Here is a 56254-nt window from a genome sequence, read left to right on the forward strand (position 1 = left end):
AACCCCCGCAGATTTTGTTTATCGAGAGATGCCTTGATTTGCTCAAGCCGGGCGGCAAGCTAGGCATCGTCCTACTTGAGAGTGTCTTCGGTATGCCGAAATACAGGTATGTCGTTGACTACATACGAAAGCGTGCAAAAATCCTTGCTGTCGTCACACTGCCAGAAGAAGTATTTCAACCTGAAACTCATGCCAAGTGTTGCGTTCTTGTTTGCGAAAAATTTAAGAACGGCGTGACCTTGGAAGAAATTGGCGACTACGACATTTTTATGTGCCAAACCAAATGGTGCGGACATGACAGCAGGGGCAATAAAACCGCAATTTACGATGCGAACGGTAAGGAAATGATACTGGATGATATCCCTTTAGTTGCTGCTCAATACAACGAATTAATGCACGGGGAAAACTAATGCTTTCATTTGCCATCTCTTCAAAAGAGATAAAAGACGACATTTTTATACCGAAATATTACGACACTGAATTGAAGCGAGATTTAGCTGCTTTCAATCAGGGCAGACGCGTCTTCGTTCTTGGCGATCTCATTGATAGCGGTATTGTTGAGGTAAAAACAGGCGATGAAATCGGTAAGATGGCCTACGGAACGGGAGATATTCCGTTTGTACGAACATCAGATATCTCTAATTGGGAGATCAAAGCTATCCCTAAGCAAGGCGTCTCATATGAAATCTATAAACAATATGCTCAAAAACAAGACGTTCGCCCTGGCGACATACTTATGGTGAAGGATGGTTCGTATCTAATCGGAGTAACTTGCTTGGTACAAGAAATGGACTTACCTATCCTGTACCAATCTCATATATTGAAATTTAGGGTCATTGATGACTCCTTAATCTCATCAGAAGAGCTTTTCCTTTCGCTGAATTCTCCGATTGTGCAGAGACAGATACGCTCGTTCCAATTTACAGCGGACATTATCGATACCATCGGAAACAGATATCGTGAAATCGTCATTTCTCTTCCAGATGAGAAAACATCTCAAGGTATCTGTGAAAAGCTAAGGATTCAACAAAGCACGCGTGTAACCAACCGCATGCTCATCAAGCAGTTTCCTAAGCTCATTGAAGATTCCTTAGCAGCAGAAAGCGCACTGCCTTTTCATGAGTTCACTTCCCTTAGTTTTGAGGAGGCGAAGCGCCTGCTTGTCGCCGACACAAGCGCTTTGGAGTTTGGCAACGCTTCGACTTATGTAATGTCGTCCTCTAACGTTGTAGACAATATTTATATTCCAAAGTATTACGACCCATCGATCACCTCTGACCTGAAAAGGCTATCAAGCACATGCGATCTTTTTAGCGTCTCTGATTTAATCTCCAAAAGAATTCTGGAGCTTTCTACCGGCGACGAAATTGGAAAAATGGCCTACGATACCGGAGATATCCCTTTTATCAGGACCACGGATTTCTCAAATTGGGAACTAAAGCACAATGTTAAGCAATGTGTTTCGCAAGAAATATATGACGAATATAAAGACGGCGAAGATGTTATGTCCGGCGATATTCTCCTTGTTCGCGATGGATCGTATTTAATTGGAAGTACATGTTTACTGACTGATAAAGATACTCGAATTCTATTCTGCGGCGGTCTGATTAAAATAAGATGTCTTGACAGAGAATATTTGAATGAAAACCTGCTTATGGCTCTACTGAATAGCTATATCGTGAAGAGGCAGATTCGTGCAAAGCAATTCACCAGAGATATTATCGACACTCTTGGCAATCGTTTTCCCGAAGTTATACTTCCTGTTCCCCGAAAGAAATCTGTCCGAGACCAAATCGCGAACACGGTTCGCGAAATCATGTCAGCAAGAGTATCAGCCCGTGAAACTATCAGGTCTTTGGCGGAATCCTTCTAGTCTGACAAGCTCGAAATGTGAATAGATTTTTTCATAAAAGCCCACGGCGCAAAGTACTACCCAGAAACCGTCGTCCCGACCGCTACTCGGACAGCACTGTCTCACTTTAGGCGCCAATGCGGCCGCATCACGCTCGAGCGATACGAGCTTTCGCCGCATGCTCGTTCGAGAACTGACGCTCCGACCTCGCGTTCCTTCGTGGTAGAATTCTTGCCAAACGAAACCAACGCGGCTCCCAAGGGGGGCGACGTCATGGAAAGAAACCTATTCCTAAGGGGAACATCATGATCAAAGAACTTATAAAAGACGAGGTTATCCTCTCGCAGGTGTGCACCCCTGCCACGGCTGATGACGCGCAGGTGGCAGATGACCTTGTGGAAACGTTGACGTCGATGGAGGGGGCCGCTTGCTTGGCGGCTAACCAGATCGGCTCCGCGACGTGCATCATCGCTTACTTGGACGACGACGATCAGCCGCACGTTATGTACAACCCGCGGCTTTTGCAGGCGCTGGGGGCGTTCAAAGCCGTCGAGGGGTGCCTTTCGCTGGAAGCCGAATCCAAGGTGACGCGCTATGACCGCGTCAAGATCGCTTACGACGAGCTGATCGACGGCGAACTCGTTGCCCGCAAGAAGGACTTCACCGGATGGACGGCGCAGATCATCCAGCACGGCATCGACCACTGCAAGGGCAAGCTGGTCTAAGCCGCATGAGTAAGAGGTCGAATGCTGCCGAGCGTCCTTTGCCGCCCAAACCCAACCGCGTTCCGCGCGCTGGAAGGGGTCCGAACAAGGCGTCGGGTCACAAGGGCGGTATCAGCCGGCAGGGCTCGAAGCGGGGATAGCGCCAGCGAGTCGGCAGTTATCGCGTAACTTCGGAAGCAAGGGCTTGCAGCATGGCGGCATCTCTGCAAATTGAAGAGACTGCATCAAAAACCCTGCCAGAACGCTCTTCGCAGGGTCTGATCTTGCTCTGCCCGTTCAACAAGGCTTGTATTCCCAAGTAGAGCGGGCGGGGTAAGCCCCGCCCCTAAGGAATGACCTCCAGAATGCGTGTTGCGGTGGTTATCGAGACAAGCTCTTTCAGACACACGCCCAAACACAGCTTCGATCCCATTCCGAAAGTCATGAATGCCTTTAGGGGCGCTGGGTCAGCTAGGGTTTCACGCGTCAGAACAGGCATGCCTCGATCAGATCCTTCCTGCGAAGGGTTGCGAGCCACTCTTGTGGGATCGACTCCGCACCGTAGACCATGCCCGCTAAGGCGCCGGCCACGCAGGCGGTCGTGTCGCTGTCGTCGCCCAGATTGACGGCGGCCAGCACGCAGGCGGCGTAATCGTCCGTGTTCAGCAGGCACCATAGCGACGCCTCCAGCGTGTGCACCACGTAGCCGCTCGACTCCACCTCGCAGCGCGGCAACTCGCCCACGCGGCCCACGCGCGAGAATTCCTCGCCCTCAGGCGCGTTGCATTCCACGGCCTCGCGCGCAGGCACGCCGGCAGCGAGGTCGCGTGCGATATGGACGAACGACACGCATGCATCTACGGACACACGATGGGCGTGCGTTACGGCCGATGCCTCGGCGACGTCGCGGTCGCTCGCATCCGCGAACGCCAGCGGCGCGATGCGCATGAGCGATCCGTTGCCGTTGCTTCTTACGTCCACGCACCCCTTCCCCTCGGTGAGCGCCCTGGCCGTGGCGTTGCCGATATCGAAGCAGAAGCCGTCGGGCGTGTATCGTCCGTCGCGCATCCAGTCGCAGAAGCGCCGGCGCAGATCGTCCACGCGTACCTTCCCGCCGCACTCGCGCAGGCTGTCGCAGGTCGCCAGCAGAAGCGACGTGTCGTCCGACCACGTGCCCGCTGGCTGGTCGTGCGCGCCGCCGCCTGCCATGCCCGTGCATGCGAACTCGTCGCGCCGCCGAAACTCGTAGGGCACGCCCAAAGCGTCGCCCACCGCCGCACCGTACACCGCATCCCGCAACGTTCCCGCCATCCGCCGCCTCCGCTCCACCGCACGAGCAAACCCGTGCCCGCCTTCACGAGAAGTATAGCGAAATTCGGCCGGCCCCGTTCAGCGCCGCAGCGGCGGACAGGAGCCCCGAGCGGTCGAGGCGTCGCGACAACGCCCGGACTCCATGAAGCGAACCAACGCCGCGTGCCGGGCGTCGTAGGCGGCCAGCAAATCGGCGACCACCTCGCCCTTTGCTTCGATCGCCTCGAGCATCCTTCTGTCCTCGCCCCGCTTCCATTCCCGGTACCTGGCCATATCGGTCCGATCCTCGTGCAGCTTCTCGATCAGCGGACTGCGCGCGCTCTCCATTCCGGCCACCTTCCCTCCAAACAATGCCCTCTTCTTTCTCTTGCTGGGCAGTATGCCACGGAATGAATTTCCAGCTGTACCGCAAACGGGACAGCTGGACGAAAACCAGCCTGCGGGCCCTCTCCGCCGACTTGGATGAGTGGATCTTCTAGCAGCCCAACGTGCCGTCGAGCTTCTTTGGCGCTGAAGATCCTTCGACTCCGCGCCTACGGCGCTCCGCTCAGGATGACAGGGGGCTTCAGTGTCGCCGCATCGCGCGAACGCTTCAATCGGGTTCGCCTTGCACACTCCCGTGCGAGAATCCGATACAATGCACAGCGATATCTTTGACGCGACGCACGACGGAGAACCCGAGGAGAACCTTTGCAGATCGACTCGAAACAAACGCTCGAAAAACCGCCAACAGGTCAGGCGGCATACCCGACGCCGGACAGCCTGGCCCAAGAACTCGGCGAGAACGTCGGCGCTGGCACCAACGTCGGCACCAGCGCCGCGCCCCCAAGCGAAAGCCCCTCTGACCAGGCCGACGACCCGATCTTCGCCGAAGAGCAGCGCCATCTCTCCGAAACCTACGGCACGCTCCAAGCCATCGGGCGCAACCTCGTGCGGCAGATGGAGAAGGCGCGCCAAGAGGCGGCGGCCGACAAGAAGGCCATGGCGGAGGAGCTGGCGCCCAACCTGGCCACCTACGCCGACGCCATGGAGACCTACGCGGATTTCGCGGCCATGAACCGGGTGATCGACGGCTACAACCTGGCGCAAGATGCCAACGCCGAGGAACTTGCCAAGGTCCAGCTGCTGCTGAAGCAGCCGTACTTCGCGAAGGTGATCCTGCAGTTCAAGCCCGGCCAGGAGCCGAAGGAGCTCTATATCGGCAACGCCGGCATCTCCGACGAGAACTACCGCCGGCTCGTGGTGGACTGGCGCTCCCCCGTCGCGGAGACCTACTACAACCAGGACAACGGCCGCACGTCCTACCAAGCCGACGGGCGCACCATCACGGCCGACCTCAAGCTGCGCCGCCAGTTCGACATCGAGGAGGACCGCCTGCGCGCCTACTTCGACACGAGCGTCGCCATCCAGGACTCGCTCTTGCTCGCGTCGCTCTCCAAGCGGCGCACGGCGCAGATGCAGGCCATCACCGCCACCATCCAAAAGGAGCAGAACCTGGTCGTGCGCCACGAGGACGTGCCCGTGCTGCTGGTGAGCGGCATCGCCGGCAGCGGCAAGACCAGCGTGCTGCTGCAGCGCATAGCCTACCTGTTCTACCAGAACCGGGGTAGCCTGGACCCCTCCGAGGTGTTCCTCGTCACGCCGAACCCGGTGTTCGAACACTACATCGCAGGCGTGCTTCCCGACTTGGGCGAGCGCAACCCCGAAACCCTCACCTGGGACGAGTTCGCGAAAAAGCTGTTGCCGCCCGATCGCGGCAGCGGGGATGTCAACGTGCCCCTCGAGGCGCTGGCGCGCATAGACGACGCCGTCGCCGCCTTCGAGTTCGACGCCAACGACTTCAAGGACATCCGCTGCGCCGACACCCGGCTCGTCTCCGCGGACCAGGTGCGCAAGGTCGCGGCGAAGTTCAGCCGCATCCCGGCTGGCCCGCACCGCGTCACGCTCATGCGCGAGGAACTGCATGCGCGCCTGGAAACCCGCCTCAAGCAGATGGCGGCCACCGACGAAGTGCTCGACGAGCTCTCGGCTCTGGATACGGACGAGCAGCTGCGGATATTCCACGAGCTCATCGCTCCGGCCGACGAACAGGAGGAGCGCGCCCTGGCGCTGCGCTTCCTGACCGACCGCTACGCGAACGCGTTCGAAGCCGTCGAGCGCGACGACTGGCTGCGCATCGACCGCATAGGCATGCGCCTGCTGAACGTGCCCGGCCTCGCGCCCCTTGAATGGCTCTACCTCAAGATGGCGCTCACGGGCCTGGGCAACCCGGATGCGAAGTACGTGATGGTCGACGAGGTGCAGGACTACACCGCCGCGCAGCTCGCCGTGCTGGCGCGCTACTTCAGGCGCGCGCACTTCCTGCTGCTGGGCGACCCGAACCAGGCCATCGCGCCGGACACGGCGTCGTTCGACGACGTGCGCGCCGTGTTCTCGGCTGCACGCGGCCCTGTGGAGGAATGCCATCTCATGACGAGCTACCGTTCCACCCCCGAGATCACCGCGCTGTTCGCGAGCCTGCTCGAGCGCGAGGAGCGGTTGCGCATCTCGTCCATCCAGCGCGCCGACACGGCGCCGACCATCCTCGCGTGCCCCGACGAGGCCCGCTACGTCGCCGAGCTGCGCCGCGCCGTCGAGCAGGCGCGCGGCGAGGAGGGGCTCACGGCCGTCATCGTGCCGTGGAAGCACGAGGCCCGCCGTCTGCAAGCGCTGCTGGGCGATGCGGCACCCGCACTCGTCGGCGAACACGACGAGCTGCCGGACGGCGGCGTGGTGCTCATCACGCTCAAGCTGGCGAAGGGCCTGGAGTTCGACCAGGTGATCGTGCCCGACGCCAGCGCGCGAACGTTCCCCGACGACCCGCTCGCCCGCCGCCGCCTGTACACCACCGTCTCGCGCGCCACCCGCAAGATCACCATCCTCGCCCACGGCGAACTCACGCCGTTGCTGGACGGCAAAGAGGCGCGCACCTGACCGACCGCCGCAAGGGCGGGCTCGTCTCATAACGGTACCCATGCGCGGCGTTCGACGCGCACGACGACAAGAAGGAATGCGAATCATGGAAGAGAAGAACGCGGCCGCCGCCCCCAAGGGCAACGTCAAGGCGCTGCTGCCCATCGGGGTGTTCCTGGTGCTGTACCTGGGACTCGGCATCTTGTTCGAGTACGGCATGGGCATTCCCATGGGCTTCTACAACATCCCCGTCGTGGTGATCTTCCTCGTCGCGCTCTTGGTGGCGTGCTTCCAGAACCGCAAGCTGCCCTTCGACGACAAGCTGTCCATCATGGGCCGCGGCATGGGCGACAAGACCATCGTCACCATGGTGCTCATCTTCATGGTGGCCGGCATCTTCGTGGGCACCGTGGGTCGCGACAGCGCCGAAAGCGTGGCCTACCTGCTGCTTTCCGTCGTTCCCGTGCAGTTCGCCGTGGCGGTGCTGTTCGTGGTGAGCTGCTTCGTGTCGCTGTCGATGGGCACGTCCGTGGGCACCATCACGCTGATCACGCCCATCGCCGTGGCGGTGTCGTCCGCGTCCGGCTTCAGCCTGCCGCTGTGCGTGGCCAGCGTCATGGGCGGCGCCATGTTCGGCGACAACCTCTCGTTCATTTCCGACACCACCATCGCGGCCTGCCAGGGCCAAGGCTGCCAGATGAAGGACAAGTTCCGCGAGAACTTCAAGATCGCCCTGCCGGCGGCGCTCGTGTCGCTCACCATCATCCTCGTGCTGTCGTTCGGCACCGACCTCGGCGGCAGCGTCGTGCACGAGTACGACCTGATCCAGCTCGTCCCCTACCTCATCGTGCTCGTCGGCGGCATCGTCGGCGTGAACGTGTTCGTCGTGCTGTTGCTGGGCATCCTGTCGGGCTCCATCATCATGGTGGCCACGGGCGCCACCGCCGCCACCGACCTGCTGGCCAACATGGGCTCGGGCGCCGCGGGCATGTTCGAGACGACGATGGTGGCGCTCTTGGTGTCGGCCATCTGCGCGCTCATCCGCGAGTACGGCGGGTTCGTGGCGCTGCTGAACGGCATCAAGAGCCTGTTCAAGAGCAAGAAGGGCGGCCAGCTGGGCATGGGCCTGCTCGTGGGCGCCATGGACATCGCCACCGCGAACAACACCGTGGCCATCGTCATCTCGAACCCCATCGCAGCCGACATGGCGAAGACCTACGGCATCACGAAGCGCAAGACGGCATCGCTTTTGGACACGTTCTCGTGCGTGTTCCAGGGCATCCTCCCCTACGGCGCGCAGATGCTCGTGGCCATCTCGGCCGCTGCGGAGCTGGGGCATGCGGTATCGGCGTTCCAGATCATCCCGTTTCTGTTCTACCCGTTCCTGCTGCTGATCAGCTCGCTCGCGTTCATCTTCCTGGTGCCCGAGAAAAAGAGCCCGTCGGCGGCGACCTCGTAGACGCCGCTCGTGCAGCCACTCGTGCAGAAACCGCGAATCGTCGGGCTATCTCTCCCCAACTGCGCACGGGGAGCTTTATACTGATACCTTCGTTGGCACAACAGGCAACAGGCAAGGCGAAAGGCTACCAATGGGCGGATTCTTCGGGGCCGCATCACATCACGATGTGGTGCTGGACGTGTTTTTCGGCGTGGACTACCACTCGCATCTGGGGACGCGGCGTGCGGGCATGATCTTCCACGACAGCGAGGCTGGCTTCCAACGCGAGATCCACTCGATCGAGAACACGCCGTTCCGCACCCGCTTCGAGGACGACCTGCCCGGGTTCCACGGTTGCAGCGGCATCGGCTGCATCAGCGACACCGACCCGCAGCCGCTGCTCGTGCGTTCGCATCTGGGCACGTTCGGCATCACCACCGTGGGCGCCATCAACAACGCCGAACAGCTGGTGAAGGATTACTTCGAGCAAGGCGGCAAGCAGTTCATGGCCATGAGCTCGGGAGCGGTGAACACCACGGAGCTCGTCGCCGCGCTCATCAACCAGAGGGGCAGCTTCGCCGAGGGCATCAAGTTCGCCCAAGAGGTCGTCGAAGGCTCGCTCACGCTGCTCATCATGACCAGCGACGGCCAGATCATCGCAGCGCGCGACAAGGTGGGCCGCCTGCCCGTGCTCATCGGCAAGAACGGCGAGGGCTTCTGCATCTCGTTCGAGTCGTTCGCCTACCACAAGCTGGGCTACGACGACGAGTACGAGCTGGGGCCGGGCGAGATCGTCCGCGTGGACGCCGACGGATACGAGACCATCTCCCCCGCGGGAACCCAAATGAAGATCTGCGCCTTCCTATGGGTGTACTACGGCTACCCCAACTCGAACTACGAAGGCGTGAACGTGGAGGTCATGCGCTACCGCAACGGCGCGATCATGGCCCGCGACGAGGCGGCCGCTGGCGGCGTGCCCGACGTGGACTACGTGGCCGGCGTGCCGGACTCGGGCGTGCCGCACGCCATCGGGTACTCCACCGAGAGCAAGGCCCCCTTCGGCCGCCCGTTCATCAAGTACACCCCCACGTGGCCCCGCTCGTTCATGCCCACGAACCAGGACGTGCGCGACCGCGTGGCCAAGATGAAGCTCATCCCCGTGCCCGAGCTCATCCGCGACAAAAGGCTCATGTTCGTGGACGACTCCATCGTGCGCGGCACGCAGCTGCAGGGAACGGTGAACTACCTGCACGAATGCGGCGCCTCCGAAGTGCACATGCGCTCGGCCTGCCCGCCCATCATGTTCGGCTGCAAGTACCTGAGCTTCTCGCGCAGCCGCTCCGAGATGGAGCTCATCGCCCGCCGCGTGATCCAGGAGCTCGAGGGCGACGAGGGCCAGCAGCACCTGGACGAGTACGCCGACAGCTCCACCGAGCGCGGAGCGTGCATGCTGAAGTCTATCTGCGAGAAGATGGGCTTCGACTCGCTGGGCTACCAGTCGCTCGACGGCATGCTGGAGGCCATCGGCATCGACCGGGAGAAGATCTGCACCTACTGCTGGTCAGGGAAGGAATAGCCCGCCCGGCGCGCCGCGTCAGGCCCGAGGGGCATGCGTTGCCGCCCCTTCCGGATGCCTCGCATACGCGCGTGCGAGCGGCGTAGAAGCCGCGCGCCGGAGCAGTCCTACAGGAGGCCGCCGTGAGAACGTTCGTCGCTTTGCAGCTGCCGGAGGGCTTCGCCTTCGACGTGGCGGCCCTTGCCCGCCACCTGAGCGCCTCGGTCGAAGGCCGCTTCCTGCCGAAGGAGACCTACCACCTGACGCTCGCCTTCCTGGGAGAGATCGACGGGACGGACGTCGCCGCGGCGACCCAGGCCGTCGACGCCGCCTGCGAGGCGGTTCCGCCCATCCCCGTGAGAAGCGACGGCCTGGGCAAGTTCGGGCGCGCGAGCGACGCCACCCTCTGGCTGGGCATCGCGGCCGACCCCGCGCTCATGAACCTTGCCGCCCGGCTCCGCGACGAGCTGTCGGCGCGCGGCCTCGCCTTCGACGAGAAGCCGTTCAAGCCGCATGTGACCCTCGCCCGGCGGGCCCGCATTCCGAAAAGGGACCTGCCGCCGCTCGCGTTCCCGCGCGACGACGAGGCCGTCGCGGTCACGCTGTTCAAAAGCACGCTGGAACGCGAAGGGGCCGTGTACAAGCCCCTGCACACCGTGGAACTCGCCGGCTAGCAGGCGCCTGCCGCAACAGCGAAGTCCGCCGAGAGCGGGCGCGGCGGTATTCGATGCGGCTTTTCTGCCAAGAACCCCCTTTATTATTCCAGCTGTCCCCTTTTCGGTACACATGAACCTGCCTTCGGCGTATATCCTGCACAGCAGCGAGAACGCGCGCCGTGCAAACGCACCGGCGCAAGCCGAGGGAAAGGAAGAGGACATGGGAGAGGCCGCACGCTGGAAAAAGACGGCGACGGAAGCCGTGATCCTGAAGTTCGACCCGAGCGCCGCCTGTCAGGTAAGCGTCGTGCGAACCTCCGCGCCGCGGCACGCGAAGCCCGCTCCCCCGCTTCGTCGCCGCTTGCGGGGCAGCATGTACGGCCTCTCGAAAAGCGAGCTTGCCTGGGCGCGCGGGGCGGGCGTCCTGCTGGCGGCCGTCTCCCTCGCCGTCGTGCTGCTCTAGCCGCTCGCTACTCGTACGCTTCCAGTATTCCCCGCAGGTAGTCCCGGTACTCCCGCGCGAGCGACTTCGGCTTCTCGATGCGCAGGCGGTCGCCGAACTGCGCGAGCCACCCGAAGAACGCGGGGCTCGCAGCGACCGCCACGTAGACGTGCGCGACCCCTTCCCCCGCAGGCAGCGATTCCACGTCTTCGCCAAACCGGTCGATCACCGCGCCCATGGCCTCGTCGGTGGCCAGCAGCGTGGCGCGCACCGGCTCGCCGTCGTACATGCCGAACGCGCGGCTCGCCATCTCCTCCACGTCGAAGCCCGCGACGCGGACGTTCCGGCACGCGGGCTCGCCCGTCACCTCGATCTCGTCCATGCGATCCACGCGGTAGCTGGGGAAGCCGTCGTGCTTCTCGTTGTACGCCACCAGATAGTAGTAGCCGTCGGAGTACACGAGCCGCACGGGCGTCTCCACGTAGCGCGCGCCGCCGTGCTGCATGACCCGCCGCTTCGCCGCGTCGTACTTGAAGTAGAGAAACGATATCTTCCGACGCCGCGCCATGGCCTCTTGGATGCGGTCGACGTTCGCGAACACCGACTCGTTCTGCGTCTTGATGCGCCCCTCCACGTGCAGGCGCTTGTCCAGCAGCTTGCGCTGCCGCGCAGGCGCCAGCCGTTTCACGCTCCGCACGAGCGCGTCGCTTTTGCGCTGCGTGAGGAAGCGGGAGCTCTGCACCGCGTCCACCAACAGCAGCAGCTCCGGAAAGGCGAACTCGCGGCCCACGACGGCGTACTCCACCGGCTGGCGAGAAAGCGTGCGCACGTCCAGGCCGAACTCGCGCAGCGCCTCGAGGTCGCGGTAGACGGACTTGCGCTCGGCCGACACGCCCAGCTCCTCCAACCGCTCGATGAGCTGCGGCATGGTGAGCCCCCGCTCGGCGTCGGTCTCCTCCAGCAGCATCCTCATAAGGTACAGCAGCTTGAGCTTCTGGCGGTTGACCGGCATAGGACGTCCCTTCGATGGCGCGGCATAACGGAACACCAGTGTACCAGCTGTACCTCTTTCGGTACAGAAAGCAAACGGACGGGCCGAAGCCCGTCCGTCGTCAACCGCTTCGCCCTGCCGGGCCGCCCCAGCGCCTCTACAGCATGCTCGCGCGCAGCTCCTCGCCGCTCAGGGGCGACAGGTACGCGGGCGGGATGTCGAACAGCGTCTTGCAGCCCGTCTGCCCCTCGCGGGCAAGGCGGTGCACCGCGCGGGCGCATGCCACGAGCACGCTGCCGGTGAACTCGGGGTTGGAGTCCAGCTTCAGCGAGTACTCCACCACGTGCGCGTGCTCGCCACCCGTCCCCGTCACGCCCGAGCGGATGACCGAGCCGCCGTGCGGAATGCCGGCGTGGTCGCGGTCGAGCTCCTCCTGCGTGACGAACGTCACCGTGGTGTCGTAGTCGGAGAAGTAGTTCGGCATCTCCACGATGGCCTTTTCGATGGCCGCCTTGTCGGCACCCTCCTTCGCCACCACGTAGCATTCGCGCGTGTGCTTCTGACGCGTGGTGAGCTCGGGGTTCTCTCCGGCCCGCACGGCCTCGAGGGCCTCGGGCACGGGCACCGTGTACTGGCGGGCGTCGGCCACGCCCTCGATGCGGCGGATGGCGTCGCTGTGCCCCTGCGAGACGCCGCGCCCCCAGAACGTGTAGTCGCGCCCTTCGGGCAGGATGCTGTTCGCGTACAGGCGCGCGAGCGAAAACATGCCCGGATCCCAGCCGGCCGAGATCACGGCCACCTTGCCACCTGCCTTCGCCTCCACGTCCACGTTCGCGAAGTGGACGGGGATGTTCGCGTGGGTGTCGAACGAGTCCACCACGTTGAACAGGCTCGCGCACGCCGGCGTCTGCTCGGGCAGGTCGCTCGCGCTGCCGCCGCACAGAACGAGCACGTCCACGTCGTCCGCATGGGCCGCCAAGTCGTCGGCGGCGTGCACGGCCACGCCCTCGGTCAAAGGCTTCACGGTCGCCGGGTCGCGCCGCGTGAACAGCGCCGCGAACTCCATGTCGTCGTTCTGCCGGCAGGCCAGCTCCACGCCCCTGCCCAAGTTCCCGTAACCCAAAATGCCGATGCGCGTTTTCGCCATGTGCAGCCTCCTGTTGCGATGGTGTCGGTTTTTCCAGGCTATCCTACCAAGAACGGAGCCGATGCGCGCGCGGAACGAGAGACGAGCAAATTAAATCCAACGCTCCCCCTTGCCAAGCGGACGAGCCCGCGCGGAACGCCGAAGGCTACGCCCGCGCGGCGCGCCAAGCCTCCACGAGCTCGCGGGCGGCGGCCCCGGGGTCGGGCGCGGCGCACACCGCCGACACCACGAAGAAGCCGTCGACCCCCGTGCGCGCGAGGGCGGGGATGTCCGCGGCCTTCACGCCGCCGCCCACCACGACGGGAAGCGGGCTCGTGCGCGCGAGCTCCGACAAATCGGCCAGGCTCCTGGTTATCACGTTGCCCGCCGCGTCCATGCCGCAGTCGGGCTTCGTGGCCGTCTCGTGCAAAGGCCCCGCGCCCAGGTAGTCCACGCAGCCCGTGTCGACCGTGCGCACGTACTCCAGCATCTCGTCGGTGCGCGCCGAAAGGCCCACGACGCCGTCCTCGCCCAGATACCTCCGGCACACCTCCACCGGCACGTCGGACTGCCCCACGTGCACGCCGTCCACTTTGATGCCGGCCGCGCGCGCCGCCAGCGCCACGTCGAGCCGGTCGTCCACCAAAAGCGCCGCCCGTCGGGCCGCGCCGGCGCGCTCGATGGCGCCGGCGGCCTCGCGCGCCACCTCCATCAGCTGGCGCGCCGAGCACTCCTTCGAGCGCACCTGCACGCAGGTGAACCCCGCCGCCAGCGCCGCCTCCACCACGTCGCCCACCGGGCGCCCGGCCGTGTTCTCGGGGCCCAGCACCAGGTACGCCGTTATGTCCAGGTTATTCCGCATGGCCGCCCCCGCCCAAGATGTCGTCCACCTTGCTCACCTTGCGCTCCATCATGCCGGTGTGCCCGGGGCGCACGTCGGCCTTGAGCACGACCTCGGTGCGGATGCCCTTCTCGGCCAGAACGAACGTCGCGTCCTTCACCACCTGGAACACCTCGTCCCACTCACCCTCGATCTCGGTGAACATGGAGTTCGTCCGGTTCGGAAGGCCCGACGCGCGGATGACCCGCACGACCTCCGCCACCTCGGCCGCCAACTCGTCGCCCACGCCCAACGGGGCGATGGCCACCGCCACCAACGTGTTCATACGCCTCACACCTCTCTGATCTCGAACGGATTGCCCGCGACGTCCGCTGCCGACGCCTCGTAGAGCTCGTCCAAAAACGCCGTCTGGAAGCTTCCCGGCGCCTGCACGCGCGCGAACGCGCGCGCCCCGGCCAGGTTGTAGGCCGCCGTGGCCGCGAGCGCCGCGGCGAGCGGCGAGGCGACCGCCGCATACACGGCGGCCACGCCGCCGAGCGAGCAGCCGAAACCCGTCACCTTCTCCATGAGCGGCGACCCTCCGCGCGACGTCGCCACGACGTCGCCGTCGGTGACCAGGTCGACCGCCCCGGACACCGCAACGGCCCCTCCGGTCCAGCGCGCCAGGGCGACGGCCGCGCCCTCGGCCGCGCCCACCTCGTCGGTGGAGTCCACCCCGCGCACCTGGGCCCGAACGTCGCCGCCGTCCAGTTCCCACAGCCCCGCCAGCGCGATGACCTCGGAGGCGTTCGCCCGCACGACGGCGGGCCTGCACGCCTTCAGCTCCTTCAAGATGCCGGTGCGCAGCGACCCGATGCCGATGCCCACCGGGTCGAGCACCCACGGCTTGCCCAGCTCGCGCATGGCCCGCGCGGCGCGCGGCATCGTCTCCTCGTGCACGGGCAGCAGCGTGCCCAAGTTGAGGTACAGCGCGCCGCCCGCCTGCGCCAAAAACTCCGCCTCGTCGGGCAGGTAAACCATGGCCGCCGACCCGCCGGCCGCCAGCTGCGCGTTGGCCACGAAGTTCACGCTCACGGCGTTCGTGACCGAGCCGACCAACGGCACCTCCCGCCGCGCCGCGTCCACCGCCTCGGCCACCTGCCGCTCAAGTTCCGCTTTCTCCACCGCTTCCGCTCCTTTCCTGAAAACGAAAGGACGCCCACCGTTGCGGCAAGCGTCCTCGTCTTCAAAGCATGCTCCCTACACCAGTGTTAACTGACAGGTTCAAAGGATCAGGCTCTCGCCTTCTCAACGCCCGCGGGCCACGCCCGCTCGGTTCTCCTGCATAAGCTATTCAGTTGGCTCCATGGTACCACGACGCAGGCGCGCGCGAACGTCGCGGCGGCGGACGGTATATGGAGGCGGAAAACCACCTCCCCGACGGCGCGCATCCATGAGACAATAGCCCGTGCAGAAAAACCCCAACCCAGGAAAGCGAACCATGCCAGAATTCATTTACCAGATGCATCAGGCCCGCAAGGCGCACGGCGACAAGGTCATCCTCGACGACGTGACGCTGTCGTTCTACCCCGGCGCGAAGATCGGCGTCGTGGGGCCGAACGGCATGGGCAAGTCCACCCTGCTCAAGATCATGGCCGGCCTCGAAGAGGTCACGAACGGCGAGGCGCGGCTCACGCCGGGCTACTCGGTGGGCATCCTGCTGCAGGAGCCGCCGCTCGACGAGGACAAGACGGTTCTCGAGAACATCAAGCAGGCCTTCGGCGACATCTTCGCGAAGGTGGAGCGCTTCAACGCCATCGGCGAGGAGATGGCCTCCCCCGACGCCGACTTCGACGCGCTCATGGACGAAATGGGCAAGCTGCAGACCGAGATCGACGCCGCGAACGGCTGGGACTTGGACAGCCAGCTCTCCCAGGCCATGGACGCGCTGCAGTGCCCCGACCCCGACGAGCCGGTCACGCACCTCTCCGGCGGCGAGCGCCGCCGCGTGGCGCTCTGCCGCCTGCTGCTGGAGGCGCCCGACCTGCTCTTGCTCGACGAGCCCACGAACCACCTGGACGCGGAGTCGGTGCTGTGGCTCGAGCAGTTCCTGCGCACCTACCAGGGCGCGGTGCTGGCCGTCACGCACGACCGCTACTTCCTCGACCACGTGGCCGAATGGATCTGCGAGGTGGACCGCGGCAGCCTGTTCCCCTACAAGGGCAACTACTCCACGTACCTGGAGACGAAGGCCGCCCGCATCGAGGCGCAGGGCCAGAGCCAGGAGAAGCTGGCGAAGAAGCTGAAAAGCGAGCTGGAATGGGTGCGCTCGAGCCCGAAGGCCCGCCAGGCCAAGAGCAAGGCGCGCCTGGCCGCCTACGAGCAGATGGCCGCCGAGGCGCGCGCCAACAAGAAGCTCGACTACAACGAGATCCAGATCCCCGTGCCGCCGCGCCTGGGCGCCAAGGTCATCGAGGCCGAGCATCTGCACAAGGCGTTTGGCGACCGTGTGCTCATCGACGACCTGTCGTTCAACCTGCCGCCCAACGGCATCGTGGGCGTCATCGGCCCGAACGGCGTGGGCAAGTCCACCCTGTTCAAGATGATCATGGGCCTGGAGCCGGTGGACGGCGGCACGCTCGACATCGGCGAGTCGGTGAAGATCAGCTACGTCGACCAGAACCGCGAGGGCATCGACCCGAACACGAAGCTGTGGGAAGTGGTGTCCGGCGGCAACGACTTCATGATCGTGGGCGACACGGAGATCCCCAGCCGCGCCTACGTGGCCAGCTTCGGGTTCAAGGGCTCCGACCAGCAGAAGCCGGCCGGCGTGCTCTCCGGCGGCGAGCGCAACCGCCTGAACCTGGCGCTCACCTTGAAGCAGGGCGGCAACCTGCTGCTGCTCGACGAGCCCACGAACGACCTGGACACCGAGACGCTGGCCAGCCTCGAGGAAGCGCTGCTGGCGTTCCCCGGCTGCGCTGTGGTGACGAGCCACGACCGCTGGTTCCTCGACCGCGTGGCCACGCACATTCTGGCCTGGGAGGGCACCGACGAGAACCCCGGCACCTGGACCTGGTTCGAAGGCAACTTCGAGGCCTACCAGGAGAACCGCCTGGAACGCCTGGGGCCCGAGGCGTCCAAGCCCCACCGCCTGCATCGCAAGCTCACGCGCGACTAGGCAGGCAGAGCCGAGCGCGGCGGCCCCGCCTGCCGCCGCGCTTCATGGCGCACGCCCACCCATCCTCCCACGACGACGCGAAAGGCGGCCCCGTGATCAAGCCCATCATGAAAGACCGGTTCGTCCTTCGCCAGACCTCGGTGCCCGCGTCGGCCGACGACCTGCAAACGGCGCGCGACCTGCGCGACACGCTGGCGGCCCATGCGGATTCGTGCGTGGGCATGGCGGCGAACATGATAGGCGTGCTGAAGCGCATCATCGTCTTCGACGACAACGGCGCCACGCGGACGATGCTGAACCCCGAGATCGTCGAAGCTTCCGGCCCGTTCGAGGCGGAAGAGGGCTGCCTGTCCCTCGACGGCGTGCGCACGACCACGCGCTACCGGACCATCAAGGTGCGCTTCCAAGACGAGCAGCTGCGCGAGCACACGAAGTCCTACCGAGGCTGGACCGCCCAGATCATCCAGCACGAAGTGGACCACTGCAACGGCATCTTGATCTGAAGTTTCGACAAACGAACCCGGAGCTCTTCTTGATGCGCGGTCGCAGCATCGGGGTAGGCTCCACGTTTTTGCACGTTATCGAACGGAATGTTGCGTATGCGAGTTCGTTCGCATGCTCTCTTCATTGCGAAGGCGCTTCCCAAATACAAAACACCATGTCGCGATTAGCTCGAAAGAAGATAGCCTCACTTCACCATGCGGAGCACCGGCATACGGCCTTTCAAACGTAACATTCTGACGAAAAACGTGCGAAAACTCGTGCACGCGCCCCCGGAAAGCGGCAAGCTCTCGCCCTCGCCACCCGGCCTTGCCGTTCGGCAAGGGCCTCCGTCGAGAACGAGAGCACTCACTCTTCCATTCCGTCATCTGCGCCGGACAACCCGTCTGATTCGCCTTCACCGCCCGCCCCGCTCGCATCGCCCGCCTTCTCCACCTGCACGGCGCACACTTTGTACTCGGGGGCCTTCGACACGCGGTCGAGGGCGGCAATGGTGAGCCAGTTGCTGTTGCCGTCTTGGAAATGGAAGGGCATCCACGTCTGGCCGGGATTGGTCTTGCGCGACACGCGCGCCGTGGTCTCTATCCGGCCGCGGCGCGACGCCACGCTCACGCGGTCGCCGTCGGCGATGCCGCGCGCCTCGGCGTCGACCTCGTTCAGCTCGATGAACGAGCTGCCGGATATCTCGTCCAAGCCTTCGGTGCGGCCGGTCATCGCGCGGGCGTTGTACTGGGCGAGCACACGTCCCGTCATCATGACCAGGGGGTACTCGCCATCGGGCAACTCGGCGGACGGAAGGTAGTCGGGCGTGGAGAACGAGCCCACGCCTTGCGCGAACTCGCTCACGTGCAGGATGGGCGTGCCGGGGTGATCGGCGTGCGGACACGGCCATTGCAGGCCCCGGCCGGCCACCTCGTCGCCGTCGAGGCGCGCATGGCTCATGCCCCCGTACGACGGCGTCACCGACGCGATCTCGTCCATGAGCGCCGCGGCGTCCAGATGCGGCTGCGCGCAACCCATGCGGTTCATGACCTCGGTGAAGATGTCCGTGTCGAGGCGCGCGCCTGCCGGCCCCTCCACCGCCTTGCGCACGCGCTGCACGCGCCGCTCGGTGTTCGTGAAGGTGCCCTCCTTCTCCGCATAGCTGCGGCCGGGCAGAACGACGTCGGCGTACTTCGCCGTCTCGGTGAGGAACAGGTCGTCCACCACCAGAAACTCCAGCGCCTCCAGCGCGCGTATCACGTGGTGCGTGTCCGGGTCGGTGCGCACGGGATCCTCGCCGAACAGGAACAGGCCGCGCACGCGCCCCTCCACCATGGCCGGGAAGCACTCGGTGGCCTTGAGCCCGCGCCCGCGCGGCAGCGACGTGCCCCAGGCGCGCTCGAAGCGGCGCACGGCCTCGGGGTCGGCGATCTTCTGGTAGCCCGGCAGATCGTCGGGTCCCGCACCCATGTCGCAGGCGCCCTGCACGTTGTTCTGCCCGCGCAGCGGGTTCACGCCTCCGCCGGGACGCCCCAGGTTGCCGGTGAGCATGGCGATGTTCGAAAGCGCCATGACGCCGTCGGTGCCGGTGGAGTGCTCCGTCACGCCCAGGCAGTACACGATGGCGGCCGCGCCGGCCGAGGCGTACATCTTGGCGGCGGCCACCAGATCGCGCTGGTCGATACCGCAGATATCGGCCACGCGCGCCGGCGTGTAGTCCTCCACCGTGGCGGCCAGCACGCGGGAACCCTCCGTGCGGTTGCGCACGAACTGCTCGTCGAACAGGCCCTCTTTCAAGATGACGTTCACCATGCCGTTGGCGAACGCCACGTTCGTGCCCGGCCGCAGCTTCAGGTGGATGTCCGCCTGCGCGGCCAGCCCTATGTCGCGCGGGTCCACCACGATGAGCCGGCATCCGCGCTCCACGGCGGCGCGCAGCTGCATGCCGATGACCGGATGCGCCTCTTCGGGGTTCGACCCCACGAGCATGACGACGTCCGCCTTCCGCGTCACGTCGTCGATGGAGTTCGTCATCGCTCCCGAACCAAGCATGGTCGCCAGACCGGCGACGGTGGGAGCGTGTCAAACACGCGCGCAGCAGTCCACGTTGTTCGTTTGGAAGGCGATGCGCGCCATCTTCTGGAACAGGTAGATGTCCTCGTTCGTGGAGCGCGAGCAGGCGAAGGCCGCGAGCGATTCCCCGCCGTGCTCGTCGCGCAGCTCCGTGAAGCGCCGCGCCACCAGGTCGAGCGCCTCGTCCCACGAGGCCGGCTCGAGCTGGCCGGTGGCGGCGTTGCGCACGAGCGGCGTGCGCAGGCGGTCGGGCGCGTCGACGAAGTCGAAGCTGCTCGAGCGCCCCTTCACGCATAGAAGCCCCTTGTTCGACGGCCCCGACGCGCCCTCGGCGTCCACGATGCGGCCGTCCTTCACCACGAGGTCCAGCTGGCAGCCCACGCCGCAGTGCGGGCAGGTGGTGCGCACGCGCTCCGTCTCCCACGAGCGGTAGGCGCCGCGGCGCTTCTCGGTGAGCGCGCCCGTGGGGCACGCCTGCGCGCAGGTGCCGCACGACTCGCAGTCGGTGGCGCGCCAATCCTCGCCGAACGGGGCCTCGATGGCGATGCGCACGCCCCGCTTGCCCGTGCGCAGCGTGTGGTTGCGCGCCGCGGCGTTGCAGGCGCCCACGCAGCGCTGACAGCGGATGCACAGGTTCGGGTCGAAGGACAAAAACGGGTTAGCGTCCAGCACGGGCCGCACCGGGCGCGGTTCGGGGCGCTCCGGCCCCTCCACGCCGTACTCGCGGCAGAGGGAGGCCAGCTCGCAGGCCCCGTTCTTGTCGCAGACGAGGCAGGGGGCGCCCATGCCCCGCCCGTGATCGGCCATGAGCAGCTCGAGCGCGATGCGCCGGTAAGTCGCCAGGCGCGGCGAGTCGGTGGTCACGGCCATGCCGTCCCACACGACCGTCGAGCACGACGGCACCGGATGGTCCACGCCCTCCACGTCCACCACGCACACGCGGCACGCGCCCGCGGCGCTCACGTCCTTCAGGTAGCAGAGCGTGGGGATGCGGATGCCCGCCTTCCGCGCCGCCTCCAGCACGGTCGCGCCCTCCGGCGCCACGAGCGCCGTGCCGTTTATCGTGATGCTAGGCATATTGGCTCCTGCCTCCCTCGGTCGATCCGCAGCCGAAGACGTCGCAGCGCAGGCAGCGCCCGCACTCCTGTTCGACCTCCTCGCGGCTCATGCCCTCTTCCACGTCCAGGAAATCCCGCTTGCGCTCGCGCGCCGGGCGTTCCGCCAGCTCCACGCGGCCCTTGGGCGCGCGGTCGTTGGGCGCGGCCGCCGGAGCGTGCACGTCGCAGGCGAGTTTGTGCGAGTACCCCAGGTAGGCGTCGATGTTGCGCGCGGCGACCTTCCCCGCGCCGATGGCGCGGATCACCGTGGACGGACCCGTTTGGCAGTCGCCGCCCACGAACACGTTGCCGAAGCCCTCGGCCGCGAGGTGCTCGTCGGCGTCGAAGCGCCCCCAGGTGGTCTTCATGCCGAAGTCCTCGAACGGCTCCGCCTCTATGTCCTGCCCCACCGCGACGAGCACGACGTCGGCCTCGATGCGGCGCGGGGGCTTGTCGGCCGGCACGGGGGCCGGACGGCCGCCGCGCACGGCGCCGATCATCTGCGGCTGCGTGACGAGCGCGGCGCAGCGCCCGGTCCCGTCCACCTCGATGGCCGCCGGCGCCTCGAGCGCGATCAGCTCCACGCCCTCGGCCACGGCGCTCTCCACCTCGGCCGGCAGCGCCGTCATGTCGCACTTGCGGCGGCGGTACACCACCGACACCTCGGCGGCCCCGGCGCGCACGGCCGTGCGCGCGCAGTCCATGGCCACGTTGCCGCCGCCCACCACGGCCACCTTCTTGCCCGTAAAGTCCGGGTAGTCGCCGTCGCCGACGGCGCCCAGCAGCTCCACCGCCGACATGACGCCCGCTGCGTCCGCGTTCTCCATCTTGAGCGTCTTGCCCGCCTGCGCGCCCACGGCCACGTACACGGCGTAGTAGTTCTCGGCGATCTCGGCCATCTCGCGCGCGCCCACCGGCGTGTCGCAGAGCGCCGTGATGGAGCCGGCGGACAGGATGCCGCGGATGTCCTCGTCCAGCCGCTCCCGCGGGAAGCGGTAGGCGGGAATGCCGTAGCGCAGCATGCCGCCCAGCTGGCTGCGCGCCTCGAACACCGTCACGCGGTGCCCCATGAGGGCGAGGAAGTAGGCGCAGGTGAGCCCGCTCGGCCCGCCCCCGACGACGGCGACGTTCTTGGCCGTGTCCACGCTGTGCGGCGGTGGCGGCACCCGGTCGGCGGAAGCTTGGTCCACGGCGTAGCGCTTGATGCCGCGTATGTTGACCGGCGCGTCGACGAGCGTGCGGCGGCACCGCGCCTCGCAGGGGTGCTCGCACACGAACGCGCACGCCGTGGGGAACGGGTTGTCCTTGCGCACCAGGTTGACGGCCCCGGCGTAGTCGCCGGCCGCCACGAGCGCGATGTAGCCGGGCACGTCCACGTGCGCCGGGCAGAGCGTCTCGCAGGGGACCGTCTGGCCCACCCCCTCCTGGCACGCGCCGCGTCCAACATGGCTCGCGTACTCGTCGGCGAAGGCGTCCATGCCTTCCAGCACGGCGTTCGCGGCCTCGTAGCCGATGGCGCAGTCGGAGGTGTCGCGCACCATCTCGGCCAGCGCGCGGGCCTCGACGAGCACGGCTTCGTCCGCGTCGCAAGCCGCCACGCGTTCGAGCAGCGCCGCCAGGCGCGGCAGGCCGTCGCGGCACGGCACGCACTTCCCGCACGTCTGCGCGGCGCCCGCCTGCAGAAGCGACAGCTGCACGACGACCGGGCACGCCCCCGGAGGCGTGGTCTCCACGCGCCGCGCGTATTTCTCCAGATAGGCGGCTAGGCGCCCGTCGTCCTTCGCCCTGGGCGCCACCGATAGCTTCGCCAACGTCCCTCCCTGCTCGCATGGGGTCACTGCATCACCGCATCATAGCAGAGCGCCGGGCAATGGGAGCGCGCCGCCATCAATTCTCGACGGCTGCCACGGCGGCCTTCATGGTTCGCACATAGGCGGCCACCGGGTCCACGCAAGCGCGGCCGTGCTCGACCACCAGCCTCACGATGGCGCTGCCCACGATGACGCCGTCGGACACGGCCGCCATGGCGGCCGCCTGCTCGGGAGTCGACACGCCGAAGCCCACGGCGCACGGCACGCGCGGGTTCGCCTGCCGCACCTGGGCCGTCATGGCCGCAACGTCGGTGGAGATGCTCGATCGCGCGCCCGTCACGCCCAGCGACGATACGCAGTACACGAACCCCTCCGCCTCCCGGGCGATCATCCGCACGCGGTCGTGCGACGTGGGCGCCACGAACGACACGAACGACACGCCCGCCGCGCGGCAGGGGCCGGAGAACTCGTCCCTCTCCTCGAAGGGCACGTCGGGCAGGATGAGCGCGTCCACCCCCGCCTCGGCCATGCGCCGTGCGAACCGCTCGACGCCGAACGAGAACGGCACGTTGGCGTACGTCATGAACGCGAGCGGCACGTCCGTGCGCTTCCGCACGCGCTCTGCCAGCTGGAACACCTGGTCGGTGGTCGTGCCTCCCGCAAGGGCCCGCAGGTTGGCGGCCTGGATGACGGGCCCCTCAGCCGTGGGGTCGGAGAACGGGATGCCCAGCTCCACCAGATCGGCCCCCGCCTCGGCCATGGCCACCACCAGCTCCTCGGTGGTTTCCAAGTCGGGATCGCCGCAGGTGACGAACGGGATGAACGCCTTGCCGGAGACGAAGGCGCGCGCGACGCGGTCGACGCCCGATGCGGCGGCGGGCGCGTTGTCCGGCCGGGCGGCCGGCGCTTGGATGCTACTCATGGAGGTCCTCCCCTCGATAGCGGGCTATGGCGGCGCAGTCCTTGTCGCCGCGCCCGGAGATGTTGATGACCATGATCTGGTCCTTGCCCATGGCGGGCGCGAGCGTGCGCGCGTGCGCCACCGCATGGGCCGACTCGATGGCCGGGATGATGCCCTCCATGCGGCTCAGGTACTCGAACGCCTCCACCGCCTCGTCGTCGGTGACGGGCACGTACTCGGCGCGCCCCGCGTCGTGCAGGGCCGCGTGCTCGGGCCCCACGCCGGGGTAGTCGAGCCCGGCCGAGATGGAGTACACGGGCGCGATCTGGCCGTGCTCGTCCTGGCAGAAGTAGCTCTTCATGCCGTGGAAGATGCCGAGCCGCCCCGTGGCGATGGTGGCGGCCGTCTCGAAGCCGTCCACGCCGCGCCCGGCTGCCTCGCAGCCGATCAGGCGCACCGACGGGTCGTCGATGAAGTGGTAGAACGCCCCGATGGCGTTTGAGCCGCCGCCCACGCAGGCCAGAACCGCGTCGGGCAGGCGCCCCTCGCGCTCGGCCAGCTGCTGCTTGATCTCGCGCGAGATGACCGCTTGGAAGTCGCGCACGATGGTGGGGAACGGGTGCGGGCCCATGACCGACCCCAGCACGTAGTGCGTGTCGTCGATGCGCGTCGTCCACTCGCGGAACGTGGCGGACACGGCGTCCTTGAGCGTGGCCGTGCCCTCGTCCACCGCGTGCACCTGCGCGCCCAAGAGGCGCATGCGGTACACGTTGAGCGCCTGGCGCTCGGTGTCCTCGCGACCCATGAACACCTCGCACTCCATCCCCATGAGCGCCGCCGCGGTGGCGGTGGCCACGCCGTGCTGGCCGGCTCCCGTCTCGGCGATGAGGCGGGTCTTCCCCATCTTCTTGGCCAGCAGCGCCTGGCCCAGCACGTTGTTGATCTTGTGCGCGCCCGTGTGGTTCAAGTCCTCGCGCTTGAGGTACACCTTCGCGCCGCCCAGGTCCTCCGTCATGCGCTCGGCGAAGTAGAGGCGCGAGGGGCGTCCCGCGTAGTTGTTGAGCAGGTCCGCGAGCTCTCGGTTGAACTCCGGGTCCTCCTTGTAGTGAGCGTAGGCCTCTTCCAGCTCGCCCACGGCGTTCATCAACGTCTCGGGGATGTACTGGCCCCCGTGCACGCCGAACCTTCCTTTGGTCATCGTTGCTCCCTTGCTCTCGTCGTTTCCGCCTCGGGTGCGCCCGCGCCGTGCGCCTCGGCCACCGCCCGGGCCATCTTGCCCGCGTCCTTCGTCCCGTCCGTCTCCACTCCGCTGCTCAGGTCCACGGCGAAGGGGCGCGCGGCCGCGACGGCCCGGGCGATGGTGCCGGGCTCGAGCCCTCCCGCCAGGAAGAACGGCCGCCCGCACGCGCGGGCGAGCTCCCAATCGAACGTCCGCCCGCTGCCCGCGCCGCTGTCGAGCAGCACGCAGTCGGCCGCGCTCGCCTCGGCCCGCGCGACGTCCGCGGCGCTCGCCACGCGGAACGCCTGCACGAGCGGCTTATCAGTCAGCTCGCGCAGCGCCGACACGTAGGCCGCGTCCTCGCTTCCGTGCAGCTGCGCCGCGTCGAGCGTGCCGTCGTTCAGCAGCTCCGCCACCGTCCGCACCGGCGCGTCCACGAACACGCCCACCGCGTGGATGCCCTCGTCCAGCCGCGCGGCAAGCAGGCGCACCTCCGCGGGCGACACGCTGCGGCGGCTGGCGGGCACGTCCACCACGAACCCGGCGTAGTCCGGACGCGCGGCGTTGGCGGCGTCCACGTCGGCGGGGCGGACGAGGCCGCACAGCTTGATCCGCGTCATGCGCCCTCCCCTCGCAGCTCGTCCAATGCGGCGCGCTTGTCCGGGGCGCGCATGAGCGTCTCGCCCACGAGCACCGCATCGGTCCCCATCGCGCGCAGGCGCTCCACGTCGTCCGCCGTGCGGATGCCGCTTTCGGACACGAACAGCACGCTCGACGGGGCGAGGGCGCGCAACCGGCCGCTCGTGCCCAGGTCGACCTCGAACGTGGCCAGGTCGCGGTTGTTCACGCCCACCACGCGCGCGCCCGCCGCGAGCGCGCGCTCCACCTCGCGCTCGGTGTGCGCCTCCACGAGCGCCGAAAGCCCCAGTTCGTCGCAAAGCGCCCGGTAGGCCGCCAGCTGCCCGTCGTCCAGGATGGCGCAGATGAGCAGCACGGCCTGCGCGCCCAGGGCCTTCGCGCCGTACACCATGTACTCGTCCACCACGAAGTCCTTGCGCAGCACGGGGACGTCCACCGCGCGAGCGATCTCGGCCAGGTACTCGTCGCGGCCTTGGAACCAGAAGGGCTCCGTCAGGCACGACACGGCCGCCGCGCCGGCCGCCTCGTAGTCGCGCGCGATGTCCACGTAGGGGAAGTCGCGCGCGATGAGCCCCTTGGACGGGGACGCGCGCTTCACCTCGCAGATGAACGAGACGCCGGGCCGCGCGAGGGCCCGCTCGAAGGGAAAGGCCGACGCCCCGCCCGCATCTTCGCCCGCCGAGACCCCGACCGCAGGGCCGCCGGCCGCCCGTTCGGCCGCCGCGCGCTCCTCGGCCGCCCGGCGCACGTCGGCCAAGGGCCGTGCGCGCTTCTCGTCCTCCACGCGCTCGCGCGTGCGCGCCGCGATCTTCTCCAGGATGCTCATCGGTTGCTCTCCCGTGCGAACTCGTCCAGCTTCGCGCGCGCCGCGCCGGAATCGATGAGCTCCTCGGCGCGCCGCACGCCGCCGGCCATCGTGTCCGCCGCGCCGCCGATGTAGAGCGCCGCGCCCGCGTTCAAGCACACGGCCTGGCGCTTGCCGCCGCGCTCGCCGCCGTCCAGTATGGCGCGCGTTATGGCGGCGTTCTCCTCGGGCGTGCCGCCCACGAGCTCGTCTTTGGCGCAGCGCTTGTAGCCGAAGTCCTCCGGCGCCACCTCGTAGGACTGGAACCAGCCGTCGCGTATCTCGCACACGCTCGTGGGCGCGGACATCGATATCTCGTCCAGGCCGTCCTGCCCGAACACCACCATGCCGCGCGCCACGCCCAGCTTCGCCATGACCTGCGCGAGCGGCTCCACGAGCGCCTGTTCGTACACGCCCATGAGCTCGCGGTTGGCGCCAGCCGGGTTCGACAGCGGGCCCAGGATGTTGAACACGGTGCGTATGGCCAGCTCCTTGCGCACCGGCGCCACGTACTTCATGGCTATGTGGTAGTTCTGCGCGAACAGGAAGCAGATGCCGATGCTGCCCAAAAGCTCGGTCGAGCGCTCGGGCGCGAGCGCGATGTTCACGCCCAGCGCCTCCAGCACGTCGGCCGCGCCGCACTTCGAAGAGGCCGCGCGGTTGCCGTGCTTGGCAACCGGGACGCCGCCCGCGGCGATGACCATGGCCGACGTCGTGGAGATGTTGAAGGAGTTCGAGCCGTCGCCGCCCGTGCCCACGATCTCCAGCACGTCCATGTCGTGCAGCAGCTTCACGCAGTGGGCGCGCATGCCCGCGGCCGACGCGGTGATCTCGTCCACCGTCTCGCCCTTCATGGCCAGCGCCGTCAGGTACGAGGCGGTTTGCACGGCGCTCGTCTCGCCGCCCATGATCTCGTTCATCACCCCTTCCGCCTCGGCGTAGGTCAGGTCCTCCTTGCGGGAGAGCTTGAGTATGGCTTCCTTTATCATCGTGCTCGACTTCCTTTCCGGTTCCGTCGTTTTCCTCTACCTTACGCCCGCCCGGCCAGCGCCAGGAAGTTCCCGACGATGGCGGCCCCGTCCGGCGTCATCACCGACTCGGGGTGGAACTGCACGCCGAACACGGGCAGCTCGCGGTGCTCAACGGCCATCACCTCGCCGTCGGCCGTGCGCGCGCTCACGCGCAACCCGGGCGGCAGCGTGCGCTCGTCCACGGCGAGCGAGTGGTAGCGCGCCACCGGGAACGTGCGGGGCAGCCCCGCGAACAGCGCGCTCTCCCCCGTCGTCTCGACCGGCGACACCTTGCCGTGCATGAGCTCCTTCGCGTACCCCACCGTGGCGCCGAACGCCGCGCAGATGGCCTGGTGGCCCAGGCACACGCCCAAGATGGGCACCGCGCCCGCGAAGCGCTCGACCGCCTCCATGCACACGCCCGCGTCCTCGGGGCGCCCGGGACCGGGCGAGAGGATGAGGGCGTCCGGCGCCAACGCCGCGACGTCGTCCAAGCTCACGGCGTCGTTGCGCACCACCTGTATGTCGGGGCGGACAGCGCCCGCCATCTGGTAGAGGTTGTAGGCGAAGCTGTCGTAGTTATCCACGAGCAGGATCATCGCAGGCCCCCTTCCGCCGCCGCGAGCGCGTCCACCACGGCGCGGGCCTTGTTGCGGCACTCGGCGAACTCGGCGGCCGGGTCGCTGTCGGCCACGATGCCCGCGCCCGACTGCACGCACACGCGCCCGTCCTTCTTGTAGGCCAGCCGTATGGAGATGCAGGTGTCCATGTTCCCCGTGAAGTCCAGATACCCCACCGCGCCGCCGTAGATGCCGCGCTTCGTTCCCTCGAGCTCTTGGATTATCTGGCAGGCCCGCAGCTTCGGCGCGCCTGACAGCGTCCCTGCCGGCAGGATGGCGTCGAGCGCGTCCACCGCGTCGCGGTCGGCGCGCAGGCGGCCCTCCACCTCCGAGCCCAGGTGCATCACGTGCGAGAACCGCTGCACGGCCAGATGCCGGTCCACCCGCACGCTGCCCAGCTCGCTCACGCGGCCCAGGTCGTTGCGGCCCAGATCGACCAGCATGTTGTGCTCGGCCAGCTCCTTCTCGTCGGCCAGCAGGTCGTGCTCGTTGGCGGCGTCCTCCTCGTCGGTCGCGCCCCTCGGGCGCGTGCCCGCCAGGGGGAACGTGCGCAGCACGCCGTCTTGCAGCTTCGTCAGCGTCTCCGGCGAGGCCCCCGCTATCTCCACGTCGTCGCTCGAGAAGTAGAACAGGTAGGGCGAGGGATTCGTCGTGCGCAGCACGCGGTACGCGTCGAACAGGCTGCCCTCCGCGGCGGCCGTCAGCGGGTTGGACAGCACCACTTGGAAGATGTCGCCCTCGCGGATATGGTGCTTCGCGCGCTCCACCATCTCGCCGTACTCCTGCTGCGAGAAACGCGGGGCCAAGGGCTCGCGCAGGCGCAGGGGCGGGAAGTACGCCTTGGCGCCGCTCTCCAGCAGCGCCACCGTCTCCTGCAGAGCCGCGCGCGCCCGCTCGTAGGAGGCCTCGAGGCCCTCGGGGTCGTCCGTGCGCACGCCGCCCACCACGAGTAGCTTCTGCCGGTCGTGGTCGAACGCGATCACCTGGTCGAACAGCATGAGGTCGACGTCGCGGAAGTCGCGGTCGGCCAACTCGCCCGCGCGCAGGCGCGGCTCGGCGTACTTCACGTAGTCGTACGAGAAGTAGCCCACCAGCCCTCCGGCCAAAGGAGGCATGCCCGGCACCTGGGGGCTCTTGCAGCTCTCGAGCACCGCGCGGATGGCCCGGCCGGGATGGTCGGTTTCCTCCACCGTCTCGCGCAGCGGGGAGCCCTCGCGTCCCTCGCGCATGCGCAGCGTACCGTTCGTGCAGGTGAGCTCGAGAGTGGGGTTGCACCCCAGAAACGAGTAGCGGCCCCACGCGCCATCCTGCTCGGCGCTCTCCAGCAGAAAGCAGTGGCAGCTCGCGGAGCGCAGCGTGCGCATGACCTCGACCGGCGTGAACCGATCGGCCATGAGCTCGCAGCGCACGGGCACGCGACGGTAGTCGCCGCCCGCGGCGATGGCGCGCACCTCTTCGAGCGTTGGGTACATGGCCGGCACCTTCCTTCCGTTTCCGTCGGGAGGGCATGAAAAAAGCCCGCCCTCGACAAACCATCATTGCCAAGGACGAGCTTGCTGCCCGCGGTGCCACCTTGTTTCACGGCTCGCGCCGTGCGCTTTGCGAGGTACCTTCATACCTCCGGCAACTGACGTATGCCCTCACGTCGCGAATACTGAGTCGGCGGAAACCCGTTCCGCCGCCGTTCACCGCGCCCTCCGTGGTCCATTTGGCAACCTGCGTTCGATCCGGCTCTCAGCCACCCGGACTCTCTGTGCGTGCACGGCTGCTTTGACTTCCACTTCAGCGGTTTCGTTCAAAACTGGAGGCATCATACCCCCGCCCCTGCGAGTTTGTCAAACGAAAAAACATGCGCGATGTGCATTCGACGCGCGTCCTTGACGAACCTCCGGCCATGCAGTAGGTTCGATGCCGCACGTCGTCAACCATCGAGAGGAAGGCTTCCCCATGGCCAGAGCCGTCGACAATCGCAAGGTCGCCATCATCGGATGCGGGTTCGTGGGCTCCGCCACGGCCTTCGCCCTCATGCAGAGCGGGCTGTTCACCGAGATGGTGCTCGTGGACGTGGATCGCGAGCGCGCCGAGGGCGAGGCGCTCGACATCGCGCACGGCATGCCCTTCGCCGGCCCCATGAACATCTACGCGGGCGACTACGACGACGTCGCCGACGCGGCCATCGTCATCGTCACCGCCGGGGCGAACCAGCAGCCAGGCGAGACGCGCCTCGACCTCGTGCACAAGAACGTGCGCATCTTCAAGTCCATCGTCCCCGAGATCGCGCGGCGCGACTTCCCCGGCATCCTGCTCGTGGTGTCGAACCCCGTGGACATCCTCACCCACGTGGCCCTGAAGCTCTCGGGGCTGCCCGAGAACCGCGTGATCGGCTCGGGCACGGTGCTCGACACCGCGCGATTCAAGTACATCCTGGGCGAGCATCTGGGCGTGGATCCGCGCAACGTGCACGCGCGCATCATCGGCGAGCACGGCGACAGCGAGATCGCGGCATGGAGCACGGCGAACGTCTCGGGCATCCCCGTGAACGACTTCTGCGAGCTGCGCGGCCACTTCGAGCACGAGGAGTCCATGCGCCGCATAGCCGAGGACGTGAAGAACAGCGCCTACGAGATCATCGCGAAGAAGAAAGCCACCTACTACGGCATCGCCATGTCGGTGAAGCGCATCTGCGAGGCCATCGTCCGCGACGAGAAGCCCATCCTGCCCGTGTCCAACTACCAGCACGGCGTCCACGGCCTGAACGACGTGGTGCTGTCGATGCCGGCCGTGGTGGGCAAGGACGGCATCGAGTACCAGGTGCCCACCCCGCTGTCGGCCGACGAGCTGGCAAGGCTGCACGAGTCGGCGGAAGCGCTGAAGGAGATAATGGCGGAGCTGGATTTGGGGTGAGCGAATAGCCCATTATTATATCTAAAAGCCGCATGCGGCTTTTAGATAGCGCACGGCGGAGATCATTCGTAATCGCGAGCGTTCCGCAGCGGGACCCTCGGCATACACCCTCTAGCACTTAATGAAAGGAAGCCCACAAAAAGTTCTGCATGGTCCGTGTTTCGCGGCAGCGAACAGCATTTCCCCATATCCGCAGGTTTGTCAAAATGAGAGTATTTGGCCCATCATGCAGAAGGTGAAGCGAAAGGGTTCTGGAGACCCCCCCCCCCCCGAACCAAGAAGGTCTTGCCAAGCCAAGAGACGATCGGCCGCACGCTAGGAAATCGCTAGCAAACCTCAAAGGACGATTATGTTTGGATCATTCATTTTCGCCCCTGCGTTTCCAAGAGTCTCCAAAAAGCGTTCGTTCTTCAGATAGTTTAATTACCCCGTTCGATTCTATTCCCTTTCTTTCATATTGGTCTAGGCGACTGATTTCATCGATGGCAACAAAGATCTGCCGACCTTTAACGGATATATACCTATCAACAATATTCGAGAGTGCACTAACTTCAATATTTTTTAAAATCACGCTGTCATGGATAAAAAAGGGCAGCTTCGTTAACTCAAGAATCGCTAGATCAAATATCACGAGGGCGGCGTACGCTCTACCGGTACCGGAATCGCTATCTATGGAGTAATCGTAGCTAGCTTGATACAGATTTAAGCAAGGAAATGGAGAGCTTGGAATAACATCAGAAGAGATTGCTTTGATTTCTTTATTTGTCAAAGCGCTGACTTCATCTATTGCGTCGGTATATGCGCATTCTTCATTGTCCTTTGCAAGATTTAAACACTTTTGAAGTGCAAGCTTACGTTCGTATAAATGCAGAACCTGTTCGTTAGCTATACGATCGGCGATCAGCCGCGCTAACTCTTCGGCTTCAATCTCTACAGAAGAAATGCTCCCTGCAATAATCGAATTGAATCTATTATCCAAACTTTCGATCTCTTTTTGAAATTTTCCGATGTCAGCGGCTGTCCTCTTCCTCTCTTCCGCAATGTATTGATCTAGTATTTCATTCAGGGATACATGAAAGTCTTCGATTTCTTCAACAGAGCGCATATCAACCGATGGGAAAAAGTCATGTAGTTCGCTTATTTGCCTCTGGATTGCTTTTGCTGAACGCTTGGTGGTCTTGGAGGCATTAAGACGATCGAGTCGAGAAGTTAGTTCACTTATTTGTCCCGAAATGCGGGACCTTCGATTTCTTAAGCGCAAAACCTCAGGCGTAAAAGAGGCTTCCATATTTTCTTTAGAAAATTCAAGACTCGCGGTCAACTTTTCTATTTGATCGTTAATGACTTTGATTTGCTTTTCAGCAGCCTTGGCTTCACGCTTCGTAGTTTGAGGCAAATAACATTGCTTCTGAGCTTGGTCTACGGACCTTTTCTCAGCTTCTAATCGGGAAACCTCTGTAGCAAATTCTTCTACGGTCCCATAAAGCTCGAAAAGCTTGACGAGTCTGGCAACAGACTTGGCACCGCTCTCGTTCGGAACGGTATTCAACGGCTTCAAAGGGTCAATATTCCTTTTGCCCCAGATTCTCGAATACAACCCGACTGCGTCCCTAAAGCCCATTCCTGTATGCTGCAATTGGTATTGCCCCTTCAGGAAAGCTTTGAACTCATTGAGCGTTATCGTCTCCTTTTGACCTCTATCTACACGCAGAACCTTTTCTGGATCTTTGGTTGTTCGTATAAACTCGTATTCTTGGCCACCGAATATAAATACTGCTTCTATTTCATGATCGCCTAAAGACTCGACTATCTCATCGGACCTTGCATAATGATTGCCTCCAAAAGCAAAATCTATTAACAATAGTGTTGTTGTTTTTCCAATGGAATTTGAAGCAGCATCATCGCCCAGTATAAAGTTTGCCCCGTCGTGAAATAAGAGCTCCTTCTCTAGAAGCAAACTACATTTAATTCTTTTCAGCATGAAGAAGCACCTCCGAACCTACGACCTCGATTTCTCTCAAAGCATAGAGGCATTCGAGGACTTCTATAAACTCCGCAATGTCGCCGAATGACTCTTCACACCGTTCCCAAAGAATCGCAATATTTTCGGGACCTTGAAGCAAAGCTTTTTTCAGGATGACAAACTGGGGAAATGAGCTTTTTGAATAGGAGATGACTTTATTGGGTAGCATCGCTAAACACCTCGCAGTTCTGCACAAAAAATGATGCCACTATCTCGCATGCCTGCAGAGAAACCGAGAGACCCGCTTTTGTCCGAATCCATTCGGACACAGATTCAAAAATGAGCAATTTGTCATCTGTCTTTCTTGCCGCGCTAAGATAGAACGCACGCACCTCGCAAGCTATACATTCGAAAGTGCCCGGCAAAGATGCATCCAACTCGGAAAAAAGGTTTTGAATAAAACGAAAATAGTCCACTACATTGTTTTCTATCGAACGTCTTTTATAAAAATCGAAGTTAGAACCTACTTTCCCTTCGATCTTCAAAGCCTTCTTCACAGTTCTCAATTCGCCATTATCAAAATCACATTCAGATAGACGGTCAACTACTACGCGGATTTCGTCTTGAATCCCATATTGAGCATACAGGTTCTTTAGGTGCCGTTTCTCGATGTATTCTTTCTTCAAGTTGTATAGTTCTAAATATTCTTCATGTGTTCTTGGATTATCGAATATGTCATGGCAACTTGGACACAAAATGATAAAGTTATCTAAGCCGTTAATATCGTCCGGTTCCGGTATTCCTTTCAAAGCGATGGAATCTTCAAGTGTCGGGTTCAAAGGGTATATATGAGCGGCTTCACCAATTAGTCGCCTTCTTGCCCCCTTGTTTTCCAGCAAACTTTGTTTGCATCTTGGACAAAAATTATCAACTTCAGAATAAAGAAGCTGCCTGTCAATACCGTTTGGTTGATCCCTTTTTCGCATTCCGCAGACCCCGTTGGTCATCCATTTTATTTATAAATATAGCTCATCTGATGGATTTGGTAAAAGGATTCTTTTTGCATCCAGGGAGATACAAGCAGGGTTAAAAATGCAGAAGGAACTTTCTATAGAACTATTGGGGACGCCGAGCGCTTTTCGTTAACGCATGCCCCTCACCGCCACTTCGTGCGCAGTTCCCAGAAGGCCACGGCGCTGGCGGCGGCCACGTTGAGGGAGTCCACGTCGTGGTCCATGGGGATGCGAACCGTGTAGTCGCAGGCCGCGATGGTGGAGGCGGCTAGGCCGTCGCCCTCGGTGCCCAGCACGAGAGCCAGCTTGTCGCATGCCTGCAGGCGCGGGTCGTGGAGCGGCAGGGAGTCGTCCGACAGCGCGAGCGCGGCGGTCTTGAAGCCCAGCGAGCGCAAGAGCCCCACGCCCTCGGCAGCCCAGTCGCGCACGCTGCCGATGCGGGTCCACGGCACCTGGAACACCGTCCCCATGGACACGCGCGCGGCGCGGCGGTACAGCGGGTCGTGGCACGAGGGCGTCACCAGAACCGCGTCGATCCCCAGCGCCGCAGCCGAGCGGAACACGGCGCCGATGTTCGTGTAGTTCGTCACGTCCTCGAGCACGGCCACGCGCCGCGCGTCCGCCAGCAGGTCCTCCACCCTCGGCAGCGGCGGCCGCTCGAACGCGGCCAGCGCACCGCGCGTCACCTCGTAGCCCGTCACGGCATGGAACTGCTCGCGTGTCGCCACGAGCACCGGGAACGCGGGGTCGGCCGCGCACAAACGCTCGATGAGCGGCTGCGTCTGCGCGAGCCATTTCTCCTCCAGAAACAGCGACACCGGGCGCACCCCGGCGACCAGCGCGCGGTCGACGACCTTCGCCGACTCGCCGACGAACAGCCCGTGCTCGAAATCGGGACAGTCCCGCAGCTGCGCGTCGGTCATGCCCGAGTACACCGCGAGCCGCGGGTCGCCCACACCGTCCAAGTGCACCAGCGGCACGGCGCGCCCGCCCTACGCCGCGGCTTGCTTGATGGCCGCCAGCAGGTCGTCGAACTCCTCGAACGCGGGGAGGTCGGGGTTGTCGGCCTTGATGGCGTCGGTGCTGCGGAACAGGAACCCGGCCTTGCTCGCCTTGATCATGCCCAAATCGTTGAAGCTGTCGCCGGCGGCGATGGTGTCGAAGCCGCACGACTGCAGCGCGCGCACCGTGGTGAGCTTGGACTCGGGGCAGCGCATGCGGATGCCCGAAATCTCGCCGTCGGGCGTCATCTCCAGCTCGTTGCAGAAGATGGTGGGCCATCCCAGCTTCTCCATAAGAGGGCTCGCGAACTGGGTGAACGTGTCGCTGATGATGATGACCTGCATCTGCGCGCGCAGCTCGTCCAAGAACTCCTTCGCGCCCGGCAGCGGGTCGATGGCGGCGATGGTGCGCTGGATCTCCGCCAAGCCCAAGCCGTGCTCCTTGAGCGTGTCCAAGCGGAACTTCATGAGCTTGTCGTAGTCGGGCTCGTCGCGCGTCGTGCGCTTGAGCTCCGGGATGCCGCTCGCCTCGGCGAACGCGATCCATATCTCGGGCACGAGCACGCCCTCCAAATCAAGGCAGGTCACATACATGGGGCACAACCCTTCTCTTCAACGTCGTTGCATTCTTGCAGCATACCCGAGCACTTGCCGTTGGGAAAGCCCGGAACGCCTGTTTCCCGCCGCTCGGGTGCACACGCCGGGAGGCGGCCGACGGTCTCGCCAACCGTCGAGGTTCCCCGCGCTCAGCCCTGCGGAACCTCGGCCACGACCTCCACCTCCACGAGCGCGCCCTTCGGCAGCCGCGCCACCTCCATGGCCGAGCGGGCCGGACGCCGCGCGCCGAACCACTTCGCGTACTCCTCGTTGAAGGCGGCAAAGTCGTCCATGTCGGCAAGGAAGCACGTGGCCTTCACCACGTGGTCGAAGTCGGTGCCGGCCGCCGCCAGCAGGGCGGCCACGTTGCGCATCGCCTGCGCGGCCTGCTCCGTCGCGGTGTCGCCCACGAGCTTCCCCGTAACCGGGTCGAGGGCGATCTGTCCCGAGGCGAACAACAGTCCTTGCGAAACAACCCCTTGCGCGTACGGCCCGATGGCCTCCGGGGCGTCGGACGTTGCGATGGTCTCCATGGGCGAACCCCTTTCGTCATGGCGCGGCGGCGCTCCCGCGCGAAGCGGCGCGGACACCGAGAAATCCTTGATCATTCTAGCGCATCGCGAGCCGCACGGGTGCGCGTCGGCACGACAACCTCCTTCGCGCGGCGCCTCGGTTGCTCTATAATCGTCTGAACGTTCGTGCACTGCCGATGCAAAGGGGGCCCTGTGGCCGCTACTGTCAAAACGCTGATCGAGAACAACGGCGAGCTCTACTGGGGCACGCGCCACGCCGACCCGGGATACCACTACGGCCTGTCTTTGGACGTGATGGAGAACGGGCTGGTCGCGCGCCTCGTGTACGTGATGAGCGACCTCAACGACAACGACGAGCCGCTCGTGACGCCCGAGACGCTGGTTTCTTGCTACCACGTGGACGACTTGCCGGGGAACGGCATCGTCATCAGCGACCTCATGGAGGAGGACGAGGACGCCATCGGCTGGTACTGCGTCGAAGAATCGTTCTTCGACAAGGACGACGTGGAGGCGCTGCAGCAGAGCAACGCGCAGCTCGGCGGCTACCTCGACATCGTCTTGCAGATCATGACCATCTCGGCGGACGAGATTGCGGCCGGCATGCCGTCGTTGAACGAGATCACGTTCTTCGACCTGCTCGCCGAGCTGGAGGGCATCGCCGAGAACATCGACAACGGCAAGCTGGAAAAGCCCCTGCCCTTCACGTTCCGCCTGATCGGCGACGCGCTGCTGGGCTGGCAGTTCGCAGACGAGGCCGACTGGCGCTAGGTTCGGGGCGGGCAGAGGCTCTTCCTTGGTCGGGCGATCTCCGTAGGGGCGCTCTCCAAAGCGCCCGCTCGCGAGGAGCGCGAGAACGCGAGCCTCGGTTGCTTTTTCCGGCTTCGCCGGAACGGACGCTCTGGAGAGCGCCCCTACGAAGGCGACGGGGTCGCACGGCTCCCCTCTCACTCGGGATGACAAGAGGGGAAGAAGGGCGATCGGCCGCTCCGGCGTTTCACTGCTGGCGCGGTTCCTTCCTTTTATGTTACTATGCAAGTATCATTTACTAGCATGAGCCGGAACCGAGACCGCAAGGGAAGCGAGCCATGATCGACAAAGCCATCTTTGCGCTGCCGGGGATCAAGCGCATCCTCGGGCTGCTGGCGGCGTTCGCCACCCTGCAGGCGTTCGCGGTGCTGGGGCAGGCATGGTCGCTGTCCACGGCCGTGACGAACCTCTGGCTCGGCGACGCGGTGTACGACCAAGCCCTGCTCGTGGCCGCGTTCCTCGCGTGCTTCGTCGGTAGGCAGGGCGTGCTCTACGTGCAGTCCGGCCTGCTCGACCGCTACGCCTACGAGCAGGCAAACGCGCTGCGCCAGGCGCTGCTGGGCAAGGTGTTCACCACGAACGCGCGGCTCGTGCAGGCGCACGGCACCGGCAGCGTGACGGCGGCAGTGCTCGAGGGCGCCGACCAGGTGGAGACGTACTTCAAGCTCATCCTGCCCAAAGTCACGGGCATCGCCATCATTCCCACCATCCTCCTGATCGCGGCCTTCGCGCTCGACTGGGTGTCGGGCCTCATCATGTTCGTGGCCTTCCCCTTCATCATCCTGTACATGGTCATCATGGGTCACACGGCGAAGGAGAAGGCGTCGCGCCAGCACCGCACGTTCGAGATCATGTCGAACCACTTCATCGACACGCTGCGCGGCATCGACACGCTCAAGCTGTTCGGCATGTCCAAGCGCTACGGGAAGAGCATCTACGAGGTGAGCGAGCGCTTTCGCGAGGCCACCATGCGCACGCTCAAGGTGGCGAACCTCTCCAGCCTGGTGCTGGACACGTTCGCCACGCTGTCGGTGGCGGCCGTGGCGTTCATGCTGGGCTTCCGCTTGATCGACGGCTCGGTCACGCTGTTCCCCGCGCTCGCGCTGCTCGTGATCGCGCCCGAGTACTTCCGCCCCATCCGCGAGTTCGCGGCCGACTACCACGCCTCGCTCGACGGCAAGAACGCGCTCGCCTCCATACGCGCGCTCGTGGATGCCCCCGACGACCCGCCCGACGAGCTTCCGCTGCCCGCTTGGAGCGACGGCGCTCGCCTCGCGCTCGACGGCGTGGGCTTCTCGTACCCGGAGTTCAAGGCGCTCGAAGGCGTGTCGCTTGCAGCCGAGGGCTTCCAGAAGATCGGCATTATCGGCGCGAGCGGATCAGGCAAGAGCACGCTGGTGAACCTGCTGGGCGGCTTCGCGTCGCCCGACGAGGGCGCCGTGAGCATCGCCGGCACGCAGGCGGGCAGCTTCCGCCAGGACGCGTGGCAGAGCCAGGTGGTCTACATCCCGCAGGACCCTTACATCTTCCATGCCACGCTGCGCGAAAACATCGTGTTCTACCGCCCCGACGCCACCGACGCGGAAGTCGCGCGGGCCGTCGAGGTGGTGGGTCTGGACGAGCTGGTGAGCGAGCTGCCCGAGGGGTTGGAAACGCGCATCGGCGAGGGGGCGCGGGCGCTGTCCGGCGGGCAGGCGCAGCGCATCGCGCTCGCGCGCGCCTTCCTCGACCGCGGCCGCAAGGTGCTCCTGTTCGACGAGCCCACCGCGCACCTGGACATCGAGACGGAGATGGAGCTGAAGGAGCGCATGCTGCCGCTCATGGAGGGGCGCCTGGTGTTCTTCGCCACGCACCGTCTGCATTGGATGCACGACATGGACTCCATCGTGGTCATGGAGGACGGGCGCGTGGCCGAACAGGGCACGTTGGCCGAACTGCGCGCGTCCGACGGCGCGTTCGCGCGCCTGGCCGCGCAGTTAGAAGGGGGTGCGCGATGAGGCAGAACGCCGCCCGCCGTCCCGACCGCTGGGTCGTGCCCTTCTTCAAACGGTACTGGAAGGCGCTCGCGCTGGCGCTGTTCCTGGGCGTGGCCACGTTCGGGTTCGCGAGCGGGCTCATGGTGACGTCCGGATTCCTCATCAGCGCGGCGGCCGAGATGCCCGGCAGCATCCTCATGGTGCACCTGCCCACGCTCTTCGTGCGCATCTTCGGCATCGGCAAGCCCATCCTGCAGTACCTCGAGCGTCTGACCAGCCACGACTGGGTGCTGCGCATGACGAGCAGCCTGCGCCTCAAGCTGTACGAGACGCTTGAGCACGACGCCGTGTTCTTCCGCCGCAGCCACCGCACGGGCGACATCCTAGGGCTTCTGGCCGAGGACATCGGGCATCTGCAGAACCTGTACCTGCGCGCGGTGTTCCCCACCGTGGTGGCGTGGCTCGTGTACGCGCTGGCCGTGATCGCGCTCGGGCTGTTCTCGCCGTGGTTCGCGCTGGCCTTCGCGCTCGTGCTGGGCGTGGAGGTGTTCCTGGTGCCGCTCGTGTCGATGCTCGCGAACCGCGCGCGCGTCGAGCGCCGCAAGGCCATGAAGAACGAGCTGTACGGCGAGCTCACCGACAACGTGCTGGGCGCGTCCGACTGGATATTCGCGCGGCGCGGCGCGGAGTACCTCTCGCGCCACCAGGCTGCCGAGCGGGCCATGCGCGACGAGAACGCGCGCCTCGACCGCTTCGCGCGCCGCCGCGACCTCGCGTCCACGGCGGTGTTCGGCGTCGCGGCGGCCCTGCTGCTCCTATGGGCCGGCGGCTACTTCGGAGGTCAGCCCGGCGGGGCGGCGAACTGGATAGCCGCGTTCGTGCTGGGCTTCTTCCCCCTCATCGACGCGTTCGCGCCGCTGCCGGCGGCGGCCACCGAGGGATGCGTCTACCGCGACTCCATCCGCCGCCTGAACGAGCTGCCGCAGGCGGTCGAGCAGAGCGAGCCCACGCCGGCCGTGGAAGCGCCCCTCTCCATCGTCGTCGACCACGTGGCGTTCAGCTACCCCGGCTCTGCGCGCGTCGTGCTCGACGACGTGAGCCTGACCATCCCGCAGGGCCAGAAGATCGCTATCCTGGGCCGCAGCGGCTCGGGCAAGAGCACGCTGGCCTCCCTCGTCCGCGGCGATCTGGCGCCCACGACGGGCAGCGTCACGCTGAACGGCGTGCCCGCCAGCCGCTTCGGCGACGACATGGCGAAGCACATAGGCGTCATCCAGCAGCAGACGTACCTGTTCAACATGACGCTGCGCGAGAACCTGCGCATCGGCAACCCCGCCGCTGCCGACGAGGAGGTGTGGGAGGTGCTCGCCCACGTGGGCCTGGCCGACATGGCCCGCCGCCTGCCCGAGGGCCTGGACACCCTGGTGGACGAGGCCGGCATGCGCTTCTCGGGCGGCGAGCGCCACCGCATCGCGCTCGCCCGCGTGCTGCTGCAGGACACACCCGTCATCCTGCTGGACGAGCCCACGGTGGGCCTGGACCCCGTGACCGAGCGGGCGCTGCTCGACACGTTCGTCGAGAACGCCCAGGGCAAGACGCTCATCATGATCACCCACCATCTGCAGGGCGTGTCGGCCATGGACCGCGTCGTGTTCGTGGAGAACGGCAAGCTGGAGATGGAAGGTTCGCCCGCCGAGCTGGAGCGCACGAGCGAGCGCTACCGCCGCCTGCTGGCCTTCGACTGCGGGATCGCGGCGGGGTAAACGGGCAACGCGCGGCGGCAGGCGAAGCGGCGACAACGAAGACAGTCCCTTTTTTCACAGCGGCGCAACAGCGCATTCAACTCTCTTGTATTCATGCGTACGCATGAAGTATACTTTTAAATATAGAAATTCATTTGAACGCATGAATACAATGATTATTGCCCTCTATTCACTCGTTCGAATGAATTGTGTTCAGAACGCCTACCCGAGCGAAAGGAGCGCACGTGACCGCATTCGCCACTGCCGAGGAACTGGGCGCCATCGTTCGCACTGAGCGCAGGCGACAGGGCTACACGCAAACCAAGCTGGCGCGCTACTCGGGCGTCGGCATAAACTTCGTGTCGAACCTCGAGAACGGCAAGGAGACCTCCGAGCTGGGAAAAACGCTGCGCGTCGTTCAAACATTGGGCCTCGACCTCTCCGCCTGCGCGAGGGACAACCGATGAAGGCGCTGTCGGTGTTCCGGCTGGACGGGCCGGAACACCAGCTCGTCGGGCGCATCGTCCTAGAACCCGCAACGTTCGCCTACGACCCCGGCTACCTTGCGCTTCCCGATGCCTGCGCGCTCAGCTGCTCGCTGCCCTTGCGCGAAGAGCCTTACTCGGAAGACCGGCTCATGCCGTATTTCGACGGGCTGCTCCCTGAAGGCACGGCGCGAATCGCCCAAGCGGCCGCCCTCAACGTGGAGCCCGACAACTACCTCATGCTGCTGCTCCGCTGCGGGCTGGAAATAATCGGCGACATCGCCGTGACGGAAGGAGAACCGCCCGCAACGCAGGGGGGCTACCGCCCCTTAGACGAGCGCAACCTGGAAGCCCTGTTCTCCAGCATGGGAGAGCTTGCTGAATCCAACTCCGAAGCCCGCCTCTCGCTTGCCGGAACGCAGGGGAAGACGGGGCTCGCGCACGCATCGGGCGCAACGATGGAAAGCGGCTGGCTGCAACCTCGTGCGGGCGCCGCGTCCACCCATATCCTGAAGGTGGGCGCGCTTCCCGACGTGCCCTTCTTGGAATACCTCTGCCTGAAAACCGCAGCGGCCTGCGGCATCGACTCGCCGGAAGTCGATCTGCTCCGTTTCGGGAGGCCAGTTCTGTGCGTTGCGCGCTACGACCGCGCCGTCACGCCCGGCGGAGAGTCCCCGCACGTCGCCCGACTTCATCAGGAAGATTTTGCCCAAGCCCTGGGCGTCCTCCCCGACGCGAAGTACCGCGAACTCGAGCCTTCGACGGCCACCGCGGTCGCCAACCTCCTGCGCACGCGCTCGACGCGCCCCCTGGAGGATATCGAGACGTTCGCCCGCGTCACCCTGTTCAACTACCTGGTGGGAAACTGCGACAACCACCTGAAGAACCTTTCGCTGTTGCATCGCCCGTCGGGCGCGGGGCTGCGCTTGGCACCCGTGTACGACCTCGTGTCCACCACACGCTTCGACCGATTCTCGCGCGCCATGGGAATGAGGCTGGGCGGGGCGAGCGTCATCGACGACGTGAAGGCCGATGATTTGACGAAGTTCGGCGAAACGATCGGCGTCGATCGGAGAGAGCTGGCCGAGATCGCCCGCGAGCTGGCAGAAGCGGTGACGGGCGCCTTGCGAGCAGCGGGCGACGAGCAGCCGCAATTCCCCGAGCTGCCCTACGTAGCCGACGACCTGCTCGAGGACATGGCCCCCCGGTTGGACGTGCTCGACCATTTCGCCACCTGATCGACGTCGGTCGCGCGCACCTGCAAGGTGGGAAATTCACGACAGCAATCAGGCGCAAAATACGAGATGGGAAGCGCGGCTGCGAGGGACGGTCGTCTCTCTGGACGCGCGTTCTTTTTCATAGCAGTCCTGCCTCGTCGGCGAAGTACGTGCATCATATTACTCGGGCGATGATGCACGTAAGCAGGATCATGAGGCAGAAACCAATACCGTTCGGGAACCGAAACCCACGGACGGGCGGTCCCCCCCCCCCGCCGTAACCAATCCGCGTTTCGCAACATTACGTTGCTTTACGCCGAAGCGCGCGCCGTGGTTCAATGGGGCGGCGGCCGTGCCGGCCGACCACCCGCCCTCGCCCCGACGAAAGGACCCCTCATGGCCATCGGAGAGACCCTCGCCCGCATGCGCAAGGAACGCGACCTCACGCAAGAGGACGTGGCGCGCAAGCTCTACGTCACCCGCCAGGCCGTCTCGCGCTGGGAGAACGGCGAGACCGAGCCGAGCGTGGACATGTGCAAGCTCATAGCCGCCACGTTCGACATGCCGCTCATGCAGCTGCTGGAGATGCCCGACGGCGACTACTGCCAAAGCTGCGGCATGCCGTTCTTCCAGGAGGACGACCACGGCAGCGAGGCCGACGGCGGCCGCTCGGACGACTTCTGCTCTATGTGCTACCAGAGCGGCGCGTTCGTGGGCGACGAGTCGATGGAGGAGCTCATCGAAGAGGCTGCCCCCGAAATGGCCGAATCGTGCCACATCACCCGCGACGAGGCCGTCTCGTTCATGGGCGCGCTGCTCCCCCACCTCAAACGCTGGAGGTAGAACGGCCAATTCGCCATATTGACAACCCGATGCGGTGTGTTATATTGAACATGTTCAAATCATGTTCAATATAGAAAGGGCACACCATGGCGAAGGAGAGCGCGCAAGGCACACGCGATCGAATAGTGCAGGCAGCGAAAGAGTTGCTGGACGAGGCAACCGACATCGACAACATCACCGTGCGGGACATTGCTCAACGCGCTGATGTGGGAACAGGATTGGTCAACTATCATTTCGGATCGAAGGACGCGCTGCTGGGCATAGCGATCGGCGATACGATGACGCACGTGATCGAAAAGGCAGCGCAAGCGGGCCGGCCTTCGGAGAGCCCCCGAGAGCACCTCAAGAACATGCTCGAAGAGCTCTGCGACATCGCCATGGAGAACCGCAAGCTGATGCAGTTCGTACTCACCCAAAGCGTTACGGGAGGCGACACGGACACGCCGTTGCGCCTCGTGCCGTTTCTCCGCAACCTGTTCGGCGAATACGCAGACGAAAGAAAGCTGCGCGTCATCGCCCTGCAGATCATCCATCCGTTGCAAGTGGCGGCCCTCTCGCCCGAAGCATTCAAAGCCTACAGCGGATTCGATTTGGAAGACGCCGAATCGCGCAGACGCTATCTGGCCCTGCTGGTCGACAACCTGACCGCACCGGCAAAGGAGGCGGTCCGATGAAGGCCCTCGCCGTTGCCAGCGCAATCGCCACGTTCCTAGCCTCGTTGTCCGCCGCGATCTGCGGGGCATGGATGCATGCGGGCGGCGCAAGCGTAGCCGATGCCATCGAGTTCCACACTACATGCGCCGTCGGAACGCTTGTTTTTAGCGGAATCACCATCCTGCTCGTGGCAACCGCATTGCGGCGAACGCACGGCAAAGATCGAGCTTCGCAATGAAGACGCTCGTCGCCTACTCCACGAAATCGGGGGCAAGCCGCCTGTGCGCCGAACATCTGGCCGAGCGCCTCCCTGCCGCCACCCTCGCCGACTTGTCGTGCGACCAGCCCGACCCGACCGGGTTCGACGCCGTCGTCGTGGGTTCTGGCGTTCGCATGGGCAAATTCTACAAGCCGGCGCTCCGCTTTCTCTCTGCCAACGAACAGGCACTTTCGAGTACGCCGCTCATCCTCTTCACCTGCAACGCCTATCCCGACACCTTCGACAAGGCCCTGCGCGACAACGTTCCGCAATCGCTGCTCGGCCACGCCCGCTGTGCATTGTCTCTGGGCGGCCTCCCGCCGTTTCGGAAGGTGCCGTTCTCCGAGTGGGCGAATACGAAGGCGATCGATCACCTTTGCGCGGAGCTAAGAGAACTTGAGCCGTAGCGCTCGGGGCGCGGCCGGACAAGCTAGCGCGCTCGGTCGGCCGCGCCCTTCGTCGCAAGCTCCGTCAAGCCGACGCCGCTCCGTCCCGCTCGGCAAACACCTCGCGTGCGACCGCAACCGCGTTCAGCACTCGGGGGAACCCCACGTAGGGCACGCATTGGATGAACGTCTCGATCACCTCTTCGCGCGTCATGCCCACGTTCAGACTCCCGTTGACGTGCACCTTCAGTTGGGGCTCGCACGCTCCTTGGGCACACAGGCACGCGATGGTGACAACCTCCCGGTCGCGCAACCCCAGCCCCGGCCGTTCGTACACGTCGCCGAAAGCAAATTCGACGATGTAGCGCCCCAAGTCGGGCGCGATGTCCCCAAGCGACTCCACCACCGCTCGACCGCCCTCCCCGTCCACGCTCGCCAGGTTCGCGAGGCCTCGTTCGTAGCGCGTGCCCTCCATGATCTTGCTCCTTTCTGCTAGACTGCGAGCATCACGATAGAACCTGAACTGCAGTTGAGGTCAAGGGGGCTTCGCCATGAAGATCGGGGAATTCTCGCAGTTGGTCGGGCTGTCGATAAGCACGCTCCACTACTACGAGCGGCGTGGACTGCTCGCGCCAGACCGCGACGCTTCGGGCCACAGGAGTTACTCCGAAACCGATGCGGCCTGGATCGCCTTCGTGAAGCGGCTCAAGGAAACCGGCATGCCCATCGCGGGCATCGAGCGCTACGCAAAACTGCGCGCGCAAGGCGACGCAACGCTCGCCCTGCGCCTCGATATGCTCGAGGAGCACCGCGTCGCCGTCGTCGTCGAGCTTCGGCGACAGGAGGAGAACCTAACGCATTTGGACGAGAAAATCGAGTTCTATCGAAACGCATTGCGAGCGGCCGACTGACCTTCGCTTTACGGTCGCTTCGAAAAGAGCCGGAATCCGGCTGTCTACACTCGCTTCACCGCGCGCATCTCCACGTAGCCGGCGACCGGGTCGGGCTCGTACTGCACGCGGGGGCTGTCGTCGTCCCATGCGTAGCCGACAACGGCCGGGTCGTAGCGCTCCATCGCGCGCTGCACGGACTCCACGGCGCCAATGAAATCCTCCTCGCGGAAGGGTTCGCCTTGGAACGCGAGGTAGGTGGCGGCGGGCAGGTCGACGACGTCGAAGCCGCCAGGTACGGGGCCCTCGAAATCGGCGGGCATCTCCGCGCCCTGCACGTAGACGGACGTGCCGGCCGGACGGTAGCGCGGCGGCAGCCACAGGCTCACCGGCTCGCCGCCCAGCTGCTCCATGCTGGTGACAAGGCCCCACACCTCGCAGCCCACCTCCTCGCCGTACGAGAAGTAATCGAACGCCCGCACGCCGCGCTTCAGCACCACGCGCCGCGCCGGCTTCTCCACCACCTGCACCAGCACGGTGCGCTCCTCTCCCGCCGAAGCGGGCTCGTGCGCGCGGCGCAGCTCCTCGAACTTCACGCCGTAGGGAACGAACAGCCCGATGGGCACCGGCTCGGCCGCGTAGGCGCCCGGGTTGCAGCCGAACTCGCGCAAGAACGCGCGCTGGTAGCCGTCCACGCTGCCGAAGCCCGACTCGAACGCGACGTCGGACACGCGAAGCCCTTCCTCGCGCAGGCGCGCGGCCGAACGCGAGAGGCGCAGGCGACGCCGGTAGTCGGCCGGCGTCATGCCCGTGTAGCGCTTGAACAGCCGATAGGAATGCCACGGCGAGAACAGCGACACGGCGGCCAGATCCTCGGTCGACACGTCGTCCTCGACGTGCGCCGCGAGGTAGTCCTGCATCCGCTGCACCGCCAGCACCTGGTCGTCCACTCCGCACCTCCCCTTTCAACCGTCGCGGCCCACTCTACCGCATGTTCCTGCAAGCGCTCGACCGTTTTGCCCTTTTCCCTTCGAAAGACCGAACGGCCACGGCCGTGCACGCCACGGCCAGTGCGACCAGATCACCATGCTCACATCGCGCATGTTCAGCTTGAGCTCGATGCCGAGCGGCGTAGCGAACGCCTTGGGTTCGATGCCGCCAGCGACCCCCGAAACGCACGAAAATCACCGCTGTGAAGCGATTCGACGGCCCCGACGCGTCCTCGAAGGGCCCTCGCCCGTCCCCGCCTCGCATGCCGCGAACGTTTTCCCAGCTCGCAAAACGCGTTCGTGCCGACCCTCAAAGCCGCGAGCTTCACAGCGGTGATTTTCGTGCGCTTCAAGGGCGATCCGCTGCATCAAAACCTTCGTCGACGCGCCGCGCGTCCTCTGCGCAGCGCCCGACGGCGATCCGGTGCCGCGCGGCCCCGAACGGCCCAGGCCGATTTCGGCTCGACGGCGGGCTCGACGGCGCGGCGAGCGTGCAACTATAGGGGCTTTTGATGCATGCCCCAGGCACGTGCCAAGCGACCACCTTGCCGGCCCGTCGTCAGCGCTTGTCCAGGAACCGCTCCCACGCGCCGAGCTCGGATTCGGCCTGGGCCCTCCCCCGTGCGAAGTTGGCGGCGAGCTTCACCTGGTCGCGCTCGGTGTTCGCGACGCCCTGGTCGTTCGCGTAGAACACGTAGGCGCTGCCCTCGGCCTCCAGGCGCGCGAGCAGGTCGAGCTCGGCGTTGTAGCGCCGAGCCCACGTGTCCAGTGCCGCGCGCATGCGGGGGCGGCGCCAGAAGAACGCGTCGTAGAGGCGGTTGGGGCGCTCGGGACGGCGGAAGCCGCGCGGGCGCGTGCACACGACGAAGAACCGCCGCAGGCCGTCGGCCGTCGCGGCGGGCAGCATGATGCCGGCCCCATCGCCGATGCCGCCGTCGTACAGCGCGCGGCCGTCGATGCGCGCGGGCGGGAACACGATGGGGTAGCTCAGCGAGGCGCGCACGCGCTCCATGAGCGCATCTTGCGTGGGAAAGTCGCCGCGCGCGAAGCGCACGGTCTCGCCGCTGTCGCGGTCGACGGCCTGCAGCGTGAGGCGCGCCGGGTTCGCCTGGAACGCCGCGAAGTCGAACGGCAGCGCGCAGCCGGTTCGCGCCTCGCCGTCGCCGCGCCGCAGCGCCCCGAGGCCGTCCGCGAACGCGAGCGGCGCAAGCCACCAGCGAAACGCAGGTCCCACAAGGCACTCGGTGAACGACGCCTCCGCACGGCGCGCATCGCGCGACAGGTAGTCCGCCGCGTTCGTCGCCCCTGCGGACAGGCCGTACACGTCGTCGAAGAACAGCCCGTTCTCCAGCATCACCGAAAGCGCTCCCGCCGAGTACGAGTTGCGCATGCCGCCGCCCTCGAACACGAGCGCCACGCCGTGCACGGTGCTTTCCATCGTCCGCCCTCCGTCCCTGTCCGCCCTGTCCGTCGCCCGAGCGCCTGCGCGAACCCTACAGGGCCGCGATCTCCTTGCGCACGGCCGGTATGTCGGGCTGCGGTCGAGCAAGGGCGCGGTAGAGCCTCTGGACGTCGCCGCGCAGCGCGATCTCGCGCGGCTCGTTCAGCGCGAAGAACGCTACGCGCAGGTAGAGCTGCAGGTCCTTGGCGCTCTCGAGCTCGTCGACGGGTTCGGCACCGTGGTTCTCGCGGTCGTCCGCGAATGCGACGAGCAGCCCTTTCGTCACGCGGCGCATGCGCGCGAGGCTCTCCCTGCGCGCGCGGCGCGCGGTGACCTGCGGAAGGAACAGGGCCGTGCACACCGCCAGCAGCTCGGCGCACGCCGTGAACCATTCGGGCAGCGAGCCCATCTCCATACGGAGCCTCCTTCCGCAGCGAATCGTTGCAACCGTTCGGCCTTCATGGTACCGAAGGCCCGCTTGCGGCCCGCCGTTCGAGCCGAAGCGTCAACGCGACGTTGGAAGCACGTGGAAAGGGCCGGAAGGCGTCGCCGGTCGCCCGCGGCCGAGCGCTGCGCGGAAAGCGGCGCCGTCGCCGCCATCGTTTGATGTGCATGGGGGCCTACCATAGGTGCGAAGCCCGGCGGAATGCCGGCCATGCGACCGCGTCGCCGAAAGGAGTCGAACATGCAAGCCACGAACGAGATCAGGAACATCCTGGCGAAGGGGCAGGCCGTGTCGGGCGCGAACCCCCTCGCCTTCCTCGACGGCGTGTTGAGCGGAGATCCCCTGGAGGCCCTTGCCGGAGGCGTGGGCACCGCCGACTCGTCGGCGGCGTACGCCAAAGCCGGCAAGCTGCGCACCGAAACGGAGGTCGTGCCGCTTTCCGTTCCGTTCCCCGAGGCCGTGGCCCAGGTGAAAAGCGCGGCGGCCCGCTTGGGAAAGGACCTGTTGGCGTTGCGCGAGGCCCCGACCGCGTTCCCCTTCGTCGCCTACTTCAGCAAAGGCGTTCTGGCCAACCCGACGGTCGTGGTGGTGGAGGTGCGCCCGGCGGGCGACGCCGCGCAGGCCGTGCTCACCGCCTTCACGACGAAGGTGGGGTTCGTGCAGGGCTACTCCTGCTCCAAAGCGCTCGCGAAGTTCGCAAGCCTCTTGCGTTGACGCGGGCGGTCGATCCGGTGCGTCAGGGGCGCGCCAGCAGATCCCGGCTGGTTCGGGCGATGCGGTCGGCAAGGCTGGCGGGGTCCTCGCGGCGCAGCGAGGCCACCTCGGCCAGGGCGCCGCGCAGCAGGCGGGCGAACTCCTCTGGCGGAACGGCTGGACCGCTGGCAGGCGGTTCGTCGGTTTCCAGCAGCAGGCGCTTGGCGGGAACGGCCTGCGCGTAGGCGCGGCCGCGTTTCGACGCCAGCATGTGGGGGCCCACCGAGAAGCGGCAGCCGGCGCGGATGGCGCGCTGCAGCTCGTCGGACGTGCCGGAGAACCAGTGGAAGATGCAGGCGTTCTCGGCTAGGGCGCCCGCGCGCTCCAGCACGTCCAGCACCTTGCCCGCCGATTTCACGGCATGGATCGAGAGCACCTTGCCGCCCTCGGCCGCGCAGGCGCGCGCGATGCGCTCGAACGCGGCGATCTGGGCGTCCCGCGTGGAGGCGTGCGCGGTGCCGAAGTCGAGGCCCACCTCGCCGACGTACCGGGATGCGGCCGCGTTGGCCGCCGCCTGCTCGGCCGCGTCCTCGCCCGCCGGCCCGGCCTCCACCCACCACGGATGCAGGCCGGCGCCCACTCGCACGTTCCCGCACGCGCCCAGCAGGGCGGCGGCGCGCCCGTAGCCTTCGGGCGTCACCGTCACGGACAGGCACCCGACGCCCCGTTCGGCCAACCCGGCCGCCAGTTCGGCGGGGTCTTCCGCGAAGTCAAGGTGGCAATGCAGGTCGAACAGCCCCTCCGTCGACTCCGCAGGAGATCCTTCGACTTCGGCCTTCGGCCGCCGCTCAGGATGACAAGCTGGGGCGGCCTTCGCGTCATCGCTTCGCGACGCCTCCCTGCGCTCGCTTCGCGTGCTCGGGACCTCGACAGTCCGCTGGACTGTCGAATGCTCAGGATGACAAGCGGCGGCCGTCATCGCGCGCTCCCCGCGTCCGCGTCCACACCTGCCAGCTCGCGCAGGACCTCACCGGCGATCATCTGCCCCATGATGGGCGGCACGTACGACGCCGTGCCCAAATTCGACCGCTCGCGCCGGGCGGCCCCCTCGCGCACGGGCACCGGCACCGGCTGCTCGCACGAGTACAGCACGCGCAGGCGGCGGATGCCGCGCTTGCGCCCCTCCTTGCGCATGATGCGGCACAGCGGGCAGTTCACCGTGTCGTACACGTCGGCCGCGCGGAAGCACTCGGGGCGCAGCTTGTTGGCCGCCCCCATGCTGCTGATCAGGCGGATGCCCTGCGCGTCGGCGTACTGGGCGATGGCCAGCTTCGTGGAGACGGTGTCGATGGCGTCCACCACGTAGTCCACCCGGTCGCGGTACGCCCCCAACAGCTCGGGCACGTTCTCCGCCAGCACGAACGCGTCGAGCGGCTCCACGCGCGCCGCCGGGTTGATGTCGGCCACCATGGCGCGCACCACGTCGGTCTTCTTGCGTCCGAGGGTGCTGTGGAAGGCGATGGCCTGCCGGTTGATGTTGCTGGCCTGCACCACGTCGTGGTCGACCACGACCAGGCCGCCCACGCCGCCCCGCGCGAGCGCCTCCACGCAGTTCGAGCCCACGCCGCCCAGGCCCAGCACCATGACGGTGGACGCCGCCAGGCGCTCCACGCCCTCGCGGCCCATGATCAGTTCGAGTTTGGACGTGGCCCCGTCGCCGCCTGCAACCATCGCGATCCTTTCTGTCGGCTCCCCATGGTAGCATTGCGCGCCGCCCCGCGCGACCGGCGCGGCGACGTGCGCGTCAAACGGATATCCCCACCCTCCGCACGTCTTGCGCGAAACGCTCGGCGGCCAGCCCCGCCACCTCGAACATCGCCGCCTTGCCGGGCAGGCGCTCGTTCGCGAAGCGGCACAAGTCGACCGGGAAAGCGCAGTCCGCATCGAGGGGAAACGCCAGCAGCTTGTCCACCAGCACGTTCAAGAAGGCCACCGGGCGGCGGCCGTGCGTCCGCGTCGCCTCCGGCGCGCCGGCGAAGAACAGGTACGCGTCTATCTCGCGCTCGCCGAACCCCGACGCGGCCAGCGCGCGACGAATCGCCTCAACCGCCACGTCCTCCCAGGTGCGCCAATCGGCAGGCTGCATGCAGGCGGCCGCCGCGAACCGGTTGCCCGCGTTCGCCAGAAGCAGCACGTCGCGTCCGCCGAGCGGCACGCGATGCGCCTCCCAGCAGAAGAACAGGTCGTCCACCTCGCCGTACGGCGGACGCGGCAGGCGCAGGAACCGCTGAAGCGGTATGGTGATCCCCAGTTGCATTCCTACCGCCCCGCCTGCAGCCACGCCTCCCAGGAGTCGGCCTCTCGCCGGGCCTGGGCGTAGCCGCGCTCGTAGGCGTCTTGCAGCTTCGCGTAGTCCGTCTCCCGGTTGGTCACGGTCATGCGCTCGGGGTAGAACACGCACGCCGAACCCTCGCGCTCCAAAAGCTCGATCTCGTCGAGCAGGTCGTTGTACGGGCGCCACCGCTCGATGGAGCGCTCGGCCACCAGCGGGTGCTTGCGGAACGCCGCGCGGAACAGCGCCTGGGCGCCCGGCCCCAGGGGCTTCTTGCGATAGCCGCGCTCCTGCGAGCGGATGATGAAGAACCGCTCGAACCCGTCGCGACGCGCCGCGTCCAGAAGGATGCCCCAGCTGGTGCCCAGCCCGCCGTCCAGGTACGTGCGCCCGTCTATCACCGTGAGCGGCATGAACAGCGGCATGCTGGAGCTGGCGCGCACGCGCAGCATCATGTCGTGCATCGTGGGGCAATCGTCCTTCGTCCAGGGCACCGTCTCGCCCGTGTCCCAGTCGAACCCCTCGATGTGCACGTCGGCCTCGTTCGCCGCGAACGTGTCGAAGTCGAACGCCATCACGGCGTCCGTTCCCGCCAGCTCCTCGGCGATGCCCCCGTACAGGTACGGCGCGTTGAAGAAGCCGTCGCCGCGCAGGAAGCTGCGCGCGCCGCCGAAGCGCGGGTCGAGCACCAGGTCCACGAACGACGCCTTCGTCCGGGGAATGTCGCGCGAAACGTAGTTCACCGCATGGCTCGACCCGGCCGAGATGCCGTACGCGCGTCCGAAGCGCAGGCCGCGCTCCAAAAGCGTCACCACCGCGCCCGCCGTGTAGCTGGCGCGCATGCCGCCGCCCTCGATGATGAGCGCGACGTCGGGAATGTTGACCGACAAATCATCCATACGGTCATTATAGCCATCCACGGCGAAATGCTCGGTAACGGATTCCGCAGGGCGCGCGACGACGGGCAAGGATTATACTGAGGGGAAAGCGGGCGCGCGCCCGCAGAGCGAAACGCGCGAGCGAGAGGAACCGAACATGGACAAGCCGATCCTGTACTACTGGGCCCCGTGCCCCACCTGCTCCATCCTGACCCACTTCGCCGAGGAGCACGGCATCGAGCTGGACAAGCGCGACGTGGAGCAGGAGGAGCCCTATCGAGAGCTGCTGGAACTGGGCGGCAACGCCGACCTCATCCCCTACCTGTACGACGAGGGGCGGCTCGTCAACGGCAACGACGAGTGCATGGCGTACCTGACCGAGAAGTACCTCTAGGAAGAGCCCGCCTACGCACGGGCGACCGGCAAGGCGGTTCCCGCCTGGACCGCCGCCTTGCCGGAGGACGCGCTGGAGGCGGAACCGCCCGTCGAACCGGAGGAGGAACCGCCCGTCGAACCCGACCCGCTGCCGGGCTGGTTCGAACCCGACTGCCCGGAACCGGACGACGATCCGTCCGAACCCGGTTTCGAGGCCGGGTCCTGCGAACCGCTGCCGGACTGACCGCCCTCCGTCGACCCGCTTCCGTCTTGGGACCCGCCGGAAGAGCCCGTCGAGCCGGACGATCCAGACGATCCGGACGACCCCTGGTCGCTCCCCGCGTTCGAGGACGCGTCGCCGCTCGAGGACGAGCCCTTCGACGCGTCGCCCGCCGAGTCGTTCGGCGCGGTCGACGCCGCGTCCTTGGAAGCATCCGGGGCACCCTCCGCATCGCCGCCCGCTTTCTGCTCTTGCGGAACGACGAGGGGCGGCGTTTTCGCGCCCACGCCCTGCCCCGTGGTGGCGAGGTCGATGACGACGGCCGACAAGGCCACGGCGGCTACAGCCGATACGACGGACACGATGACCACGCCGCGCTGCACCTTCTTCTTGCGGTCGCGGCGCTCGCGCGCCTTGGCCACCGACGGGTCGCCCCGCAAGGCGGCGTCGTCGGCGCGCGGCGTGCGCGTGCGGCGCGTTGCGGATCCGAGCGGCACGACCGGCTCCGGCACGGCCCCCAGGCGCACCGTCTCCGCAGCGTCCGCCGTCGCGCGGCCGCCGGCCGTCGCCGCGGGGGTTTCCGCCCCCTGCGGCGGCACGTAGCCGGTTTCTCCCGGCTTCAGTTCGCGCAGCTTCTCGGCCGACGCGGTGAGGAACTTCTTGTACAGCTGCGACGCCACGGCCGACACGACGGAGCCCACGGCCACGCCGATGACCGAACCGGCGATGCCGATGCGCGAGGCCAGCAGCATGGAGGTGACGGCCGCGAGCGCGCCCGCGACGACCTGGGCCATCGACAGGTCGTCGAACAGCCTGCCCAGCTTGCCCTTTCCGTCCGTGCTCCGCGCCATGCCGCATCATCCTCTTCCGTCTCGCGTCTGCCTTCGGGGCGCATGCCCCTCTCGAACATACCGCACCTGCGCGCGACGGCTTCTTTTTTCACCCAATTGCTACCGGCCGGCCACAGAATGCCCGCACGGTGTTCTCAACCTGTTCGTATGTCCAGATGACGGGCATGCAGATGCCCGCGTCACCGCGTCGGCCAACGCGGCGAGACCGATATCACGCGCCGCGGGAGAACGGGTCCACGTACAGGCGCATGCCGTCGGGCAGGCGAACGAGACCCGCCTCTTGAAGCACGTCGGCGAACGGCGTGGAGAGCACGGGCAGGCCGTTGAACGCCTCCACCACCAGCTTCTTCCGCGCGCCTTCCGCCCCCTCCCGCCGGATGGTGCGCGCCATGTGCGCGACGAGGGCGACCACGGCATCGCGCAGCGATTCGTCGTCTTGCGTGAACGACAGGACGGAGCGCAGCCCCGCCGTCGCGTACAGCGCGAGCCGGCCGCCGCGCACGACCACGAGGCTCCCCGGACGCCGCGAGGGGCGCGAGGCGCGCTCCTCGTCGCCTTCGGAGGCGTCGGCAACGGCGAGGGGCGGCCACGGAACGCCGGCTCCGAACAGGCTCGCCGGATCGTCGGCCGCAAGCACGACGGTTTCGGGCCCGCGCTGCGGGAGGCGCCCGCCCGAAGCGCCTTCCTCGCCGTCCCCGGCATAGGCGCGCAGCAGGTCCACCGTTTCGCGGGCGGCGAACTGGGCGGGGCCGAGCCCCTTCACGAACACGCCCCGCAGCACGTCGCCGGCGTCTTCCAGAGACCGCAGGACCGGCATGAGCGCGCCCAGGCCGCCGGGCACGCCGGCGAGCACGGCCACGTCGCGCGAGAGCACGCCGTAACGGTCGAGGATGGATTCGACCAGCGCCAAGGCGCGCACGGTGTCGTTCTCCGAAGAGGGCGCGAGCAGCGACCACCGGCCGGAGCAAACCGCCGCCGGCGCGCCGAAGCCCTCCGAGGCAACGCGGGCCGCGCCGCTCCCGGCCGCCGGCGCGACGGCGTAGCGGCGTCCCGAACGCCGGCTGCTCGCACGCCGTTTCGGCGCGGGACGCTGGCGCGCGGCCGAGCTTCCGGCGTCGGCGGCGCGAACCGGCGCGAACGTGTCGTTCGTGGCGCGCCCGCTCCACGCCAGGTCCATGAGCGCCGCGGCAACGGCGGCCTCGTCGACGCGCTCGGGTTCCATCCGACGTCGCACGGCGTCGGCTATCTGGCGGAAGAACAGCCCGTAGCCGCTGCCGAGCGCCTCCACCACCGCCTCCTCCACCGACGGGCCGGAGGCGGCGGGGTCGACGGTCTCGAACGAGCCGTCCTCCGCATCCGGACGCACGGGAGCGAGCGGCGAGTCCGTGGGGTAGAAGGCCACGAGCATCGCCGAGGACTCCGCTTTCCGCTGCGCGGACCGTCCGCGCGCTCGGCCGTCGTCCGAACCGCCGTCGCCCTCGCGGCGGGCGCCCGCCCACACCACGTCGCCCGAGGCGATGAGCTCGTCGAGCATCGAGGGGCGGTAGTCGCGCACGCGGCTGGGGAACACGGAGCCCTCCCATGCCGCAGCCGGCAGGAACACGCCTTCGAACTGGGCAATGACCTGCGCCAACCCGTCGACGCCCTCGAGCGCCGCACCGTCGCCGACGCCCTGCAGGTCCAGCACGTAGCGGACGTAGGCGTCCGGCGGCACCGCGCGCACGGCGGCGCGCGCCTTCGCGAGCGAGAGCGACCGCAAGCGCCGGAACACCTCCGCCGACACCCATCCGCGCTCGCCCTCCCCGCCCGGAGCCTGCCCGAACCGGCCTTGCACGAGCTTGCCCTGCGCAGCCAGGCGATGCAGGCTCTCGCGCGCCACGGCGGGCCCGATGCCGAAGCGGGCCGCAGCCTCCTCGCCGGAGAAGGGTCCGTGCGTGCGCGCGTAGCGCGCGAGCAGGTCGTCCAACGGCGAGCGGTCGTCCGCAGCTTCGAGGAATGCGGCCGGAACCCACGCGGGCACGGCCGTGCCCAGCGCCTCGCGCAAGCGGCCCGCGTCCTCCACGGCCGCCCAGCGCTCCGCGCCGCCTATCGTCGCGACGAACGCGCGCTTCGCGCCTTGCAGCTCCTCGAGCACGGCAAGGGCCTCGTCGAGCGTGGCGTGCGGCGCGGCAATGGCACCGTCATCCTGCGCCTCGTCTGCAGCCGCTGCTTCCCCAGCGCTTTCGGCTGACGCCGCGGGGGATCCTTCGACTCCCTTCGGTCGCTCAGGATGACAAAGGGGGGCTTCGTCCGCAGGGTGGCCGTTGGGGGTATTGTCCGCGCTCGCCGCTTCTCCGACGCTTTCCGGCTGTGCCGGAGCGGGCGCTCCGGAGAGCGCCCCTACGGGGGTTTCCGCTCCGAGCTGCGGATCGTCGCTTTGCGGCGGCTCCAGGCGCAGCGCCGCCTCTTCCGTGGACAGCGGGCCCAGCACGCGCAGCAGGTCGGCCGCGCCTTCCGCGCCGCGGGCGCGGCGGTCGGGGGCCGTGCGCTGCAGCTTCTCCTCCACCTCGGCCACGACGCCGGGGTCGAGCAGCTCCGCCATGTCGGCCGAGCCCAGAAGCTCGCCCAGCAGCGCCGGGTCGAGCGAAAGCAGCGACGCCTGGCGCTCCGCGTGCGGCAGGTCGCCCTGGTACAGGTGCTCGCCCACGTAGCCGAACAGCAGCGGCCCGGCGAAGGGCGACGGGATGCTCGTCTGCGCCTCCACCATGCGCACGGTGCCCGCCGCGAGCCCCTCCATGAGCTCGCGGAGCGCGTCCAGGTCGTACACGTCCTGCAGGCACTCGCGCGCCGTTTCCAACAGAATAGGGAAGTCGCGCTCGCCGCGCGCCGCCTCTAGCAGCTGGCCCGCCTTGAGGCGCTGCTGCCACAGCGGAGCGCGCTTGCCCGGCTGCGTGGGCGACATGAGCAGGGCGCGCGCCGCGCACTCGCGGAACCGCGCGGCGAACAACGCCGTCTTGTCCACCCGGTCCCGCACGACGCGCACGAGCTCCTCGGGG

54 protein-coding genes, 1 pseudogene and 1 riboswitch (2 of these 56 cut by a window edge) are annotated in these 56254 nt (G+C 66.1%); of the genes and pseudogenes, 23 read left to right on the forward strand and 32 right to left on the reverse strand.

The features are described from left to right. The 3 genes from C1878_RS03100 to C1878_RS03110 form a co-directional block, all read left to right on the forward strand. A protein-coding gene (locus tag C1878_RS03100) for an N-6 DNA methylase (protein ID WP_114600249.1) crosses the window boundary here: on the forward strand, nucleotides 1-410 show its end. It extends 1390 nt beyond the left edge of the window; only the last 410 of its 1800 coding nucleotides appear in the window; its start codon lies beyond the left edge, outside the window; the stop codon is at nucleotides 408-410. Beyond that, nucleotides 410-1873, forward strand: a complete 1464-nt coding sequence (locus C1878_RS03105; protein WP_199519276.1) for a hypothetical protein — start codon at nucleotides 410-412, stop codon at nucleotides 1871-1873. Before C1878_RS03100 ends, C1878_RS03105 begins: the two co-directional genes overlap by 1 nt. A 284-nt stretch (nucleotides 1874-2157) precedes the next feature. Next, nucleotides 2158-2577: a peptide deformylase gene (locus tag C1878_RS03110; RefSeq protein WP_114600250.1), complete on the forward strand. Its 420-nt coding sequence runs from the start codon at nucleotides 2158-2160 to the stop codon at nucleotides 2575-2577. 465 nt (nucleotides 2578-3042) lie between these two features. Here the strand turns inward: C1878_RS03110 and C1878_RS03115 are convergent, their stop codons facing one another. Beyond that, nucleotides 3043-3867 (reverse strand): ADP-ribosylglycohydrolase family protein, encoded by an 825-nt coding sequence (locus tag C1878_RS03115; protein ID WP_114600251.1) that lies wholly within the window; start codon nucleotides 3865-3867, stop codon nucleotides 3043-3045. 78 nt (nucleotides 3868-3945) lie between these two features. Further along, a complete protein-coding gene (locus C1878_RS03120) occupies nucleotides 3946-4194 on the reverse strand; it encodes a hypothetical protein (RefSeq protein ID WP_147272896.1) in 249 nt (82 codons plus the stop codon). A 534-nt stretch (nucleotides 4195-4728) separates the two neighbouring features. On the opposite strand from C1878_RS03120, the gene C1878_RS03125 reads away from it, so the two are divergent. From C1878_RS03125 to C1878_RS03145, 5 genes are all read left to right on the forward strand, one after another. After that, complete coding sequence (locus C1878_RS03125) at nucleotides 4729-6840, forward strand: UvrD-helicase domain-containing protein (RefSeq protein ID WP_241963596.1); 2112 nt, start codon at nucleotides 4729-4731, stop codon at nucleotides 6838-6840. A gap of 85 nt (nucleotides 6841-6925) precedes the next feature. Then, a complete protein-coding gene (locus C1878_RS03130; RefSeq protein WP_114600253.1) occupies nucleotides 6926-8278 on the forward strand; it encodes a Na+/H+ antiporter NhaC family protein in 1353 nt (450 codons plus the stop codon). A gap of 130 nt (nucleotides 8279-8408) precedes the next feature. Further along, on the forward strand, nucleotides 8409-9833 hold the full coding sequence (locus C1878_RS03135; protein WP_114600254.1) for an amidophosphoribosyltransferase: 1425 nt from the start codon (nucleotides 8409-8411) through the stop codon (nucleotides 9831-9833). 122 nt (nucleotides 9834-9955) lie between these two features. Next, entirely contained in the window at nucleotides 9956-10486 is a 531-nt protein-coding gene (gene thpR, locus C1878_RS03140; RefSeq protein WP_114600255.1) for an RNA 2',3'-cyclic phosphodiesterase, read from the forward strand. Nucleotides 10487-10688: 202 nt separating this feature from the next. Beyond that, complete coding sequence (locus C1878_RS03145; protein ID WP_114600256.1) at nucleotides 10689-10931, forward strand: hypothetical protein; 243 nt, start codon at nucleotides 10689-10691, stop codon at nucleotides 10929-10931. 7 nt (nucleotides 10932-10938) lie between these two features. Here the strand turns inward: C1878_RS03145 and C1878_RS03150 are convergent, their stop codons facing one another. The 5 genes from C1878_RS03150 to thiM form a co-directional block, all read right to left on the reverse strand. Next, complete coding sequence (locus C1878_RS03150) at nucleotides 10939-11922, reverse strand: YafY family protein (protein ID WP_114600257.1); 984 nt, start codon at nucleotides 11920-11922, stop codon at nucleotides 10939-10941. Between the two features lie 136 nt (nucleotides 11923-12058). Next, nucleotides 12059-13048, reverse strand: coding sequence for a diaminopimelate dehydrogenase (locus C1878_RS03155; RefSeq protein ID WP_114600258.1), 990 nt, complete (start codon nucleotides 13046-13048; stop codon nucleotides 12059-12061). A gap of 145 nt (nucleotides 13049-13193) precedes the next feature. Continuing rightward, nucleotides 13194-13889, reverse strand: a complete 696-nt coding sequence (locus tag C1878_RS03160) for a thiamine phosphate synthase (protein WP_114600259.1) — start codon at nucleotides 13887-13889, stop codon at nucleotides 13194-13196. After that, nucleotides 13879-14193 (reverse strand): thiamine-binding protein, encoded by a 315-nt coding sequence (locus C1878_RS03165; RefSeq protein ID WP_080142232.1) that lies wholly within the window; start codon nucleotides 14191-14193, stop codon nucleotides 13879-13881. Before C1878_RS03165 ends, C1878_RS03160 begins: the two co-directional genes overlap by 11 nt. A 5-nt stretch (nucleotides 14194-14198) precedes the next feature. After that, the gene (gene thiM, locus C1878_RS03170; RefSeq protein WP_114600260.1) at nucleotides 14199-15032 is read right to left on the reverse strand and encodes a hydroxyethylthiazole kinase; all 834 of its coding nucleotides are present in this window, start codon (nucleotides 15030-15032) and stop codon (nucleotides 14199-14201) included. Nucleotides 15033-15087: 55 nt separating this feature from the next. Beyond that, nucleotides 15088-15200, reverse strand: a riboswitch (TPP riboswitch). A gap of 148 nt (nucleotides 15201-15348) precedes the next feature. On the opposite strand from thiM, the gene ettA reads away from it, so the two are divergent. Further along, a complete protein-coding gene (gene ettA / locus C1878_RS03175; RefSeq protein WP_114600261.1) occupies nucleotides 15349-17028 on the forward strand; it encodes an energy-dependent translational throttle protein EttA in 1680 nt (559 codons plus the stop codon). A 92-nt stretch (nucleotides 17029-17120) separates the two neighbouring features. Then, nucleotides 17121-17531 carry a peptide deformylase gene (locus tag C1878_RS03180; protein ID WP_114600262.1) on the forward strand — a complete coding sequence of 137 codons (411 nt, stop codon included), beginning with the start codon at nucleotides 17121-17123 and terminating at the stop codon, nucleotides 17529-17531. A 421-nt stretch (nucleotides 17532-17952) separates the two neighbouring features. On the opposite strand, the pseudogene fdhF reads toward C1878_RS03180, so the two are convergent. The 9 genes and pseudogenes from fdhF to C1878_RS03225 form a co-directional block, all read right to left on the reverse strand. Next, nucleotides 17953-20661: pseudogene (gene fdhF / locus C1878_RS03185) on the reverse strand (formate dehydrogenase subunit alpha); the annotation flags it as partial. Then, nucleotides 20654-22492 carry an NAD(P)-binding protein gene (locus C1878_RS03190; RefSeq protein WP_114600264.1) on the reverse strand — a complete coding sequence of 613 codons (1839 nt, stop codon included), beginning with the start codon at nucleotides 22490-22492 and terminating at the stop codon, nucleotides 20654-20656. The pseudogene fdhF and the gene C1878_RS03190, both read right to left, overlap by 8 nt. 76 nt (nucleotides 22493-22568) lie before the next feature. After that, nucleotides 22569-23414 carry a tryptophan synthase subunit alpha gene (gene trpA, locus C1878_RS03195; RefSeq protein ID WP_114600265.1) on the reverse strand — a complete coding sequence of 282 codons (846 nt, stop codon included), beginning with the start codon at nucleotides 23412-23414 and terminating at the stop codon, nucleotides 22569-22571. After that, the gene (gene trpB / locus C1878_RS03200) at nucleotides 23407-24591 is read right to left on the reverse strand and encodes a tryptophan synthase subunit beta (RefSeq protein WP_114600266.1); all 1185 of its coding nucleotides are present in this window, start codon (nucleotides 24589-24591) and stop codon (nucleotides 23407-23409) included. The genes trpA and trpB overlap by 8 nt, the downstream gene beginning before the upstream one ends. Further along, complete coding sequence (locus C1878_RS03205) at nucleotides 24588-25232, reverse strand: phosphoribosylanthranilate isomerase (RefSeq protein ID WP_114600267.1); 645 nt, start codon at nucleotides 25230-25232, stop codon at nucleotides 24588-24590. Before C1878_RS03205 ends, trpB begins: the two co-directional genes overlap by 4 nt. Further along, on the reverse strand, nucleotides 25229-26077 hold the full coding sequence (gene trpC / locus C1878_RS03210; RefSeq protein ID WP_114600268.1) for an indole-3-glycerol phosphate synthase TrpC: 849 nt from the start codon (nucleotides 26075-26077) through the stop codon (nucleotides 25229-25231). The genes C1878_RS03205 and trpC overlap by 4 nt, the downstream gene beginning before the upstream one ends. Continuing rightward, nucleotides 26074-27084: an anthranilate phosphoribosyltransferase gene (trpD, locus tag C1878_RS03215; protein WP_114600269.1), complete on the reverse strand. Its 1011-nt coding sequence runs from the start codon at nucleotides 27082-27084 to the stop codon at nucleotides 26074-26076. The genes trpC and trpD overlap by 4 nt, the downstream gene beginning before the upstream one ends. A gap of 41 nt (nucleotides 27085-27125) precedes the next feature. Then, entirely contained in the window at nucleotides 27126-27704 is a 579-nt protein-coding gene (locus C1878_RS03220; protein WP_114600270.1) for an aminodeoxychorismate/anthranilate synthase component II, read from the reverse strand. Next, nucleotides 27701-29197 carry an anthranilate synthase component I family protein gene (locus C1878_RS03225; protein WP_114600271.1) on the reverse strand — a complete coding sequence of 499 codons (1497 nt, stop codon included), beginning with the start codon at nucleotides 29195-29197 and terminating at the stop codon, nucleotides 27701-27703. The genes C1878_RS03220 and C1878_RS03225 overlap by 4 nt, the downstream gene beginning before the upstream one ends. Before the next feature lie 475 nt (nucleotides 29198-29672). Between C1878_RS03225 and C1878_RS03235 the strand changes: the two genes are divergently transcribed. Next, nucleotides 29673-30629, forward strand: coding sequence for an L-lactate dehydrogenase (locus C1878_RS03235; protein WP_114600272.1), 957 nt, complete (start codon nucleotides 29673-29675; stop codon nucleotides 30627-30629). A gap of 358 nt (nucleotides 30630-30987) precedes the next feature. Here the strand turns inward: C1878_RS03235 and C1878_RS03240 are convergent, their stop codons facing one another. The 6 genes from C1878_RS03240 to C1878_RS03260 form a co-directional block, all read right to left on the reverse strand. Continuing rightward, entirely contained in the window at nucleotides 30988-32610 is a 1623-nt protein-coding gene (locus tag C1878_RS03240) for a DUF2326 domain-containing protein (RefSeq protein ID WP_114600273.1), read from the reverse strand. Beyond that, nucleotides 32594-32821: an ABC-three component system middle component 7 gene (locus tag C1878_RS17050; RefSeq protein WP_369833495.1), complete on the reverse strand. Its 228-nt coding sequence runs from the start codon at nucleotides 32819-32821 to the stop codon at nucleotides 32594-32596. The genes C1878_RS03240 and C1878_RS17050 overlap by 17 nt, the downstream gene beginning before the upstream one ends. After that, the gene (locus C1878_RS03245; RefSeq protein ID WP_114600274.1) at nucleotides 32808-33599 is read right to left on the reverse strand and encodes an ABC-three component system protein; all 792 of its coding nucleotides are present in this window, start codon (nucleotides 33597-33599) and stop codon (nucleotides 32808-32810) included. The genes C1878_RS17050 and C1878_RS03245 overlap by 14 nt, the downstream gene beginning before the upstream one ends. A 149-nt stretch (nucleotides 33600-33748) precedes the next feature. Beyond that, entirely contained in the window at nucleotides 33749-34528 is a 780-nt protein-coding gene (locus C1878_RS03250) for a TrmH family RNA methyltransferase (RefSeq protein ID WP_369833497.1), read from the reverse strand. A 69-nt stretch (nucleotides 34529-34597) separates the two neighbouring features. Continuing rightward, nucleotides 34598-35200, reverse strand: coding sequence for a bifunctional phosphoserine phosphatase/homoserine phosphotransferase ThrH (gene thrH / locus C1878_RS03255; protein ID WP_114600276.1), 603 nt, complete (start codon nucleotides 35198-35200; stop codon nucleotides 34598-34600). Between the two features lie 152 nt (nucleotides 35201-35352). Next, nucleotides 35353-35736, reverse strand: coding sequence for a Rid family detoxifying hydrolase (locus C1878_RS03260; protein ID WP_114600277.1), 384 nt, complete (start codon nucleotides 35734-35736; stop codon nucleotides 35353-35355). 192 nt (nucleotides 35737-35928) lie between these two features. On the opposite strand from C1878_RS03260, the gene C1878_RS03265 reads away from it, so the two are divergent. From C1878_RS03265 to C1878_RS03305, 9 genes are all read left to right on the forward strand, one after another. Next, nucleotides 35929-36504: a hypothetical protein gene (locus tag C1878_RS03265; RefSeq protein ID WP_114600278.1), complete on the forward strand. Its 576-nt coding sequence runs from the start codon at nucleotides 35929-35931 to the stop codon at nucleotides 36502-36504. A gap of 317 nt (nucleotides 36505-36821) precedes the next feature. Further along, entirely contained in the window at nucleotides 36822-38540 is a 1719-nt protein-coding gene (gene cydD, locus C1878_RS03270) for a thiol reductant ABC exporter subunit CydD (protein WP_114600279.1), read from the forward strand. Then, entirely contained in the window at nucleotides 38537-40282 is a 1746-nt protein-coding gene (gene cydC / locus C1878_RS03275) for a thiol reductant ABC exporter subunit CydC (protein WP_114600280.1), read from the forward strand. The genes cydD and cydC overlap by 4 nt, the downstream gene beginning before the upstream one ends. Before the next feature lie 224 nt (nucleotides 40283-40506). Then, complete coding sequence (locus tag C1878_RS03280) at nucleotides 40507-40728, forward strand: type II toxin-antitoxin system Y4mF family antitoxin (protein WP_114600281.1); 222 nt, start codon at nucleotides 40507-40509, stop codon at nucleotides 40726-40728. Beyond that, a complete protein-coding gene (locus C1878_RS03285) occupies nucleotides 40725-41984 on the forward strand; it encodes a HipA domain-containing protein (protein ID WP_114600282.1) in 1260 nt (419 codons plus the stop codon). The genes C1878_RS03280 and C1878_RS03285 overlap by 4 nt, the downstream gene beginning before the upstream one ends. Nucleotides 41985-42359: 375 nt before the next feature. Beyond that, nucleotides 42360-42806, forward strand: coding sequence for a zinc ribbon domain-containing protein (locus C1878_RS03290; protein ID WP_114600283.1), 447 nt, complete (start codon nucleotides 42360-42362; stop codon nucleotides 42804-42806). An 86-nt stretch (nucleotides 42807-42892) separates the two neighbouring features. After that, nucleotides 42893-43480 carry a TetR/AcrR family transcriptional regulator gene (locus C1878_RS03295; RefSeq protein WP_114600284.1) on the forward strand — a complete coding sequence of 196 codons (588 nt, stop codon included), beginning with the start codon at nucleotides 42893-42895 and terminating at the stop codon, nucleotides 43478-43480. Further along, a complete protein-coding gene (locus C1878_RS03300; RefSeq protein ID WP_114600285.1) occupies nucleotides 43477-43698 on the forward strand; it encodes a hypothetical protein in 222 nt (73 codons plus the stop codon). Before C1878_RS03295 ends, C1878_RS03300 begins: the two co-directional genes overlap by 4 nt. Further along, a complete protein-coding gene (locus tag C1878_RS03305; RefSeq protein ID WP_114600286.1) occupies nucleotides 43695-44126 on the forward strand; it encodes a flavodoxin domain-containing protein in 432 nt (143 codons plus the stop codon). Before C1878_RS03300 ends, C1878_RS03305 begins: the two co-directional genes overlap by 4 nt. A gap of 64 nt (nucleotides 44127-44190) precedes the next feature. On the opposite strand, the gene C1878_RS03310 is transcribed toward C1878_RS03305, so the two are convergent. Next, nucleotides 44191-44580: a carboxymuconolactone decarboxylase family protein gene (locus C1878_RS03310; protein WP_114600287.1), complete on the reverse strand. Its 390-nt coding sequence runs from the start codon at nucleotides 44578-44580 to the stop codon at nucleotides 44191-44193. A gap of 76 nt (nucleotides 44581-44656) precedes the next feature. On the opposite strand from C1878_RS03310, the gene C1878_RS03315 reads away from it, so the two are divergent. Further along, the gene (locus C1878_RS03315) at nucleotides 44657-45016 is read left to right on the forward strand and encodes a MerR family transcriptional regulator (protein WP_114600288.1); all 360 of its coding nucleotides are present in this window, start codon (nucleotides 44657-44659) and stop codon (nucleotides 45014-45016) included. Between the two features lie 44 nt (nucleotides 45017-45060). Here C1878_RS03315 and C1878_RS03320 read toward each other — a convergent pair whose 3' ends face one another. The 3 genes from C1878_RS03320 to C1878_RS03330 all read right to left on the reverse strand — a co-directional run bounded on the left by C1878_RS03320 (nucleotide 45061) and on the right by C1878_RS03330 (nucleotide 47840). Next, complete coding sequence (locus tag C1878_RS03320; protein ID WP_199519277.1) at nucleotides 45061-45945, reverse strand: helix-turn-helix domain-containing protein; 885 nt, start codon at nucleotides 45943-45945, stop codon at nucleotides 45061-45063. A gap of 598 nt (nucleotides 45946-46543) precedes the next feature. After that, nucleotides 46544-47422: a patatin family protein gene (locus C1878_RS03325; RefSeq protein WP_114600289.1), complete on the reverse strand. Its 879-nt coding sequence runs from the start codon at nucleotides 47420-47422 to the stop codon at nucleotides 46544-46546. A gap of 55 nt (nucleotides 47423-47477) precedes the next feature. After that, nucleotides 47478-47840: a transcriptional regulator gene (locus C1878_RS03330; protein ID WP_114600290.1), complete on the reverse strand. Its 363-nt coding sequence runs from the start codon at nucleotides 47838-47840 to the stop codon at nucleotides 47478-47480. Nucleotides 47841-48110: 270 nt separating this feature from the next. On the opposite strand from C1878_RS03330, the gene C1878_RS03335 reads away from it, so the two are divergent. After that, entirely contained in the window at nucleotides 48111-48584 is a 474-nt protein-coding gene (locus C1878_RS03335) for a hypothetical protein (RefSeq protein WP_114600291.1), read from the forward strand. Between the two features lie 22 nt (nucleotides 48585-48606). Here the strand turns inward: C1878_RS03335 and C1878_RS03340 are convergent, their stop codons facing one another. From C1878_RS03340 to C1878_RS03355, 4 genes are all read right to left on the reverse strand, one after another. Then, nucleotides 48607-49542, reverse strand: a complete 936-nt coding sequence (locus tag C1878_RS03340) for a TatD family hydrolase (RefSeq protein WP_114600292.1) — start codon at nucleotides 49540-49542, stop codon at nucleotides 48607-48609. Next, nucleotides 49539-50294, reverse strand: coding sequence for a ThiF family adenylyltransferase (locus tag C1878_RS03345; protein WP_114600293.1), 756 nt, complete (start codon nucleotides 50292-50294; stop codon nucleotides 49539-49541). Before C1878_RS03345 ends, C1878_RS03340 begins: the two co-directional genes overlap by 4 nt. A gap of 73 nt (nucleotides 50295-50367) precedes the next feature. Beyond that, nucleotides 50368-50880: a hypothetical protein gene (locus tag C1878_RS03350; protein ID WP_114600294.1), complete on the reverse strand. Its 513-nt coding sequence runs from the start codon at nucleotides 50878-50880 to the stop codon at nucleotides 50368-50370. 2 nt (nucleotides 50881-50882) lie between these two features. After that, a complete protein-coding gene (locus C1878_RS03355) occupies nucleotides 50883-51794 on the reverse strand; it encodes a patatin family protein (RefSeq protein ID WP_114600295.1) in 912 nt (303 codons plus the stop codon). A 136-nt stretch (nucleotides 51795-51930) separates the two neighbouring features. Between C1878_RS03355 and C1878_RS03360 the strand changes: the two genes are divergently transcribed. After that, the gene (locus C1878_RS03360) at nucleotides 51931-52167 is read left to right on the forward strand and encodes a hypothetical protein (RefSeq protein WP_114600296.1); all 237 of its coding nucleotides are present in this window, start codon (nucleotides 51931-51933) and stop codon (nucleotides 52165-52167) included. An 11-nt stretch (nucleotides 52168-52178) separates the two neighbouring features. Here C1878_RS03360 and C1878_RS03365 read toward each other — a convergent pair whose 3' ends face one another. Together C1878_RS03365 and C1878_RS16810 are read right to left on the reverse strand one after the other, a co-directional pair. Next, nucleotides 52179-53219 (reverse strand): hypothetical protein, encoded by a 1041-nt coding sequence (locus C1878_RS03365; protein WP_114600297.1) that lies wholly within the window; start codon nucleotides 53217-53219, stop codon nucleotides 52179-52181. Between the two features lie 211 nt (nucleotides 53220-53430). Beyond that, a protein-coding gene (locus C1878_RS16810; RefSeq protein WP_114600298.1) for a DEAD/DEAH box helicase crosses the window boundary here: on the reverse strand, nucleotides 53431-56254 show its 3' portion. 2492 nt of this gene lie beyond the right edge of the window; 2824 of the gene's 5316 nt are visible here — the last part of the coding sequence; its start codon lies off the right edge, out of view; it ends in the stop codon at nucleotides 53431-53433.

The sequence above is a fragment of the Gordonibacter sp. 28C genome (assembly GCF_003339845.1).
Lineage (GTDB): Bacteria > Actinomycetota > Coriobacteriia > Coriobacteriales > Eggerthellaceae > Gordonibacter.

What these genes read in the sequence shown, in the direction of transcription:
- C1878_RS03105 (WP_199519276.1), top strand. Translation starts at nt 410, where the DNA reads ATGCTTTCATTTGCCATCTCTTCAAAAGAGATAAAAGACGACATTTTT.
- C1878_RS03110 (WP_114600250.1), top strand. Translation starts at nt 2,158, where the DNA reads ATGATCAAAGAACTTATAAAAGACGAGGTTATCCTCTCGCAGGTGTGC.
- C1878_RS03115 (WP_114600251.1), bottom strand. Translation starts at nt 3,867, where the DNA reads ATGGCGGGAACGTTGCGGGATGCGGTGTACGGTGCGGCGGTGGGCGAC.
- C1878_RS03120 (WP_147272896.1), bottom strand. Translation starts at nt 4,194, where the DNA reads ATGGAGAGCGCGCGCAGTCCGCTGATCGAGAAGCTGCACGAGGATCGG.
- C1878_RS03130 (WP_114600253.1), top strand. Translation starts at nt 6,926, where the DNA reads ATGGAAGAGAAGAACGCGGCCGCCGCCCCCAAGGGCAACGTCAAGGCG.
- C1878_RS03135 (WP_114600254.1), top strand. Translation starts at nt 8,409, where the DNA reads ATGGGCGGATTCTTCGGGGCCGCATCACATCACGATGTGGTGCTGGAC.
- C1878_RS03145 (WP_114600256.1), top strand. Translation starts at nt 10,689, where the DNA reads ATGGGAGAGGCCGCACGCTGGAAAAAGACGGCGACGGAAGCCGTGATC.
- C1878_RS03150 (WP_114600257.1), bottom strand. Translation starts at nt 11,922, where the DNA reads ATGCCGGTCAACCGCCAGAAGCTCAAGCTGCTGTACCTTATGAGGATG.
- C1878_RS03155 (WP_114600258.1), bottom strand. Translation starts at nt 13,048, where the DNA reads ATGGCGAAAACGCGCATCGGCATTTTGGGTTACGGGAACTTGGGCAGG.
- C1878_RS03160 (WP_114600259.1), bottom strand. Translation starts at nt 13,889, where the DNA reads ATGCGGAATAACCTGGACATAACGGCGTACCTGGTGCTGGGCCCCGAG.
- C1878_RS03165 (WP_080142232.1), bottom strand. Translation starts at nt 14,193, where the DNA reads ATGAACACGTTGGTGGCGGTGGCCATCGCCCCGTTGGGCGTGGGCGAC.
- ettA (WP_114600261.1), top strand. Translation starts at nt 15,349, where the DNA reads ATGCCAGAATTCATTTACCAGATGCATCAGGCCCGCAAGGCGCACGGC.
- trpA (WP_114600265.1), bottom strand. Translation starts at nt 23,414, where the DNA reads ATGAGTAGCATCCAAGCGCCGGCCGCCCGGCCGGACAACGCGCCCGCC.
- trpB (WP_114600266.1), bottom strand. Translation starts at nt 24,591, where the DNA reads ATGACCAAAGGAAGGTTCGGCGTGCACGGGGGCCAGTACATCCCCGAG.
- C1878_RS03205 (WP_114600267.1), bottom strand. Translation starts at nt 25,232, where the DNA reads ATGACGCGGATCAAGCTGTGCGGCCTCGTCCGCCCCGCCGACGTGGAC.
- trpC (WP_114600268.1), bottom strand. Translation starts at nt 26,077, where the DNA reads ATGAGCATCCTGGAGAAGATCGCGGCGCGCACGCGCGAGCGCGTGGAG.
- trpD (WP_114600269.1), bottom strand. Translation starts at nt 27,084, where the DNA reads ATGATAAAGGAAGCCATACTCAAGCTCTCCCGCAAGGAGGACCTGACC.
- C1878_RS03220 (WP_114600270.1), bottom strand. Translation starts at nt 27,704, where the DNA reads ATGATCCTGCTCGTGGATAACTACGACAGCTTCGCCTACAACCTCTAC.
- C1878_RS03225 (WP_114600271.1), bottom strand. Translation starts at nt 29,197, where the DNA reads ATGTACCCAACGCTCGAAGAGGTGCGCGCCATCGCCGCGGGCGGCGAC.
- C1878_RS03235 (WP_114600272.1), top strand. Translation starts at nt 29,673, where the DNA reads ATGGCCAGAGCCGTCGACAATCGCAAGGTCGCCATCATCGGATGCGGG.
- C1878_RS03240 (WP_114600273.1), bottom strand. Translation starts at nt 32,610, where the DNA reads ATGCTGAAAAGAATTAAATGTAGTTTGCTTCTAGAGAAGGAGCTCTTA.
- C1878_RS17050 (WP_369833495.1), bottom strand. Translation starts at nt 32,821, where the DNA reads ATGCTACCCAATAAAGTCATCTCCTATTCAAAAAGCTCATTTCCCCAG.
- C1878_RS03245 (WP_114600274.1), bottom strand. Translation starts at nt 33,599, where the DNA reads ATGACCAACGGGGTCTGCGGAATGCGAAAAAGGGATCAACCAAACGGT.
- C1878_RS03250 (WP_369833497.1), bottom strand. Translation starts at nt 34,528, where the DNA reads ATGACCGACGCGCAGCTGCGGGACTGTCCCGATTTCGAGCACGGGCTG.
- thrH (WP_114600276.1), bottom strand. Translation starts at nt 35,200, where the DNA reads ATGTATGTGACCTGCCTTGATTTGGAGGGCGTGCTCGTGCCCGAGATA.
- C1878_RS03260 (WP_114600277.1), bottom strand. Translation starts at nt 35,736, where the DNA reads ATGGAGACCATCGCAACGTCCGACGCCCCGGAGGCCATCGGGCCGTAC.
- cydD (WP_114600279.1), top strand. Translation starts at nt 36,822, where the DNA reads ATGATCGACAAAGCCATCTTTGCGCTGCCGGGGATCAAGCGCATCCTC.
- cydC (WP_114600280.1), top strand. Translation starts at nt 38,537, where the DNA reads ATGAGGCAGAACGCCGCCCGCCGTCCCGACCGCTGGGTCGTGCCCTTC.
- C1878_RS03285 (WP_114600282.1), top strand. Translation starts at nt 40,725, where the DNA reads ATGAAGGCGCTGTCGGTGTTCCGGCTGGACGGGCCGGAACACCAGCTC.
- C1878_RS03290 (WP_114600283.1), top strand. Translation starts at nt 42,360, where the DNA reads ATGGCCATCGGAGAGACCCTCGCCCGCATGCGCAAGGAACGCGACCTC.
- C1878_RS03295 (WP_114600284.1), top strand. Translation starts at nt 42,893, where the DNA reads ATGGCGAAGGAGAGCGCGCAAGGCACACGCGATCGAATAGTGCAGGCA.
- C1878_RS03300 (WP_114600285.1), top strand. Translation starts at nt 43,477, where the DNA reads ATGAAGGCCCTCGCCGTTGCCAGCGCAATCGCCACGTTCCTAGCCTCG.
- C1878_RS03305 (WP_114600286.1), top strand. Translation starts at nt 43,695, where the DNA reads ATGAAGACGCTCGTCGCCTACTCCACGAAATCGGGGGCAAGCCGCCTG.
- C1878_RS03310 (WP_114600287.1), bottom strand. Translation starts at nt 44,580, where the DNA reads ATGGAGGGCACGCGCTACGAACGAGGCCTCGCGAACCTGGCGAGCGTG.
- C1878_RS03315 (WP_114600288.1), top strand. Translation starts at nt 44,657, where the DNA reads ATGAAGATCGGGGAATTCTCGCAGTTGGTCGGGCTGTCGATAAGCACG.
- C1878_RS03325 (WP_114600289.1), bottom strand. Translation starts at nt 47,422, where the DNA reads ATGGAAAGCACCGTGCACGGCGTGGCGCTCGTGTTCGAGGGCGGCGGC.
- C1878_RS03330 (WP_114600290.1), bottom strand. Translation starts at nt 47,840, where the DNA reads ATGGAGATGGGCTCGCTGCCCGAATGGTTCACGGCGTGCGCCGAGCTG.
- C1878_RS03335 (WP_114600291.1), top strand. Translation starts at nt 48,111, where the DNA reads ATGCAAGCCACGAACGAGATCAGGAACATCCTGGCGAAGGGGCAGGCC.
- C1878_RS03340 (WP_114600292.1), bottom strand. Translation starts at nt 49,542, where the DNA reads ATGACGGCCGCCGCTTGTCATCCTGAGCATTCGACAGTCCAGCGGACT.
- C1878_RS03345 (WP_114600293.1), bottom strand. Translation starts at nt 50,294, where the DNA reads ATGGTTGCAGGCGGCGACGGGGCCACGTCCAAACTCGAACTGATCATG.
- C1878_RS03350 (WP_114600294.1), bottom strand. Translation starts at nt 50,880, where the DNA reads ATGCAACTGGGGATCACCATACCGCTTCAGCGGTTCCTGCGCCTGCCG.
- C1878_RS03355 (WP_114600295.1), bottom strand. Translation starts at nt 51,794, where the DNA reads ATGGATGATTTGTCGGTCAACATTCCCGACGTCGCGCTCATCATCGAG.
- C1878_RS03360 (WP_114600296.1), top strand. Translation starts at nt 51,931, where the DNA reads ATGGACAAGCCGATCCTGTACTACTGGGCCCCGTGCCCCACCTGCTCC.
- C1878_RS03365 (WP_114600297.1), bottom strand. Translation starts at nt 53,219, where the DNA reads ATGGCGCGGAGCACGGACGGAAAGGGCAAGCTGGGCAGGCTGTTCGAC.